Genomic DNA, 57671 nt, shown 5'->3' with positions numbered 1-57671 from the left:
CTAAATAATCGTCTTCGTTTGTCATCATGGCTGTATACTGTTCTTTAACGGTTTCGTAATCAATTTTTATTTTGTTCAACAACTTGGTTGTAGGGTCGTTTTCGTTACGTAAAATACATAACAATAGGTGTGCTGTACTTATTTCGGAATTATTGAAAAGTTTCGCTTCTAAAAAAGTAGTCTTCAAGGCACGCTCTGCCTGTCGTGTAAGATGAAGGTTTTTCTTTTCTATATTTTGAATGCCATTTGGGTTTGCAGGGCTAAGTATTTCTACTTTTTTTCTTAAGTGAGATAAGTCAACTGCTAAATTATTCAAGATGTTAATTGCTTTTCCATTGCCATCTCGAAGTATTCCTAGCATTAAGTGTTCGGTACCAATAAAGTCGTGACCTAATCGTAAAGCTTCTTCTTTACTGTAGGTAATTACGTCTTTAACTCGCGGTGAAAAATTATCGTCCATAGCATTAGTAATATAAGTAAATGTACAAAATTCTATAAGGAAATACAAAAATCATACCTTATAAAATGTATAGATAGCTAAATGACAAAAAATATTTGAAAAAAGAAAGAAACTGGAGTAGGATTTATAACCAATTTGTAAACAAAATTGTTAATAAATAGTCGAAATAAGTGGTTTAAAATTTGTGCTAAAAGTTCAAAAAGCCGTATATTGGCACGTTTTAGTACTAATATATAATTTTAATATAAATACTTATGTCAGAAGGAGAAAAGTTAATTCCTATTAACATAGAGGAAGAAATGAAATCAGCTTACATCGATTATTCGATGTCTGTTATTGTGTCGCGTGCACTTCCTGATGTTAGAGATGGTTTAAAACCTGTACACCGTAGAGTTTTATTCGGAATGTACGAATTAGGAGTTCTTTCGAACAGAGCCCATAAAAAGTCGGCAAGAATTGTTGGAGAAGTTTTAGGTAAATATCACCCACATGGTGATACTTCAGTATATGATGCAATGGTGCGTATGGCTCAAGAATGGAGCTTACGTTACTTAATGGTAGATGGTCAAGGTAACTTTGGTTCTGTTGATGGAGATAGTCCAGCAGCAATGCGTTATACCGAGGCTAGAATGAAAAAGATTTCGGAAGAAATGTTAGCAGACATCGACAAAGAAACAGTTGATTTTCAATTAAACTTTGATGATACATTGCAAGAGCCAACTGTTATGCCAACTAAAGTTCCTACTTTATTGATAAATGGAGCTTCTGGTATTGCGGTAGGTATGGCAACTAATATGGCGCCTCATAACTTAACAGAAGTTATTGACGGTACATTAGCATATATTGACAATAATGATATCGAAATAGATGAATTAATCAATTACATCAAAGCGCCGGATTTTCCAACAGGAGGAATTATCTATGGTTACGAAGGGGTAAGAGAGGCTTTCAAAACAGGTAGAGGGCGTATTGTTATGCGTGCAAAAGTTGGTTTTGAAGAAGTAAATGGTAGAGAAGCAATCATTGTTACCGAGATTCCATATCAAGTAAATAAAGCCGAAATGATTAAGAAAACGGCTGATTTAGTTAATGATAAAAAAATCGAAGGTATTTCAAATATTCGAGACGAATCGGATAGAAATGGAATGCGTGTGGTTTATGAATTAAAACGTGATGCAGTTCCAAATGTAGTTTTAAATACACTTTATAAATATACACAATTACAATCTTCATTCAGTGTAAATAACATTGCATTGGTAAAAGGGCGTCCGCAAATGTTAAATCTTAAAGATTTGATTTATCATTTCGTTGAACACCGTCATGATGTTGTAGTTCGTAGAGCTCAGTATGATTTAAGAAAAGCAGAAGAAAGAGCTCATATCTTAGAAGGTTTAATCATTGCTTCTGATAATATTGATGAAGTAATCAAAATCATTAGAGCTTCTAAAGATGGTGATGAGGCTAGAACTAAATTAATTGAGCGTTTCAAATTATCGGAAATTCAAGCACGTGCAATCGTAGAAATGCGTTTAAGACAATTAACAGGTCTTGAGCAAGATAAATTACGTGCTGAATACGAAGAAATCATGAAATTGATAACGTATTTAAAAGAATTACTTGCAAGTAAAGAAATGAGAATGCAAGTTATTAAAGACGAGTTAGTTGAAATTAGAGATAAATATGGAGATGAACGTCGTTCTCAAATTGAATACTCTGGTGGAGATGTTAGTATCGAAGATTTAATTGCTGATGAAAGTGTTGTAATTACGATTTCTCATGCGGGTTATATCAAACGTACTTCGTTATCGGAATACAAAACACAAAATAGAGGAGGAGTTGGACAAAAATCGGCTGGAACTAGAGATCAAGATTTCTTAGAGCATTTATTTGTAGCAACAAATCACCAATATTTAATGTATTTCACGCAAAAAGGAAAATGTTATTGGATGCGTGTTTACGAAATTCCAGAAGGAACTAAAACAAGTAAAGGTCGTGCTATCCAAAACTTAATCAATATTGAGCAAGATGATAAAGTAAAAGCATTTATCTGTACTCAAGACTTAAAAGATCAAGATTACATCAATAGTCACTATGTAATCATGGCTACGAAACAAGGTCAAGTTAAGAAAACACCATTAGAGCAATATTCTCGTCCACGTCAAAATGGTATTAATGCTATTACCATTAAAGAAGATGATGAATTAATCGAAGCAAAATTAACTACAGGGAACAGTCAAGTTTTATTAGCAGTTAAGTCTGGTAAATTAGTTCGTTTTGAAGAGGAGAAAACTCGTCCAATGGGAAGAACTGCTTCTGGAGTTAGAGGTATTACTTTAGCTGATGATAAAGACGAAGTAATTGGAATGGTATCTATCGATAAAGATCACGTTACAGAATCACAAATCTTAGTTGTTACTGAAAATGGTTACGGAAAACGTACAAAATTAGTTGATGACGATGGAGAAGATGTATACAGAATCACGAATCGTGGTGGTAAAGGTGTAAAAACTCTTAATATTACTGAGAAAACAGGAGCTTTAATTGCAATTAATAACGTGACTGATGCTGATGATTTAATGATTATCAACAAGTCAGGATTGACAATTAGAATGATGGTTTCTGATTTACGTGTTATGGGAAGAGCAACGCAAGGAGTTCGACTAATCAATATCAAAGGAAACGATTCAATCGCTGCTGTAACTAAAGTACTTCGTGAAGATGAAGAAGTCGTGCTAGATGAAAATGGAGATATCTCTGATGCTGAAACTGGCATAGATATTGATTCATCAGAAGAAGAAACACAAGAATAAATATGATAAGGCCCAAATTTATTTTGGGCTTTTGTTTAACCCAGATTTTAAAACAATGAAAAAATTACTATTAAGTGCAACACTTTTATTGTCGGTTGCCACATTTGCTCAAAAAGATGAGCTTAAAACATTAAAGAAAATATATAGTAAATCAACTATCTCTGAAAAAGATTTACAAGATTACAAAGCAGCAAGTGATGCTTTACAAACTTTGGCTACTGAAGAATCTGATAAAGTTTACGCTAAATTTTATAAAACAATGTATCCAACAGTTGTTTTGGCTTCAAAAGGAGATAAAGCAACAATGCAAGATCAAATGAGTTTGTATAACCCAGAATTTATTAAAGAATATGGTAGTGTTATAGATGCAACTATTGAATTTGAAAAAAAATCTGGAAAAAAGATTTACACTGATGAATTGATTGAAGATAAAAAAATATTTAAAGAAACTTTAAATGCACTAGCGATTAATTTAAATAATGCATCGAAATTTAAAGAAGCATCAGCTATTTTTTATAGTCTTTATATATTTGATCCAAAGGTAGAAGGAAAAGCTTTAAACAATTCTGCAATTTTAGCTGTAAATTCAAAAGAATATAAATTGGCTGAAAAATTGTATGAAGAGCTAGCTAATAGTGACTACATGAACTCTGGTATGTATTATTATGCTACTAACAAAGCAAATGATGTAGAAGAAGAGTTTAGTTCAAGAGAAGAAAGATCAAAAAATATTTCTTTAGGATTTCACGAAAAGCCAAGAGATGTAAAAGTTAGTACAACTAAACCAGATGTATTAAAAATTTTAGCTATTTTGTTCACTCAAAATGGAAATATGGATAAAGCTAAAGCTACTTATGCGGAAGCTAGAAAATTATCTCCTAATGACGAAGAATTGAAAAAAGGAGAATTTGATATCTATTTTAATTCGGGTTATGCTGGTTTGGCTGAAGATGATAAATTGGTAACAGAAATCAACAATTCAAGAGCGGATAAGAAAAAATATGATGAATTGATGCAAAAGAGAAAAGAAATGTTCGCTAAATCATTACCTGATTTTGAGAAAGCATATTCAATCAATCCAAATGATGCGAATACAAAAAGCATTTTAAAATTGACTTACGAAATAATTGGTCAGCCTGAAAAAGCAAAAGCCATCAACTAAAACAAAAAATCCCGATGAAAATCGGGATTTTTTTATATGATTTTTTTAATAACTCTCAGTTTGTGTGTGTGTCGATTGACTTCTGCATTGTAAATTCCTAAATGGTCTAAACGATCGATTCGTACTTTTCCAGAAGCGTGAATAATGTAGTTGTTCTCCATCATAATTCCAACGTGGATGATATTACCTTCTTCGTTATCAAAAAAAGCTAAATCACCTGGCTCACTTTCTTCAATAAAACTTAAAGCTTCTCCTTGAGTGGCTTGTTGTGAAGCATCTCTTAAAAGTGAATACCCATTTAATTTGTAAACCATTTGAGTAAAACCAGAACAATCAATTCCAAAAGGGGTTTTTCCTCCCCATAAATAAGGCGCATTCAAATACATGAAAGCGGTTTTAACTAAATCTGATTTTGGTTTTTGACCACAAACTTTTATTCCTTCAAAACTATATTTACTAGTGTTTATTTCTTCATTATCTAAAAAAGATAACGAAGCGCCTAATGTAATCGAAGTTAATTGATTGTTTGTAGTAGTTATATATTCAACTAAATCAGAATTAAGAACGATAGGAGTATTATTTAAAACAGTATAATGCTCTTCGGTTATAGGTTGATATTGTTTCGCATCAATCCAACCAATGTAATTATCAAATGCCAATTCTACCTGCACCCATTTGGCAGTCATTTCAATAATTTTAAAGTGTTCGCCAAATAGCAATTGCGAAACTTGTTCGCTTCGGTCGCTGGCTTCCGCTCTTACGGGTACTATGGCTAAATTACAAATTCCAAACATGTTGGTCTGAATAAAAAATGATGAATTAAGAATTTAATTACAAATGTAACTAAATTTCAAAATTCATCATTAGTAAAAGTTATAAATTATGCTCTTTCAATAACAATAGCCGAAGCACCACCACCACCATTACAGATAGCAGCTGCGCCAATTTTAGCATTGTTTTGGTTTAAAACACTGATTAAAGTAACGATAATTCTAGCTCCAGAACATCCTAGAGGGTGACCTAATGAAACCGCACCGCCGTTTACATTAATTTTATCATTGTCTAATCCTAAGATTTGCGCATTAGCTAAGCCAACTACAGAGAAAGCTTCGTTGAATTCAAAGAAATCAACATCAGAAATTGAAATTCCTGCTTTGTCTAATGCTTTTGGTAATGCTTTTGCAGGCGCAGTTGTAAACCATTTTGGTTCTTGAGCCGCATCAGCGTATGATTTAATGTAAGCTAAAGGTTTTAATCCTAAAGATTGTGCTTTTTCTTCACTCATTAAAACTAAGGCCGCAGCTCCGTCATTAATAGTAGAAGCATTAGCCGCTGTAACAGTTCCTTCTTTTGTGAAAACTGCAGCTAATGAAGGAATTTTATCTAATTTAACGTTAGTGTATTCTTCGTCTTTAGAAACTACGATAGCGTCACCTCTTCTTTGAGGAACTTCAACTGGAACAATTTCTGCATCAAACTTACCAGCTTCCCACGCAGCAGCAGAGCGCTCATACGATTGAATTGCGAAGTTATCTTGCGCTTCTCTTGTAATGTTGTATTCTGTCGCACATAAGTCAGCACAAACACCCATAGCGTTGTTGTCGTATGCGTCAGTTAAACCGTCTTTCTGCATTCCGTCAACTAAAGAAGTTGGTCCAAATTTCACACCGTTTCTTAAGTGAACGTAATGTGGAATCAAGCTCATGTTTTCCATACCACCTGCTACTACGATTTCAGCGTCTCCAGCCATGATAGCTTGAGCACCTTGCATAACAGCTTTCATACCACTAGCACAAACTTTGTTTACAGTAGTACAAGCTACACTTTCAGATAAACCAGCGTATAAAGCGGCTTGTCTTGCAGGAGCTTGGCCGTTTCCAGCTTGAACTACATTACCCATTAATACTTCGTCAACTAATTTAGGGTCTAAATTGATTTTATTTAAAGCGCCTTTGATGGCAGCAGCACCTAATTTTGTAGCAGGTACACTAGATAAAGCTCCCATGAAACTTCCAATTGGAGTTCTTACGGCAGAAACGATAACTACTCTTTTAGTCATGATAGAAAGGTTTTTTATTTGAATTGCGAAATTACTATTTTTATTCGAATTGAGGCAAGGTTTTTATTGATATTCTAAGTTGAAATCGAATTTTATTTTGATATTACTAATTTGATTTCTTTTTTATTAAAAAGCTATTGTATTGATTGTAAGCGTTTTTTTAGGAATAAGAAAAATATATTGAAAAAAACTCCCTAAAATGTTGTATAATTAAGAATGAAAATATACATTTGCAACCGCAAAAAAGATAAGTTCTTACAACAATAATAGGAGAGGTGCCGGAGTGGTAACGGAGCAGATTGCTAATCTGTCGACGGGTAACCGTCGCCAGGGTTCGAGTCCCTGTCTCTCCGCTTTTTTGTTTTTTTGCGGGGTGTAGCGTAGCCCGGTTATCGCGCCTGCTTTGGGAGCAGGAGGCCGCAGGTTCGAATCCTGCCACCCCGACGATAATAAAATAGGTTGCGTAGCTCAGCTGGATAGAGCAACTCACTTCTAATGAGTAGGTCCCAGGTTCGAATCCTGGCGCGATCACAAAAAGCCTTGCAAACGCAAGGCTTTTTTGTTTTTGTACTTTTCTAATGATTTTTAGTGTTGATAAAATAGATATATTTGAAGAATAAAAACAAATGTTTTCTTATGAAAAGAATACTTATAATCTTAATCTTTTTTCCAAATTTTATAACTTCTCAAGTTAAAGTCTTAAGTGATATCAATTTTTTAGCAAATGATTATAAATTAGTCTTTAATTATGAAAGAAGAGCCTACGATACAATTAATTTGATTTCTAACTCATTTAAAGACTTTGTAATATCAGATAAAGAACAATTAATCGAATTACAGAATAACTGGATTGCAACTGAAGAAACAGATGAATTAATGGAATGTGGATATGATTATAGTATTTATCTAATTAATAAAGATTCTATAATAGGAAAGATGTATGTTAATATTAGTTGTGGATTTGTATTTGCGTCTGGAATCGGTAAAACTTGTATTTTTGAAGGAAATCCATTTAAAAAATTAAATGTTGATAAGCCTATTTTTAAGAAGTGTTTTTCAACAAATTCAATTGAAGAGGCAAGAAAAATGCATAATAAAATAAACTCAACTCAAGGAGTATATTATCCTGAAAAGAATTTAAATAATTGGATAGATTTTGAGGGAAAGGCTTACATTAGTATTCTAACAAAAAATGATTCATTAAAAAGTTCACAAAATATAACATATGATTTTGATAAAAAATTTGGAAAATCAAACCAGTATATTGATTTCAGTAGTTTCGGTAAGAATAATTATAGTGGTTGGATTTATTGTAATAAATCTTTGTATGATGAACTAGTTTCAAATAAATCTGACTGGTTGGATTTTAATATTAAAGTAGATTCATGGGAGTCATTGTCGTGTAAGAAAGAAACATTTATTACATGTATCTTTTCTGAGAGTAAAAAGAAACTTGATAAGTTAATAAAAAATTGAATCTAGATAGCTATAATCCCTCATATTTACCATCTTTATCTACGAGGTATACTTCTTCTAAAAACCATTTGTTTTCTATTTTAATAAAGTGGTATTCGTATTCAGCGTCTTGAAAACTGTTTTTAGGATCTCTAAATTTTGTTTTAATTATTGCAGTATTTTTTTTAATAATCTCTTTGCTTATTTTTTCTTTTTCTGGGCAATGATCAGAATGGCTTCCAAACGCAATTCCTTGATATACCTTATTTTCTTGACAATATTTAGTTATTATTTTTTTGTATTCAGATTCTATTAATTCATCATCATTGTTATTTAAACTCAAATTATAGGCAAAATCATTCCATTTTTTGAAATCTTTGATAAATTCTAAAGTTATTTCTGATGGCGTATTTAAATTAATTTCTTGAGAAACTATTAGGCTAGGAGCTAAACTTAAAATAAACAGATAAATTGGTTTCATGATTTTATTAAATTTTATAACTAAGTTACTCTACACACTTCAAAAAATCCATAAAATAACTATCTGGTTTAGAAGTTGTTTTTAACGTTTCTGAGTTTAGTTCGTTTTTTAGTACATAATCTTTTGTTTCTCCTGCAAATTGAATACGCATTAGACTTATAGGGCTGTTTTTTAATTCTTCGTAATTGGTTTTGGCAAAATAAAAATAACCAGTTAAGATTCTAATGTTATTTTTTTCTTTAGCGTCGTAGGTTAACACACTACAAGCTTCTTCATCAGAACTTACAAGAGTTATGATTTTTCCATTCATTAATTGCAAGATAATTTTTGAATTCTTAGCAATGCAATTGGTTTTAATGAAATCTTTACTTTTTTGCAATTGTTGGATAGTTAACATAGGTGTTCCATCGTTGTTTAAAAGTGCAAAGAATAAGTATTCATTGGTGTTTCCAAATATTTTTTCATGCATTAATACATTGGGTAATACTTTTAATGAAGTGGAATCGGTTTTTTCTTCGATGTCGTAGATACAATCTTTATTTTGGGCGTTAATACTTAACGTAAGCAACAATAGTAGCGATAAAAGGTATTTCATTTGGATTATAATTTGGTGCAAAGTAAAATTATTTTTTCATTATTTATATTCGTGGTGAAAAAAGCAAAAACTGTTCCACCATCGGTAATTTTATATTTTTTCTTTATTTCTTCAGGTTTTATGGGGAAATTCCGAGTAGAGACATTCATTTTTTTACCTTGAATATATTGTGAAATTTCTTTTTTTTGAAACGGAACAATCGCATCAATTTGAAACTTTCTTCCAGGAAAATCAATTATTTCGTCCGAAGTGTACAAATGCGAATGTTGGTGCAATTTTCCAACAGCAAACAATTCGGAAACCGCTTCAAATCCGCCTGATTTCATTAAGGATGCATTAGGTTCGTACAGATATTTTTTTGGTAAACTATAACGCGCTGAATACGATTTTGAGCTTTCTATTTTGGTAATCGTTTGTTTCTCCTTTTCGATATTCACCGCTATAATTTCTGGTGCTTCATTAAAATTTTTCTCAATTTTCCAAAGCAACTCTTTTACTTCATTATCAACAGCTAAGATGTGAATTTCCGAAACATTTTTCAATTCCAATAATCCAGCATGAAGATCTAAAATAGGAGCAGTTTTGATTAAAATAGTATTCGTGAATTGATAATAAAAATCTTGTAAATCGACTACATTTGGCAAACAATCCGCCAACATGAAGACTTTGCCTTTCGCATCATTTCTTCTCGAAGGATCAATGTAAATGCATTCAAATTTCTGATTTAATTGTTCTAAGATTTGTGTGCTATCGCCTTTATAACATTCGATGTTTGTTGCTTGTAAAACTTCGAAATTGTGTTTTACGATTTTAGACAAATCAGCATTCAATTCGCAATGAATCACCGATTTGAATTGTTTTGAAAAGTAGAAGTCATCAATCCCAAATCCGCCCGTGCAATCGATTAATTTTTCACCTGAAACCAATGAAGCTTTATATTTTGCTGTAGTTTCAGAAGACGTTTGTTCGATAGATATTTTTTCAGGATAAATAATATTTTCAGAAGAAAACCAAGTTGGAAGTTTGTCTTTAGCTTTCTTTTTAGCAATAATTTGATTGATAATATCGGAATAATTTACTACGGGAAAAGGGTTTTTCTTTAAAGCCAACTTCGAACTATCCGAATTCAGATTTTGGTTGATAAAATTTTGGATATCAATATGTAAAAGAGATTCTAAATTCAAAACTATAAATTTTTGGTAAGGGCTTTGATAAATCTATTTTCAGGTAAAAATTCTTTTCCGATTACTTTTAGTGAAGTGTAAAAAGGAACAGCGATAATCATCCCAGTAATACCAAATAAAATTCCAGCAATTAATATCACTAAGAAAATTTCTAAAGGATGTGAATTAGTACTTTTTGAGAAAATATATGGTGAGCTAAAATTATTATCAATCACTTGTACTAAGGACATACCAATTAAAACATAAATTGTAGTGGGAAGTGTTTCTGTAGCAAAATCTGCACCTGTTCCAATACTGCTTGTCATGATTAATACACCAGCAACAATAGAAGCAATTAGAGGTCCTACGTATGGTACAATGTTAAAAATAGCACACAACAAGGCAATTATTATAGCATTATGTACACCAAAAATAATAAATATGATTAGGTATAAAAGCATTATAATGGTTAATTGTAGTAATAATCCAAGAAAATAACGTGATAATAAATGATTTATATCTTGAATAGAATTCAAAACTTTTTCTTTTTGACTTTCAGGAAGTAATCTTTCAAATTTGAGATATAATACATCTTTTTCTTTTAAAAGAAAGAATGTAATGAAAAGTACAGAGGCAAAACCCATACTAAAATTGCCTAATGTGCTTAATAAACTATTTAAGAAATTTGGAATAAACTCAAAAGTAGTAAATGAAGATAGTTTACTACTTTCAATTAATTGTTTTGTGTTTATGTTATAAGAATCTAAAAAAACGGTAATATTTTCAAGTAGTAGGTGATAATTTCTTTCTAAAGAACTTATGTCTAACAGAGACAAGTTTTCACCTTGTGCAAGTAAAAGTGGTACAAAAAGCAAAATAAAACCTGAAATAACAAGGAAAGTTATTAGTAAGGAAGTAACAACTGCTATTGTATTTTTAAATTTAAACTTAGTTTTTAAAAAATTAACCAAAGGATTCAATAATAAAGAAATCACAATAGCAATAATACAGTAAAGAATTACGGTAGCTATTTGGTATAAAAAAAATAATATCAAACAAACTGATACTAATATAGCTACAGCTCTAACTATTCCTAAGGATAACTCTTTCGATGTCATTTTTACTTTTTTGCTAAATTAAAAAAAACTCACCACATAATGGTGAGTTTTCATGATTAACTTAAAACTTGCATTTGATTATGGCTGAGCAAATGAAAATCTTGAGCCTCCAGATGCAAAAATGGCCAACATTCTGCTTTTCTGTCCGTTTGAGAACATGTACATTCCAGCATCATCTGTATAATCCATATAGTTCATTGTCATTTCAATAGGAGTTCCTGTACAAGTAGAGTAGTGAGGGAAGGCAGGTAATCCGTAATTAGCTGTATTGTGAGTAGGAGTATCGCTTACTAAATCGCTTCCGCAAGTAGTGTCACCCCAAATATGTCTTAAATTCATCCAGTGACCTACTTCGTGAGTAGCTGTTCTTCCTTTGTTGAAAGGAGCAGTTGCAGTACCTGTAGTTCCTAAATATTTTGAATCAATAACAACTCCGTCAGTTGCAGATGAACCACCAGGGAATTGTGCGTATCCTAAAATTCCACCACCAATAGTACAAACCCATAAGTTTAATTTAGTTGTTGGAGAAGTAGGATTGATTCCGCCTTGGGTTGATTTTTTCATAGCATCACGAGTTCCCCATGATGTTTTTGTAGTTGATTTTCTGTAAACAGCATCTAGTACGAATGAAATCCCAACGTTTGCTTTTACTCCTGAGAAAACAGTAGGAACATGGTTAAAATCTGAATTTGTTGCATTGAAATCTTTGTTCAATACATCAATTTGAGATTGAATTTGTGTTAAAGAAATATTTTCAGCAGCAGTTCTGTATAATACGTTTACTACAACCGGAATTTGAATTTTTCCATTAACCAATCTTCCATTTGCTATTGCATTTTGAGTAAATCTTTCGATTTCTTGCATTTTTGCAGCTAATTCTGGATTTTCTCTTAATTGTTGCTCATGAACTTCATGTGAGGCGCACCCTCTGTGGTCATGAGTAGAAGTCGTTGCTAAATCGCTAGTTGAGTTTGATTCTTCGTTACTACAAGAAACCAATAGCAGTAAAGAAACTGCTGATAAAAGAATTTTTTTCATAAATAATACATTTTTAGTTAGTTGATTTTGTTAACAATTTTAAAACGATATTCTAAACATTTTAGTATAATGTTTATCTTTTTTTTAAAGTAAATCAAAGTTTCTTTAAAAATTGTATAACATTACATTTTCGTTTTCAAATGATAATAAATCAAAATTAAAAGGTATTGAAAAATAAATTGCTGTAGTTTTTCTGCAGTTTATGTTAAAATTTCAAAAATTTTTTCTGTAGTGGAATTAATTTTTAAAAACATAATTTAAGATGTTAGCGCCCATTTTTAGTGCTTTTTCACGAACTTGAACAGGATCATTATGAACTTCGGCGTCTTCCCAGCCATCTCCTAAATCGGTTTGGTAAGTATATAAAAGTACAATTCTACCTTCTATAAAAATTCCAAAAGCTTGTGGTTTTTGATTATCGTGTTCGTGAATTTTAGGCAATCCACCAGGAAAAGCAAATGGTTCTTGAAATATTATGTGGTTAAACGGAATTTCAGTTAATGGATTATCAGGAAATATTTTTTTAATTTCTTTTCTGATGTATTCGTCCATACCGTAATTATCATCAATATGTAAAAAACCGCCAGAAGTAAGATAATTTCTAAGATTAATTACATCATTCGCACTAAAAACCACGTTTCCGTGTCCCGTCATGTGTACAAAAGGATAGGTGAATATTTCAGAACTGCCAACTTCGACAGTTGCTATTTTTGTATTGAGTTTTGTATTGATGTTTTGATTGCAAAATTTAGCTAAATTGGGTAAAGAAGTTGGATTCGAATACCAATCACCACCACCAGAATATTTGGCAACTGCGATTTCTTGGGTAAAGCCCAAATTCCAAACTAATAAAATTCCAATAGCTAAAAGTTTATTCATTTATAAGTGCAATTGTATGACAGGCTACTAAAGCTGCAGTTTCTGTTCGCAATCTTGTATTTCCCAAAGTTACAGGAATAAAATTATTTTCAATCGCCAAATTGATTTCTTTTGTTGAAAAATCGCCTTCCGGACCAATTAAGATAGTTACTTTATAATTTTTATTAACTTCGTTTTTAAACGATTTCTTATCTGTTTCTTCGCAATGAGCGATGTATTTTTGTCCGTCGATGTTTGATTTTACAAATTGTGAAAGAGAAACAGGTTCATTAATTTTAGGTAAATAATAATGTAACGATTGTTTCATGGCAGCTTGAATAATTTTTTCCGCTCTATCAATTTTATACACTTTTCGTTCCGAATGATCACAAATGATTGGTGTAATTTCGTGAATGCCAATTTCAGTTGCTTTTTCTAAAAACCATTCTAATCGGTCGTTCATTTTGGTAGGAGCAACAGCAATATGTGTGTAAAAAGAATCTGGTTCTTTGAATGTTTCTTTGATGATTTTTACTTCACATTTTTTCTCAGAAGCTAAAATGATTTCAGATTCAAATAAAAAACCTAATCCATTAGTAATAAATATTTTATCACTTTCTTTTTTACGTAATACTTTAACGATGTGTTTACTTTCTTCTTTGTCGAAAAAGAAGTTTGAATCACCTTGTTTTATGTCGGAATTATAGAATAATTGCATAGGATTTAAAATTCAATTCGTGCTTTAGATGTTATTTCAGCGTTGCTAAAATTTCCTTCTAAAAAGTTATAATAACCTACAATTCCAATCATAGCAGCATTGTCGGTTGTGTATTCAAATTTAGGAATATACGTTTTCCAACCATATTTTTTTTCTGCTTCTTTTAATGTAGTTCTAATTCCAGAATTCGCCGAAACACCACCACCAATTGCAATCTGATTAATTCCCGTTTCAGCAACCGCTAATTTCAGCTTATCCATTAAAATATTGATAATGGTATATTGGATGGAAGCACAAATATCCGCTTTGTTTTCTTCGATGAAATTAGGATTCAATGCTACATTTTTCTGAACGAAATATAAGATTTGAGTTTTTAATCCACTAAAACTAAAATTCAATCCGTCAACTTTTGGTTTGGTAAATGGAAACGCTTTCGGATTCCCTTCATGAGCAAATTTATCTACTAAAGGTCCGCCAGGATAGGGAAGTCCTAAAATTTTGGCACTTTTATCAAATGCTTCACCAACAGCATCATCGGTAGTTTCGCCAATAATTTCCATATCAAAAAAGCTATTCACTTTTACAATTTGCGTGTGTCCACCTGAAATAGTTAAGGCAATAAACGGAAATGTTGGTTTTTCATATCCTTCTTCGGCAATAAAATGAGCTAAAATATGTGCTTTCATATGATTAATTGCAATCAACGGAATGTCTAACGCCATACTCATCGATTTCGCAAAAGAACCACCCACTAAAAGCGAACCCATTAATCCTGGACCTTGCGTAAAAGCTATGCAATTCAAGTCATTTTTAGTTATTCCTGCTTTTTTAATTGCAACATCTACAACTGGAACAATATTTTGTTGGTGAGCTCTCGAAGCCAACTCAGGAACGACGCCGCCATATTCTTCATGAATTGCCTGACGTGCTACAATATTTGATAATACTACATCGTTACAAAGTATTGCAGCAGCAGTGTCATCACACGAACTTTCGATAGCTAAAGTATATATTTTTCTTTCTGTCATTTTAGGCATGAAATTTGAACTAAAGATATTATAATTATCTTACAAAATTCCCTATTTTTGTTGGGTTATACCCAATAGGGATAATTTTGACGCAAATTTAAAACAAAAGAACGTATCAAAAAATTTAAAAAAATACTATTTAGAACCTTAGTTGCAATATTATTGCTTCTATTGTTGTTGGGTATTCTTTTGTCATTGCCTTTTGTTCAAACTTCTTTGGGGAAATATGCAACTGACGAATTAAATAAATCGTACGGGACTAATATTTCGATAGGTAAGGTTGCTATAACGCCTTTTGGAAGTGTAAAACTAGGAGATGTATTGGTTTTAGATCATCATCAAGACACCTTGTTTTACATTAAAAAGCTAAATACTTCCATTTTAAGTTTCAAAAAGATTTACGATCCTGGGCATCCATACATGAAAGATGTGATACTAAATGGATTAGATGCACGTATTGTAAATTACAAAGGTGAAAAGTATACTAATCTAGATAAATTCATTGAAGCATTTGATGATGGCTCACCTTCTTCGGGAAAATTTAGAATGAAAGCAAATAAAATGACTGTTTTTAACAGCCGTTTTCAATACATCGATCACAATCTTAAGACTCCAAAAATGCTTGATTTTACTCAGCTTAATGGAGAAATTAAAGATTTTTTCATAAAAGGTGCAAACGTTACTACATACATTGATAAGTTATCGTTTAAAGATCATCGAGGTTTAGTGGTTGAAAATATTACATCTGATTTTACCTATACCAAAAAGAATATTTTGCTAGATGGTTTATCGATGAAAACGCCTGAATCGGAAATGAAAGGTAGAGTAGAGTTAAAATACGACCGAAAAGATTTTTCTGATTTTAATAACAAAGTTGTTTTTGATGTTCAATTTGATAAAGCTTCGATTGCTTCAAACGATTTGAATTATTTCTACAACGAATTTGGAAAAAACAATGTTTTCTATGTGGATACGCATTTGGTTGGAACATTGAACAATTTCACGACACATAATTTAAAATTAGTCGATAAAAATCAATCGGAGATTATTGGTACTATTAATTTTCAAAATCTTTTTGGAAAAGGTGATCAAGCTTTTTACATGAAAGGAAATTTTGATAGACTTACTTCTAGTTATGTACGATTAAAAGCGATTTTACCTCGTATTTTAGGAAAAAATTTACCTTCAACTCTAGATAAGCTTGGAACGGTAAATATGATTGGTGGTGTAGAATTGACTCAAAAATACATTAATGCTGATGTTTATATGATGTCAAAATTAGGAGAGTTAGAGAGTAATCTTTCTATGCAGAATATAGATTTTATTGATAATGCATTATATAAAGGAACTCTAATTTTAAATGATTTTGACCTAGGAACTTTATTAGGTAAACAAGAGATTGGAAGAGCAACCGTAAATTTAGATGTAGATGGAAGAGGGTTTACACAAAAATTATTAAATACGGCTATTAAAGGAGAAATAAGAAAATTTTATTACAACGGATACAACTATCAAAATATTACAGTTGATGGTAGTATGAAAATGCCATATTATAAAGGATATTTCAACAGTAATGATCCAAATTTGAAAATGGATTTCGATGGAACTATCGATTTAAGTTTGAAAGCAAAAAACTATGATTTTAAAGCTCAGATTGATTATGCCGATTTACATGTTCTGAATTTTTATAAAACTGACTCTATTTCCATTTTTAAAGGGAATATTAATTTTAAAGCAGCTGGAAATACCATTGATGATTTAGCAGGAATTCTGCAAATTAATAATGTTTCTTATCAAAATAGTAAAAACTCATACTATTTTGATGATTTTGAAGTGGTTTCTTCTTTTGATGCTGATAGGGTAAGAACTATTGATATTAATTCTCCAGATATTATAACAGGACAAATTGTAGGAAAATATAAGGTTAACCAAGTGCAAAAAATGGTTGAAAATGCTCTTGGAAGTTTGTATGCTAATTATTCTCCGAACAAATTAGAAAAAGGACAATTCATAAACTTCGATTTAACGCTTCACGATAAAATTGTAGAAGTGTTTGTTCCCGATGTCAAAATTTCTGAAAACACTAAGTTAAAAGGAAAAATTAATGGCGATGAAGGCAAGTTTGTTTTTGATTTTGCTTCTCCAAATATTGTAGCATATAATAATACTATTGATAACGTAAAGATTGATATCGATAATAAGAACCCTTTATATAATGCGTATATCACAGTTGATTCAATTAAAAATGACAAATATAAAATTGCCGATTTTAATTTGATTAACGTTACTTTAAATGATACATTATTTGTGCGTTCTGAATTCAAAGGTGGTCCAAAAAGTGAAGACACTTATGATTTAAACTTATACCACACTATAAACGAAGAGAAACAATCTATTCTTGGATTTAAAAAATCAGAAATTAAATTCAAAGATTATTTATGGTTTATAAATGAAGGAGAAACCAATGATAATAAAATAGTTTTTGATAAAAATCTTAAAAATTTCAATTTTGAAAAACTAACATTATCTCACAACAATCAAAAAATTGATTTCTTTGGAACAATGCGCGATTCTACTTATAAAGATTTTAAACTTTCTTTCGACGATGTAGACTTAAACAAAGTCACACCTTCTTTGGATAGTTTGTCTTTTGGTGGAAAAATTAATGGAAACATTACTTACAAACAAGATCGAAATAAATATGAACCAATTTCGAGCCTTACTATTGATAGTTTGAAAATTAATAAGTTTTTACTTGGCGATTTAGATTTTAAAATTGAAGGAAATGAAAATTTCAATCAGTTTAAAGTGAATTCTAGTTTAAAACAAGAAGGAGAAGAACACTTTTTTCTTGATGGGAACATTAATTTTGTTGGACAACAATCAAGTTTAGATTTAGTAGCAGGTTTCGAAAAATTCAATTTAGCACCTTTTGGTTCGCTGCTTGGAAATGTTTTGTCTGATGTTAGAGGAAATGCGACAGGTAGAACAACAATTGGTGGTTCTCTCACAGAGCCTGAAATGGACGGACGACTCTATCTTAATAATGCAGGAATGCGAGTACCTTATTTGAATGTAGATTATGCATTTGAAAAAAATGCCATTGTTGATTTAACTGAGCATCAATTTAGTTTAAGAAAAATCGAAGTAACAGATACCAAATATAAAACGAAAGGGGTGATTGATGGTACAATACGTCATGAAAACCTTGGTGATTGGGAACTTGATTTGCATTTAATTTCTGATAATATATTAGCTTTAGATACAAAAGATTCAGAAGATGCTTATTATTATGGAACAGCTTTTATGAAAGGTAAGGCTAGTATTACAGGTTCTGTAGATGCTTTAAATATCAAAGTGGCAGGTGAATCAGAAAAAGGAACTTCTATTAAAATTCCTGTAAATGACGAAGAAGATTTAGGAAATAATTCTTTTATCAATTTCATGACAGTAGAGGAATATCAAAAATCATTAACTGGAAAAATTGCAAAAGAAAGCCGATACGAAGGAATAGAACTTGATTTTAATTTTGATATTGATACTGATGCCGAAATTGAGATTATTCTTGATAGAGAAACCGGACATGCTATGAAAGGTAATGGTGTAGGTTCTATGCAAATGAATATTAATACACTTGGCAAGTTTGAAATGTTTGGTGATTTTATTGTTCAAGAAGGACAATATAATTTTAAATATGGTGGAATTATAGATAAAAAATTCAGCGTTGAAAAAGGAGGGACTATTCGTTGGGATGGTCAACCTATGAATGCGGTTTTAGATTTAAAGGCTACCTATAAAACCATGGCAAATCCGGCTGTTTTAGTTGAAAGTGCTTCTTTTAACAGAAAAGTTGATACAAATGTTACCATTTTACTAAACGGAAATTTAAGCAACCCACAACCTGATTTTAATATTGATTTTCCAACAGTTAGTTCAGTGTTAAAAAGTGAAATTGATTATAAGCTACAAGATAAAGATACAAGACAAACTCAAGCATTTGCTTTAATGGCAACTGGTTCTTTTGTAACAGCAGAATCTACAGGTAATGCCGCTTATGGTTCTTTGATTGAAGGAGCAAGTTCTATTATTAATGGTTTGTTTGCTGATCAAGATAGTAACTTACAATTAGGATTAGATTATTCGCAAGGAAATAGATTAACTGATATATCAGATAGAGTTGGGGTAACAATGAATACTCGAATTAATGACAGAATTTCTATAAATGGTAAAGTTGGAGTTCCTGTGGGAGGTGTTACAGAATCTGTTATTGTTGGAAATTTAGAAGTCCTTATTCAAATTAATGAAGACGGTACATTAAACGCTCATGTTTTCAATCGTGAAAATGATATTAATTATGTAGGAGAAGGAATTGGATATACACAAGGTCTAGGAATTACTTACAATGTTGAATTTGATACATTCAAAGAAATGTTGCAGAAAATATTCAATAATAATAAAAAGAAAAAAGATTCTTCTAAATCGCAAGATGAACTACCAGATTCTGAGTTTCCACCAGAGTTTATTGAATTTATAAATCAAAGAAAATTAAAAGCAACTGAAACTACAAAACAAGAACCAGTTAGGGTTCCTGAAATCGATTAATTCGTAGTTTTTTAGTAGAAAAATCAAAAAGTTATTAACGAAAACGTTTGAATTTGCGACTATTATTAAATAGTTTGCAAGAATCACTGTTTTTTTATTTTTCGTTTTATAACTTTACATAAACAATCAAAATATATGTCAACAAAGATTAAAAGAGTAGGTGTTTTAACTTCTGGTGGAGATTCTCCAGGAATGAATGCTGCCATTCGTGCAGTAGTTAGAGCTTGTGCTTATTATAATGTAGAATGTGTTGGTATTTACAGAGGATACCAAGGAATGATAGAAGGTGATTTTAAAGAAATGGGACCTCGTGATGTTAAAAACATTATTAATAAAGGAGGTACAATTTTAAAATCAGCACGTTCGGCAGATTTTCGTACCGCAGAAGGAAGAAAAAAAGCATACGACAATTTAGTGGCAGCTGGAATTGATTCATTTGTAGTAATTGGTGGAGATGGTAGTTTTACAGGTGCTGAAATCTTCAATGAAGAATACGGATTTCCTGTGATTGGAATTCCAGGCACCATTGATAACGATATTTTTGGAACAAGTCATACATTAGGATACGACACCGCTTTGAATACCGTAATTGATGCAATCGATAAAATCAGAGATACAGCAAACTCTCATAACCGATTATTTTTCGTTGAAGTAATGGGAAGAGATGCGGGTCACATAGCTCTAAATGCTGGAATTGGAGCAGGAGCAGAAGAAATTCTAATTCCTGAAGAAGATTTTGGTTTAGAACGTTTAGTGGAATCATTAAAAAGAAGTAAGGATTCAGGAAAAACTTCAAGTATTGTTGTTGTTTCTGAAGGAGATAAAATTGGTAAAAACGTTTTCGAACTAAAAGATTACATCGAAGAAAACATGCCAGAATATGACGTTCGTGTTTCGGTTTTAGGACACATGCAACGTGGTGGTTCTCCATCTTGTTTTGATAGAGTTTTAGCGTCTAGACTTGGAGTTAAAGCAGTTGAAACGTTATTAGAAGGAAAATCAAATTTCATGGTGGGCTTATATCAAGATAAAGTAACCTTAACACCACTAGAACAAGCCATTAAAGGACAAAGTGAAATAGATATGGAATTGGTAAAAGTATCCGATATCGTATCATCATAATAAAAATAGTAAATTAAAGAAAAGAAAATGTCAAAAGTAAAATTAGGAATTAACGGATTCGGAAGAATCGGAAGAATTGTATTCAGAGAAACATTCAACAGAGATAATGTAGAAGTAGTAGCCATTAACGATTTATTAGATGTAGACCATCTGGCATATTTATTAAAGTATGATTCAGTTCATGGTCGTTTTAATGGTAAAGTAGAAGTTAAAGAAGGTAAATTATATATTAATGATAAATTTATCCGCGTAACAGCAGAAAGAGATCCAAAATTAATTAAATGGGATGATGCATCTGTTGATGTGGATGTAGTAGCAGAATGTACAGGAATTTTTACCACATTAGAAACAGCTCAAGCTCATATTGATGGTGGAGCGAAAAAAGTGGTTATTTCTGCTCCTTCGGCTGATGCTCCAATGTTTGTAATGGGAGTAAATCACGCAGAAGCAAAAGCTACAGATACTATAGTTTCAAATGCTTCATGTACAACAAACTGTTTGGCACCTTTAGCAAAAGTTATCAATGATAATTTCGGAATTGTTGAAGGATTAATGACCACCGTTCACGCTTCAACAGCAACTCAAATGGTAGCTGATGGTCCTTCTAAAAAAGATTGGAGAGGTGGACGTGCTGCAAGTGTAAATATCATTCCTTCTTCAACAGGAGCTGCAAAAGCGGTTGGGAAAGTGATTCCTTCATTAAATGGAAAACTTACAGGCATGTCATTTCGTGTTCCAACAGTTGATGTTTCGGTGGTAGATTTAACAGTTAAATTAGCAAAAGAAACTACTTACGAAGAAATCATGAAAGTATTAAAATCGGCTTCAGAAAACGAAATGAAAGGTATTTTAGGATTTACAGAAGACGATGTAGTTTCTCAAGATTTTGTTGGCGATTCAAGAACTTCAGTTGTAGATGCTAAAGCTGGAATTGGGTTAAACTCTACTTTCTTCAAATTAGTATCTTGGTATGATAACGAATACGGATATTCAAGTAAATTAATCGATTTATCAGTGCATATTGCTGGTTTAAAATAATATTTGTTAAAAAAAATCCCGTTACATTTGTGTGCGGGATTTTTTACTGCTTAACCTAAACTAACACCAACCAAATGAAATTATTAGTTGACAGTGGTTCTACTAAAGCCGATTGGATTGCTATTGATGATAACGGAAAAGTATTATTCACTACTCAAACTTTAGGATTAAACCCTGAAGTATTAGACAAAGAAGAAATTATCAATCGTTTAGACGATAAGTTTGATATTTCACACAATAAAGATAAAGCTACTCATTTGTTTTTCTACGGAGCAGGCTGTGGAACCGATAGAATGAAAGACTTTTTAACTCTAGTTTTTCAAAATTATTTTAAAAACGCTGCTGTAGTAGTTCACGAAGATACCTATGCAGCGGTATATGCAACTACTCCAAAAGACGAAGAAGCTATTGTTTGTATTTTAGGAACAGGTTCTAATTGTAGTTATTTTGATGGAAAAGTATTGCATCAAAAAGTACAATCTCTTGGTTATATTGCTATGGATGATTGTTCTGGAAATCGTTTTGGACGTCATTTAATTCGTGGATATTACTTTAATAAAATGCCAAAAGAATTAGCACAAGAATTCGAAGAAGAATACAACGTTGATGCGGATTATATCAAACATAATTTATATAAAGAGCCTAATCCAAATGCTTATCTAGCAACATTTGCTAAGTTTTTAATTAAACATAAAGACACCGCATTTTGTCAGAAATTTATCCATAGAGAAATGGAAAGCTTCGTAGAGAATTATATTGAACAATTCGAAAATTGTAAAGAAGTTCCCGTGCATTTTGTTGGTTCGATTGCATTTTATTTGAAAGATGAATTAACAGAAGTATTAGGTAAACACGGCATCACCATAGGAAATGTTCTGCGCCGTCCAATTGATGGTTTAATTGCGTATCACATTCTGAACAAATAACTAAAATAAATTTAAAGTAGAAAAAATCTCAAATCGTTCTGAACGTATTTGGGATTTTTTCTTTTTATCTTTGTAAGGAAATCAATTAGTATGGAAATCGCAATTATAGCTCACGACGGAAAAAAAGCAGATATGGTGCAGTTCTTAAACAAGAACAAAGTCATTTTGTCAAAAGAAAAAATAAAAATAATCGCAACTGGAACTACAGGTGGAAGGGCAGAAGCAGCTGGTTTTAAAGTAAAAAAAATGCTTTCAGGTCCATTAGGTGGAGATGCTCAAATTGCTGCACGTGTTGCAGAAGGAAAAACAAAAATGGTATTATTCTTCAAAGATCCAAATTCTAGTCACGCGCATGAAGCGGATATCAATATGTTAATTCGTATTTGTGATGTTCACAACGTGCCTTTAGCTACCAATGAAGCTACTGCGCAGTTATTGTTATTGGGATTGGATGAAGTTTAATTTATGATTTTATTCAAAGCTTGTTATTTTTAGCACAAAATTTGATTTCTAAAATTAATTTTTGTGACACTAAAAAACTGTATTTAGACATGAATCTAGCCTAATGTTTTACATTTTCTCGTATAATACTCTAGGTATAACTTTTAATATTGTCGCAATAATTTTCCATCGTTTAGTGACGTAAGCTATCTTTTTTTTGTTGATAATTGCTTTATAAATTTGTTTTGCTGTTTTTTCAACAGGCATTACCCAAAACAACCCTTCGCCTTTTGCCATTTCGGTATCAACAAGTCCAGGTCTAATGTCTGTTATAAAAATTGATTTCTTGAGTTTTGTAGCTTTCTGTCTCAGCCCCTCTAAATAATTTATTTGATATGCTTTTGTTGCATTGTAGGCAGGTGCTTGTCTGCTACCTCGAAGCCCTCCAATTGAACTTATTGCTACAATATGCCCAAATTTTTGATTTTTAAAATAATTAAAACTCCAATCTATAATGCACGTAAAGCCAATAACATTTGTGTTAATAGTTTGATTTTCAACTTTAAAATCTAAATCTTCATTAATGTTTCCAGTTCCTGAGCTAATAATAAGTAAATCAAGTCCGCCAAGTTCCGTTGTTAATTCTTCTAATTTTTCAATCGTAATTTTTGTATCTGTTACATCAAATGATTTGATTAAATAAGAATTTGGTTTTTCCTTTTTCAATTCTTTAAGCAATTCGGTTCTCCTACCAGTTAATCCAACTTTATAATTATCGTTTGCTAATAATTTTGCAAGCTCTTTGCCTATTCCAGATGTTGCTCCGATTACTATTGCTTTCTTCATTCTTTTTATTGTTTTCTTCTATATCGCTATGAAATAATCCATAAACTGGTATGATTTACTTTATAATTAAAGTGTGTTTTTTGTAGTCATATTGATTTTCAATATTATATAAAACAAAAAATCCTACATTTCTGTAGGATTTAATTTGGTGGGCGATGAGGGGTTCGAACCCCCGACCCCCTCGGTGTAAACGAGGTGCTCTGAACCAGCTGAGCTAATCGCCCCAATAAAGTGCTTTACTATTACCGTATTGCGAGTGCAAATATACAAGGAATATTTGTTTTTGCAAGTGTTTTAGTAAAAAAATTACTTTTTTTCTATCTTTTCTAACAAGACTTTGTTAGTATAATTAACCATTGTAATTGTAATATCTTCATTTTTAGAAGTTTTACCTTCAATAACGTAAATCTTGCCTTTTCGATAAGGTTCGTTACTTTTTCCGAAATCTACATCGCCATATTGCAAGCTCATCTTGACATCTTCTAAAGTAACCCATTTTGCATCTAATGCTTGTCTAGCAACCGAATCAATTTCTAAAGATTTACTACGTAAATCTTTCAAAACACGGCAATTTGGCATGTAACAAAATTCAACACCTTTATCATCAGCTTTGGCTTTTAAAAACCAAACCACGAAAACACCACCTAATAATAATCCAAATAAATAATATGCTAAACGAAACTGAAACTTCATAAATAATAATTTGTGCAAATTTAGTTTAAATTATACACATAGTCCTTAGATTTTAACTTTAAAAAACAATCAAATTGATATCGCGATACTCTAAATTAAACCAATCGGCAATTGCTTTATTGGTTAAAACTCCGTGATAGGAATAAATTCCGTGCTTTAAACCTCTGTTGCAACGTATAGCGGTTTCAATTCCTCCATCGTCTGCAATATGTAATAAGAAAGGAGAAATGATATTACTAATTGACATTGAAGCCGTTTTAGAATATCGAGAAGGAATATTTGGAACACAATAATGAATTACTCCGTTTTTAATAAAGGTTGGTTTTTCATGAGTAGTGACCTCTGAAGTTTCAAAACAACCTCCTGTATCAATACTAACATCTACAATAACAGCTCCTTTTTTCATATGTTCTACCATAGTTTCAGTAACCACAATTGGAGCACGGTTTTTTCCTTTCATCGCACCAATGGCAACATCACAACGACGAAGTGCTTTTAAAAGTGATTTTTCTTGTATGGTAGAAGTAAATATTCTTTGATTTAATGTGTTTTGTAAACGGCGTAATTTGGTAATCGAATTGTCAAATACTTTCACAGTTGCCCCAAGTCCTAAAGCCGTTCTGGCAGCATATTCTGCAACCGTTCCAGCTCCAATGATAACTACTTTTGTAGGTGGAACTCCTGTAATATTTCCAAACAATAATCCTTTTCCAATGTTTTCTCCAATCATTAATTCGGAAGCGATTAAAACCGAAGCAGTTCCTGCAATTTCAGATAGTGATTTTACTGCTGGATAGGAACCATCTTCATCTTTTATAAATTCGAAAGCTAAGGCAGTAATTCTTTTAGTAGCTAAAGCTTCAAAATATTCTTTTTTCTGTGTTTTTAATTGAATTGCTGAAATAACAATAGTTTGCGGATTCATCATTTCTAGTTCGGCTAGAGTAGGTGGTTCCACTTTTAAAATCATTGGGCATCCCAATACTTTTTTTGTGTCTTGAGTTATTTCGGCACCTGCATCGCTGTATTCTTTATCGGTATAACTTGAACATTCTCCAGCTCCAGCTTCTAACATTACGCGATGTCCATGTGAAACTAATGAAGAAACGGCATCTGGTGTTAAGCAAATACGACGTTCTTGATAAGAAGTTTCTTTAGGAATTCCTATAAACAACTCACTTTTATGACGCGCCACTTCTAGCTTTTCTTCTTGTGGTAATAGTTGTGATTTCGAAAATGGACTATAAATGGACATGTTGCGTTGTTTTTTGTGGTACCAATTTAGGAATATTTTTTAAAATAGAAAAGAATCTTTTAGTTCTTCAAGGTCAATTCTCTTTTGCCGTCCGCCATTACTTTTATTGAAATACTGGCGTGGTCTATTGGAATTAAATTGGGTGTTTTTTCTGGCCATTCGATAAAACACCAATTATCAGAATAGAAATATTCGTCTAATCCCATGTCGTAACCTTCTTCTTCTGAATTTAATCGGTACAAATCAAAATGATATACGATTTCACCTTCAAACGTGCGATATTCATTCACTAAAGAAAAGGTTGGACTGCTCGAATTATCTTTTACGCCTAATTCCTTGACTAACTCTTTGATTAAAGTGGTTTTTCCAGCACCCATTTGAGCGTGAAATGTAATTACTTTTTTTAATGATGGCGTGGCTAATATTTGTTTGGCAACGTTTGTGATTTCGTCTAATGAAAAAATTATCGTCATATATATTCTAAGTTAACTGAACACTATTATCTTGGTTCTAAAACTAAAAACGGAATCACCATTTCTTCTAATGAAATTCCACCGTGTTGATAGGTATTTCGGTAATAACTCACATAATGATTGTAGTTATTAACGTATGCCAAAAATAAATCGTTTTTCGCAAAAATAAAAGAGCTACTCATGTTTAGAGCTGGTAAACCAATTTTTTTCGGATCTTTCACAGCATAAACGTCTTTGTCTTCATAGGTTAAACTTCTTCCTGTTTTATAGCGAAGATTTAAACTCGTGTTTTTATCACCAATAACTTTCGACGGATTTTTACAATTGATAGTTCCATGGTCGGTAGTTATAATCAATCTAAAACCAAGTTGTTGAGCTTGCTGAATCATATCCAAAAGCGGAGAGTTTTTAAACCAACTTGCCGTTAAAGAACGATACGCTTTGTCGTTTGAAGCTAGTTCTTTCACCACATCCATTTCTGTTTTAGCGTGCGATAACATATCTACAAAGTTGTAAACAATAGTAGTCAAATCGTTGTTTTTTAACGACTTGAAGTTATCGGCTAATTTTTTTCCCGAAGCAAAATTGGTAATCTTAAAATATTCTTGCTTGATGTTTAATCCCAAACGTTTTAATTGCTCGGTTAAAAATTCGCCTTCATACAGATTTTTTCCTCCTTCATCTGGATCGTTTTTCCAATATTGCGGGAATTTCTTTTCCATTTCCAAAGGTGTTAATCCAGAAAATATCGCATTACGAGCATATTGTGTAGCAGTTGGTAGAATAGAGAAGTAACTCACTTCTTTTTCTAATTTGTAGTGATTGTTTACAACGCTTTCAAACGCTTTCCATTGGTCATAACGCAAATTATCAATAACAACGAATAGAATAGGTTTGTCTTTTTTACGGATTTCAGGCGCTACTAATTCACCAAAAATTTCATGAGAAAGCACCGGCTTATCAGCTTTTGGTTGGAACCAATCTTCGTAATTACGCTCGATGAATTTACCAAATTGCATATTGGCTTCAGCTTTTTGACTTTCCAAAATTTCTACCATGCTTTGGTCTTCAATGTTTTCCAACTCTAATTCCCAGAACAATAGTTTTTTGTATAATTCCACCCAATCTTCATAGGTACGAACCATTGCCATATCCATCGCAATTTTTCTAAATTCTTTCTGATAATCCAAAGTAGTTTTCTCAGAAATCAATCGTGAATGGTCTAAATTCTTTTTTAAACTCAATAAAATCTGATTTGGATTTACAGGTTTTATCAAATAATCGGCAATTTTAGAACCGATGGCTTCTTCCATGATATATTCTTCTTCACTTTTGGTAATCATAATCACCGGAACCGAAGATTTCTTTTCTTTTAATTCAGATAAAGTTTCCAAACCACTTAAACCCGGCATATTTTCATCTAAAAATACCACATCAAAATTGTTTTCGTCAAACAAATCAATAGCATCTTGCCCGTTATTACAGGTAGTTACATGATAATTTTTCTTTTCTAAAAAAAGGATATGTGGTTTTAATAAATCAATTTCATCATCAACCCAAAGGATTTTTATCTGGCTCATTTCTTCTTAATTTGTGTGCAAGTTAGTATTTATTAAACGACCATTGTATTAAATTTAGTATAAAATTTCCCATTAGTTTTAAACAATTCTTTTTGTAAAAAATCGCTACATTTGTTACTCAAAATTTATACTTGTGAGCCAAACCAATAAACTCAAAATATTCAACGATCCAATTTATGGTTTTATTACCATTCCTAATTCTTTAATTTACGATTTAATTCAGCATCCTTACTTTCAGCGTTTGCGAAGAATTTCTCAAATGGGAATGTCGTATTTGGTTTATCCGGGTGCGCATCATACGCGTTTTCATCATGCGTTGGGTTGTATGCATATTATGCAAAAAGCGGTTCAAACCTTGCAGTTTAAAGGTGTTGCAATTTCGGAAGAAGAAGAAAACGCATTATATATTGCTATTTTGTTGCACGATATTGGTCACGGTCCTTACAGTCATGCCATGGAACACAGTATAGTGGAAGAAGTGCATCATGAAGAATTATCGTTGTTGTTCATGGAGCAATTAAATAAAGAATTTGATGGGAAATTATCACTTGCGATTCAAGTTTTTAAAGGGGAATATCATAGAAAATTCATGTTGCAATTGATTTCAAGTCAGTTAGATATGGATAGAATGGATTATTTAAAACGAGATAGTTTCTACAGCGGTGTAGCCGAAGGAAATATTAATAGCGAACGTTTGATTCAAATGATGAACGTGCAAGATGATTATTTGGTTATTGAAGAAAAAGGAATTTACTCAGTAGAAAAGTTTTTGGTTGCGCGAAGATTAATGTATTGGCAAGCGTATTTACACAAAACAAGTGTGGTTGCTGAATTAATCTTGACCAAAATTCTAAAACGTGCAAAAGAATTAACTCAAAAAGGAATTGTATTGCCTTGCAGCGAATCGTTGCAATTTTTCATGCAAAACAAAATTTCTTTGTCTGATTTTGATAAAAGTGTTTTAGATAAATTTTCTTATTTGGATGATTATGATGTGATGGGAGCAATCAAATCGTGGCAATTTCATGATGATTTTGTACTGCAATCTTTATGTAGAATGATATTGAATCGTGATTTACTAAAGATTCAAATGACCGATGATAAACCAAACAAAGAGAATCTATTAGCAATAAAAAATAAATATATTGCAATTGCCGGAATTTCCGATAAAGAAGCGGATTATTTTGTATTCAAAGGCAAGTTAAAAAATCAAGCGTATAGTAAATCAAGTGAGCCAATTCGAATCTTAAAAAAAGACAAAACTATTGAAGATGTTGTAGAAGCATCTGACCAATTACATTTAAAAGCTTTATCAAAACCTGTGACAAAATATTTCATATGTTTTCCAAAAGTGGTCTTAGAAGCATAGCTTTTTAATTTAATTTCATATTTTTGCCAAGATGAAGCGGAATCAATACATTGTATTGAATGAAAATGAGTATTTTTATACCCCAAAATCTATCTAGTTTTGATAGTAATAAAATTTTATAATGAAGTTTACAGCAGCACAAATAGCGGGCATTTTAGAAGGTGAAGTAGTGGGGAATCCAGACGCTGAAGTTTTTAAATTGTCTAAAATAGAGGAAGGAACTGAAGGGTCTTTGACGTTTTTGGCCAACCCAAAATATATCAATTACATTTATTCTACTCAAGCCACTGTTACTATTGTTAATAGTACATTTGAACCAGAGCAGGAAATAACAACTACATTAATTAAGGTAGAAGATGCTTATAAATCATTTTCAAAGTTGTTGGAATATTACAATCAAGTAAAATTGATGAAATCAGGAATTGAGCAACCTTCAGTAATTTCTGATGGTGTTACTTATGGTTCTGATTTATATTTAGGAAGTTTTTGCTATATTGGTAAAAATGTAATTATAGGTAAAAATGTAAAAATTTATCCAAATAGTTTCATTGGAGATAATGTTACAATTGGAGATGATTGTGTTTTCTTTGCTGGTGTTCGAATTTATTCGGAAACTGTAATTGGAAATAGATGTACGATTCACTCAGGAACAATAATTGGTTCTGACGGATTTGGTTTTGCACCTCAAGAAGACGGAACTTATGTAAAAGTGCCACAAATTGGAAATGTAATAATTGAAGATGATGTTGAAATTGGTGCTTGTACAACGGTTGATAGAGCTACTTTAGGTTCAACTATAATTAGAAAAGGAGTGAAATTGGATAATCATATTCAAGTAGCACACAATGTTGAAATAGGTGAAAATACTGTAATTGCAGCACAAACCGGTATTGCTGGAACCACTAAAATTGGAAAAAATTGTTTAATTGGTGGGCAAGTAGGTTTTGCTGGACATTTGGTAATTGGTGATGGAGTAAAAATTCAAGCACAATCAGGTATTGGTAAAAATTTAGAAGCTGGAGAAGTGGTTCAAGGAAGTCCTGCTTTTAATTACGGAGATTTTGCAAAATCATTCGTACATTTTAGAAATTTACCAAAGATTGTTACCGATTTAGAAGAATTAAAAAATAAAATTAAATAATTTAAAATTTTTATCATGACGAAGCAAACAACAATTGCTGCAGAAATTTCATTAAAAGGTGTAGGTTTACATACCGGTCAAGAAGTTGCAATGACTTTTAAACCAGCTCCTGTAAACAACGGATTTACATTTGTACGTGTAGATTTAGAAGGACAACCAATTATTGAAGCTGATGCAAATTATGTTGTAAATACGCAACGAGGTACTAATTTAGAAAAATTAGGAGTAATGATTCAAACTCCAGAGCACGTATTAGCGGCGCTTGTGGGTTGCGATTTAGATAACGTTATTATAGAATTAAATGCTTCTGAACTTCCAATTATGGATGGCTCTTCAAAATATTTTGTTGAAGCTATTGAAAAGGCAGGAATAGTTGAACAAGAAGCAGAAAGAAAAGTATATGTTGTTAAAGATGTTATTTCTTTCCTAGATGAAGCTACTGGTAGTGAAATTACAGTAATTCCTTCTGATGAATATTGCGTTACAGCAATGGTAGATTTTGGTACTAAAGTATTGGGTACACAAAATGCTACTATGAAAGGAATAAAAGAATTTAAAAAAGAAATTTCAAATTGTAGAACTTTTAGTTTTTTACATGAATTAGAATCACTTTTGAATAATGGTTTAATTAAAGGTGGTGATTTAAATAATGCCATTGTTTATGTTGATAAAGAAATTTCATCAGAAACAATGGAAAACTTGAAAAAAGCATTCAATAAAGATACCATTTCGGTTAAAGAAAATGGAATTTTAGACAATCTAACATTGCATTATCCAAACGAAGCGGCAAGACATAAATTACTTGATATTATTGGTGATTTATCTTTAATTGGAACTCGTATTCAAGGAAAAATTATTGCTAACAAGCCAGGGCATTACGTAAACACTCAGTTTGCTAAGAAAATGGCTAAATTAATTAAGATTGAAGAACGTAACAATGTTCCAAGTTACGATATTAATAAAGAGCCAGTGATGGATATTCATGGTATTATGAATTTATTACCACACCGTCCACCATTCTTGTTGGTTGATAAAATTTTAGAATTATCTGAAACTCACGTGGTAGGTTTAAAAAATGTAACAATGAATGAAGATTTCTTCGTTGGACATTTTCCAGGAGCTCCAGTAATGCCTGGAGTTTTACAAATTGAAGCAATGGCACAAACAGGAGGGATTTTAATATTAAGTACTGTTCCAGATCCAGAAAATTACTTAACTTATTTCATGAAAATTGATAATGTTAAGTTTAAAAATAAAGTGTTGCCAGGTGATACCTTATTCTTTAAATGCGATTTAATTTCTCCAATTAGAAGAGGAATTTGTCACATGCAAGCCTATGCGTATGCAAACGGAAAATTAGTTTCAGAAGCCGAATTAATGGCGCAAATTGTTAAAGTAAAATAAAAAAATCATATGAATCAACCATTAGCTTATGTGCACCCAGGTGCTAAAATAGCAAGAAACGTAGTAATTGACCCTTTTACTACTATTCATAACAATGTTGAAATAGGTGAGGGAACTTGGATTGGTTCAAACGTTACCATCATGGAAGGTGCTCGAATCGGTAAAAATTGTAATATTTTTCCTGGTGCAGTAATTTCAGCGGTTCCTCAAGATTTAAAATTTGGAGGAGAAGAATCGTTAGCTGTTATTGGCGACAATACCACAATCAGAGAATGTGTTACTATCAATAGAGGAACTGTTGCTTCTGGTCAAACAAAAATTGGAAAAAACTGTTTGATTATGGCTACGGCTCACATTGCACACGATTGCCACATTGGTGATAACGCTATTATTGTAAATGGTGTAGCTTTAGCAGGACACGTAACTGTGGGAGATTTTGCAATCATTGGTGGTTTAGCTGCAGTTCACCAGTTTATTTCTATTGGTGATCATGCTATGATTTCAGGTGGTTCATTAGTAAGAAAAGATGTTCCTCCTTTTACAAAAGCAGCAAAAGAACCTTTGTCTTATGTGGGAATTAACTCTGTAGGATTAAGAAGAAGAGGTTTTTCAACAGATAAAATCAGAGAAATTCAAGATATCTATAGAATTTTATATCAAAAAAATTACAATACAACGCAAGCATTAAGCATCATTGAGGCTGAAATGGAAGCTACAACAGAAAGAGATGAAATTTTAGACTTCATTAGAAATTCTTCTCGTGGTATCATGAAAGGATATACAAGTTCAATGTAATCTCAAAATAAAGAATTAATAAACAAACATCAAATAAAAACAAAATGGCAAGTACATCAGATATTAGAAATGGATTATGTATCAAATACAATAACGATATTTATAAAATCATCGAATTTCTTCACGTAAAACCAGGTAAAGGGCCAGCTTTCGTAAGAACTAAATTAAAATCGTTAACTAATGGAAAAGTATTAGATAACACATTTTCTGCTGGACACAAAATTGATGAAGTACGTGTTGAAACACATACATTCCAATATTTATATGCTGAAGGAGATCAATTTCACTTCATGAATAACGAATCATTTGAACAAATTACGTTAGACAAAAAAGTTTTAGATGCTCCAGATTTATTAAAAGAAGGAACAAACGTAATGATTCAGATTAACGCTGAAACAGAAGCGCCTTTATCAGTAGATATGCCAGCTTCTATCGTTTTAGAAGTTACATATGCTGAACCAGGAGTTAAAGGAAATACAGCTACAAATGCTACAAAACCAGCAACTGTTGAAACAGGAGCAACTGTAAACGTTCCGTTGTTTATCAATGAAGGTGATAAAATCAAAATTGATACAGCAACTGGAAACTATATGGAAAGAGTAAAAGAATAGTTTTTATTAAAAGTTAAGAGTAATTAGTAAATAACCAAGCAACTGATTACTCTTTTATATTTTACTAATCACTAATTTACTATCCACTAATCACTTTTAAATGAAATTTCCAAAAGTTTATCCTCTAAAAGAAGTTGCCCAAATTATTGAATGTAATTTTGTGGGTGATTCTGATTTTCCAGTTCGCGGTATGAATGAAATTCATGTGGTAGAACCTGGAGATATCGTATTTGTAGATCATCCTAAATATTATGACAAAGCACTTCAATCGGCAGCAACAATTGTTTTAATAAACAAAGAAGTGGAATGCCCAGAAGGGAAAGCATTGTTGATTTCAGACGATCCTTTTAGAGATTTCAATAAACTAACGAAACATTTCAGACCTTTTCAAGCTTCGAATGCTGCGATTTCAGATTCAGCTAAAATTGGAGAAGGAACCGTAATTCAGCCAAATTGTTTTATTGGACATAATGTTCAAATTGGAAAAAATTGTTTGATTCATGCTAATGTTACGATTTACGATAATACCGTAATTGGTGATAACGTAATGATTCATGCCGGAACCATTTTAGGAGCTGATGCTTTCTATTATAAAAAACGTCCTGAAGGTTTTGACCAATTGTTATCGGGTGGGAGAGTAGTGATAGAAGATAATGTAGGGATTGGAGCTTTATGTACTATTGATAAAGGAGTTACTGGCGATACAACCATTGGAGCTGGAACTAAAATTGACAACCAAGTGCATGTTGGTCATGATACTGTGATTGGTAAAAAATGTTTAATCGCTTCACAAACTGGAATTGCAGGTTGTGTGGTTATTGAAGACGAAGTAACACTTTGGGGGCAAGTTGGTACAACAAGTGGTATTACTATTGGTGCAAAAGCAGTAGTAATGGGACAGACTGGTGTTACTAAATCTATAGAAGGAGGAAAAACTTATTTTGGAACTCCAATTGAAGAATCAAGAGAAAAGTTGAAACAATTGGCTAATGTGAAACGCATTCCAGAAATAATTGAAAAATTAAAACAAAATGACAAATAAAGAACGCATTGAGTTTTTGTACAAAGAAGACGGGATAAGAAATGCAACATTTCTTGATACACTTTTGCACGACGATTTTATTTTAGAATGGGACAGTTCAGAGGGAAAATTATTACTTCAAAAAAGTGCCATCATCAATTTGGCTAACGAATTGAAGCAAAATTACATTGATTCTTTCATGGAAATTTCGCATTTCATTGAACAAGAAAATCAAATTGTAGTAAAATACAATCACAAGGTAACAACTATCGAAAACCCAAAAGAATTCGTTTTAATAGCTAAAATAGTAGCCATTTGGGAATTTGAAGAAGGAAAAATCAAAAAAGGATATCAAATTAGCAAACCTAATTAAAAAAATACAATAAAAAATATGTGATTATTTGGTAAAAAACTTACTTTTGCATCACAAATTTAAACACAATTTAATTCATATATCATGAGCGTTTTAGTAAATAAAAATTCAAAAATAATTGTACAAGGATTTACAGGTAGCGAAGGAACTTTCCACGCTTCTCAAATGATTGAGTACGGAACTAATGTTGTAGGTGGTGTAACTCCAGGAAAAGGTGGTTCAACACATTTAGACAGACCAGTTTTTAATACAGTTAAAGATGCTGTTGAAAAAGCGGGTGCTGATACTTCAATTATTTTCGTTCCGCCAGCATTTGCTGCTGATGCAATTATGGAAGCTGCTGAAGCTGGAATCAAAGTAATCATTTGTATTACTGAAGGTATTCCTGTTGCAGATATGATTAAAGCTTATGATTATATTAAAGGAAAAGATTGCCGTTTAGTTGGGCCTAACTGTCCAGGTGTAATTACTCCAGGAGAAGCTAAAGTTGGTATTATGCCAGGTTTCGTTTTCAAAAAAGGAACAGTTGGTATTGTATCTAAATCAGGTACTTTAACATATGAAGCTGCTGACCAAGTAGTAAAACAAGGTTTAGGAATTACTACAGCTATTGGAATTGGTGGTGATCCAATCATTGGAACAACAACTAAAGAAGCAGTAGAATTATTAATGAACGATCCAGAGACTGAAATCATCATCATGATTGGTGAAATTGGAGGTCAATTAGAAGCAGATGCTGCTCGTTGGATTAAAGCTGACGGAAACCGTAAACCAGTTGTTGGTTTCATCGCTGGTGAAACTGCTCCAAAAGGAAGAACAATGGGTCACGCTGGTGCAATCGTTGGTGGAGCTGATGATACAGCAGAAGCTAAAAAACGCATCATGAGAGAAAACGGTATTCATGTGGTTGATTCTCCAGCTGAAATTGGCAAAAAAGTAAAAGAAGTTTTAGGTTAATCCTTTAACTTTCAGATATAAAAAATCCCGCAAATAGCGGGATTTTTTGTTTTTATATAAATTACACTTTTAATTAAATGGGTTTGACCATTTCGTATTGGTATACACATCAGTTCCTGAAAGTGTTCTTAAAAATGCGATTACAGCATTTACTTCTGTTGCCGTTAGATTTAATTGTTGACCAACACCTCCTGGTGTTAATCTAGGATCTAAATTATTATTTCCAGGAGCTAAGTTAATTGTTCCATAGTGCCCAATTGCAGCTTGCAAAGTTGTGATAACTCCTGTATGCATCATTGGACCATTGGTAGTTCCATCTGTTCTAACTAAATCTCTTAAAGAAGGAGCTCTTGTGTTTCCAGTGTCAATTCCTGTTCCTGCAATTGTACCTATAATTCCGTTGTTTAAAGAATTTGGGTCGATATCAAATTCTGGTGCTCTGTGGCATCCTGCACAACCTAAACCACCACTTGTTCTAACGCCATTAGTATTAAAAACAGGAGGCGATAAAAATAAATTTTTGCCTTGATTCTCTTGTGCTGTAAAATTTGAAAAAGGTTGTCCGTCATTAGTAGCTAATGCTCTACCAGCATCATATTTTGAATCAAATGATTGAATACTTCTGATAAATTGAGCCAAAGCACTTTGAATTTTAGCTTCTGTTATTTCTTCGGTACCATAAACAAACTTGAAAAGTTCTTTGTAATAACCAATGGCACTTAATTTAGTAATTAAGTCATCAAATGATAAATCACCATTTTCGCCACTAAAACCCATTTCGCCATGATCTTTTATGGGCATTGTAGTTTGTGTTTCTAAATTTAAAGCACGCTCATTCCAAAAGAATTTTGTTTCAGATGCAAATCTCGAATTTATCAAACGCATTGAATGTCTTCCAGTTGTTCCATTAACTCCAGTACTAGCTACATTAGTATCGCTAAATGCAAATTCTTGTTTGTGACAACTAGCACATGAAATGGTATTGTTTGAAGATAAATTCTTATCATAAAATAAAACTCTCCCTAAAGTGGCACCTTTGTCAGTAATTAAATTTCCTTGAGAATTATCTTTAATGATGTATGCAGGAACTGTTTGATTCGCATAATTAGCTAAATTTCCAAGATCAACTGTTGAACCAAACTCAGCTTCAACAAATGGATATGAAGGAATTTCTTCATAATTGTCATCTGAATTATCATTACACGAAGTCAATCCACTAATAGCTAATAGACTTAAAATAATTTGGTTTTTCATAATGGTTAGTTTTAGGTTTGTAATTATAGGACAACATTTAATAAAAAAGGTTTAATTAAAAGCATGCTTTTTTTATACTTTAAAATATTCCTATATTTGAACTTTATTTAAAAACAAACTAACACGAATATTTACCATGAAATTATTAGAAGGAAAAGTTGCCATCATTACTGGTGCAAGCCGTGGAATTGGTAGCGGTATAGCAAAAGTTTTTGCAGAACAAGGAGCAAATGTTGCTTTTACTTATAGTTCGTCTGTAGAATCGGCAATGGCTTTAGAAAGTGAATTAAACGCTTTAGGAATTAAAGCAAAAGGATACAAATCAAATGCAGCAGATTTTAATGAAGCACAAAAATTAGTGGATGACGTTATTGCTGAATTCGGAACAATTGATGTTTTAATCAATAATGCCGGAATCACAAAAGATAACCTATTAATGCGTATGTCAGAAGAAGATTTTGATAAAGTAATCGAAATCAACTTGAAGTCTGTATTTAATATGACAAAAGCGGTACAAAAAATCATGTTGAAAAACCGTAAAGGTTCTATAGTAAACATGAGTAGTGTAGTAGGTGTGAAAGGAAATGCTGGTCAAGCTAACTATGCTGCATCTAAAGCAGGTATGAACGGATTTACTAAGTCTATCGCATTAGAATTAGGTTCAAGAAATATTCGTTGCAACGCGATCGCTCCAGGTTTTATTGAAACAGAAATGACCGCAAAATTAAACGAAGATGTTGTAAAAGGTTGGAGAGAAGCTATTCCATTAAAAAGAGGTGGAACTCCAGAGGATGTAGCAAACGTTTGTGTTTTCTTAGCTTCTGACATGAGTGCTTATGTGACAGGACAAGTTATTAATGTTGACGGAGGAATGCTTACATAAAAAGTAATTAGTGATTAGTGAATAGTAATTAGTTGGCTATTCACTAATTACTATTCACTAATCACTTAAAGAAAAAATGACAACAAGCACAATTTTACTTCTATTATTGTCAGTAATTATTGCTGCTGTATTGTCGTTTTATCAATATTTATATAAAGTCAAAAATCAGTCAAAATTGTACTGGTTTTTGGCTTTTTTACGTTTTATTAGTCTGTTTTCTATCTTTTTATTGCTGATTAATCCAATTATCAGTCGAAAAATCACTGAAATTAAGAAAACGCCTTTGCCAATTGTTGTGGATAATTCCAAATCAATTTCGGAATTAAAAGCAACGAAAGAAGCTTCAGAGTTATATCAGAAAATTGCTGATAATAAAGCTATTTCGGAAAAATATGATGTGCAATTGTTTTCGTTTGATGATGAATTTCAATCATTGCAACAATTAGATTTTAAAGGCAATCAATCTCATATTGATGGTGTAGCTAAAAATTTAAAACAGTTATACCGAAACACCAATTATACAGTAGTTTTATTTACCGACGGAAACCAAACTATGGGAAATGATTATGTTTTCAGTTTTCAAGAAAACACAAGTGTTTTACCAGTTGTTTTAGGAGATACGACAACTGTTTTCGATTTGAAAATCAATCAAATCAATGTAAACAAATACGCTTTTTTAAAGAATAAATTTCCAGTTGAAGTATTCTTGCAATACAATGGAAATCAAACAATTTCAACCACTTTTTCCATTCAGAATGGCAATCAAACCATTCACAAACAAACCGTTAGTTTTTCGAAAGATAAAAGAGCACAATCCATAACTGTTTTATTAAATGCAGACAAGGTTGGAATCGCCAAATACAAAGCCATAATTTCTTCAAATATAAAAGAAAGAAACACGGTTAATAATGCTAAGAATTTTGCAGTAGAAGTAATTGATCAACGTAGTGAAATTGCTTTAGTTTCGGCGATTAATCATCCTGATTTAGGTGCTTTAAAAAGAAGTATTGAAGTTAATAAGCAACGTAAAGTAACTATTGTTAAACCAAATGAAATCAAAACATTACAAAATTATAATGTTTTAATTTTGTATCAACCAAATACTGCTTTTAAATACATATTTGAACAAAATAAAACAGCTCAAATTAATACGTTTATAATCACAGGAACTGCAACTGATTTCGGTTTTTTAAATCAGGTTCAAGATGATTTATTGTTTAAAATGTCGACACCAAAAGAAGATTATTTAGCAACGTATGAATCTGATTTTAATTTGTTTGCCCAAAGTAATATTGGATTTGAAAATTTCCCACCATTAGAACATAATTTTGGTGTTGTTGCAGTCAAAAATAATTTCAATACATTGCTTTCTGCTAGAATACGAAATGTACAAATTCAAAATCCAATCTTAACTTTTACAGAGAATGGTAGCAAAAGAAAGGCATATTTGATTGGAGAAAACATCTGGAAATGGCGCTTAGAAAATCATTTAACCAAAAAGTCATTTGATGATTTTGATTTGTTCACCGATAAAATCATTCAATTTTTAGTTTCGAATGCATCAAAGAAAAATTTGAATGTGACTTATGAAAGCTTTTATAATTCAGGCGAAAACATTGAAATTACGGCGGAATATTTCAATAAAAACTATGAATTTGACGAAAAAGCACAATTGACAATTCAGGTTGTAAATTCTAAAACAAAAGCGTCTAAAAAATATGATTTACTAAAAGCAACCAATTCTTATAAAGTAAATTTAGATGGATTAGAGGCAGGAAATTATTCGTTTAAAGTAACAGAAAAGCAATCAAATTCTAGTTTTTCAGGTAGCTTTGAAGTGTTGGATTTTGAAATTGAAAAACAATTCGTAAATCCTGATAAATCTCGATTAGAGCAATTGGCAATCAATACCAATGGAAAAGTGTATTATCCAAACCAAATAGAAAATTTAATCAAATCGTTACTCGAAAACGAAAATTATATTCCTACACAAAAAGAAACCATCAAAAAATCACCACTAATCGATTGGATTTGGTTGCTTATTATTGCAGTATCTGCTCTGGCAACAGAATGGTTTACTCGTAAATACAATGGCTTGCTATAACTTAATATTTCCTTAATTTAGGTTTAAGAAAATACAATTCTATAGATATTCTTGTTACATTTGATATAAATTAAATGAAATGAGAAAGTTACTTTTTTTAATAGCGTTGATATTTTCAAATCTAGCTATTTCACAAGATTGGAATTATAATTTTGAAGAAGCTAAAAAATTAGCTGCAGAGCAAAATAAAAATATTGTAATTGTGTTTTCAGGTTCTGATTGGTGTGCACCTTGTATTAAATTAGATAGGAACATTTGGCAATCTGATGCTTTCAAAAAAGAAGCGGCACAAGATTGGATTATTGTAAAAGCTGATTTTCCTAGAAAAAAAGCAAACGAATTACCAAAAGATCAAACCGAACACAACAGAAAATTGGCTGAAAAATTTAATTTAGAAGGAAGTTTTCCATTAGTTGTAATTGTAGATAAAAATGGAAAAGTGTTAGGCAAAATGGGATTCAAAAACGTTTCTCCAGAAGAGTATATCAAAATGATTCATGCATTTGAGAAAAAATGAGAAAAGGTTTAATTCTTTTGCTTTTAGCAACGCAAACACTTTCATTTGGGCAACAAATTTTCAAGAAAAAGCAAAGTTTGTTAGGAAGCCCTTTTGAAATTACTGTTGTGGCAAAAGATTCTATTCAAGGGAATTTATTTTCAGATTTAGCTATTGCTGAAGTAAAACGAATTGAAAATTTAATTTCTGATTGGATTCCTTCCTCTCAAATTTCAAAAGTAAATCAAAATGCTGGAGTTTCTCCAATCAAAGTAGATAAAGAGGTGTATGATTTGGTAGATAGAGCTACAAAAATTTCAAAATTGACATCTGGAGCTTTTGATATCAGTTATGCTTCTATGGATAAAATTTGGAAATTTGACGGAAGCATGACCGCAATGCCAACAGAAGAAGCCATAAAAAAGTCAGTTGAAAAAGTGGGGTATCAAAACATTATTTTAAACCCTAAAGACACAACAATTTATTTAAAGAATAAAGGAATGAAATTAGGTCTTGGCGGAATAGGGCAAGGCTATATTGCAGATAAAATTAAAGTTTTATTACAAGAAAAAGGATGTGATTCTGGCTTGGTAAACGTTTCAGGAGATATTAATACTTGGGGTAAACAACCAAATGGTAATCCATGGACTGTTGGAATTGTAAATCCGATGAATAAAAATAAAGTTTTTGCTACCTTTCCATTAGATGATAGTGCCGTGGAAACTTCGGGTAGTTATGAGAAATATGTTACATTCAATGGAAAGCGTTATTCACACATTATCGATCCACGAACAGGTTATCCAGCAACAGGTATTATAAGCGTTTCTGTTTTTGCAAAACAAACTGAATTAGCAGATGCATTAGCTACAGGAATTTTTGTAATGGGAGTTGAAGTTGGATTAGATTTAGTAAATCAATTAAAAGGAATAGGATGTATAATCGTTGATGATAAAGGCGGAATACATGTTTCTAACAATATAGACATTAAAAAATATCAATAAAGATGAAAAAAGCTTTAATAGTTGTATTAATTCTTGTTGGAGTTACTTCTTGTAATTCAGTAAAAGAGTATGATAAACAATACATCAATGATCCTGATATGAAGTTATCTGCAAGAACTTCTGAACGATATGAAACCACTTTTCAAGTTTACCGAGAAGCTGCTTCTGGAGCAAATGGAGGTAAAACTGGTGGAGGCTGTGGTTGTAATTAAGAATAAATTAAAATGAAAAATAAAATAATCTTTTTATTTGCTTTAGTTAGTAGTGTTGCTTTCTCACAAGAGAGTGATTCAACAAATGTTGCTTATAAAAAACGAGTTTTAGAAGGAATTGAAGTAGATTTTCTTGTTAGTTATTACAAACAAGATGGAGTTCATTCTTCTGTTTCTGGCGGTATAGGTTCTGAAAAACTTACTGATTTAGCTTCAAATATTGTGGTGGCTATTCCTTTAAATGATGATGATGTATTGACAGTTGACATGGGACTTTCGGCATATACTTCAGCATCTTCAAGTAACATCAATCCTTTTAACGCTTCTGGTGCCTCTGGTGGAGGTGACGATGACGATGATGACAGAGCTCCGGTTACAGGGCCATACGGAACACCTTGGCAAGCATCTTCAGGTGCATCTGCTCAAGATGTTCTTGCTTCAGCAGTAGTAAATTACAGTCATAGTTCTGATGATAGAAATTTTATATGGAATGCTGATGTAGCATTTTCTAATGAATATGATTATACTTCTATTGGTTTTGGTGGAGGAATTAGTAAACTATTTAATAATAAAAACTCAGAAGTTAGTATTAAAGGAAACGTGTATTTAGATCAATGGAGACCAATATACCCAACGGAATTACATGAATATTCTAAGAACGGAATTGATTTTTTAAATCAAGGTTTTTTTAATGGAGTTACTGTTTTAGATCAGAGTGGAAATGCTACAACAAGTTATTTACCAACAGCTTTTGATCAATGGAAAAAATCAAATAGAAATTCATATTCGGCTTCATTTGGTTTTTCTCAAGTAGCAACTAAGAAAATGCAGTTTTCAGTATTTTTTGATGTATTACAACAACAAGGAATGCTTTCAACACCATATCATAGAGTTTATTTCGCAGATAAAGCCAATTATTACATTGGTCAAGCTCAATACATTCCTGTATATGAAACTACTCAAAATAGAGGAGTATACCAATTAGCTGATGATGTAGAACGTTTACCTGGTACTCGTTTTAAATTACCATTTGGTGGTAGATTGAATTATTATATAAACGAAAGATTATCTGTAAGGACATACTACCGTTATTATTGGGATGATTGGGGAATTACTTCGCATACAGCAAGTATCGAATTGCCGATTAAGTTGACAGATAAATTTACCGTTTTCCCAATGTACCGTTATTATACGCAAGATGCATCTAAATATTTTGCCCCTTTTGAAACGCATTTGTCAACAGAAAAATATTATACATCTGATTACGATTTATCTACTTTCAATGCTAGTCAATACGGATTTGGAGTAGGATATACAGATATCTTAACCAATGCTAAAATTTGGAAATTTGGTTTAAAAAGCATGGATTTAAGATTCAATCATTACGATAGAAATGATGGGTTGAATGCGAATATCATCACTTTTGGAATTAAATTCGTAGAACAATAATTGCAAATATTATGCACATTTTAATTGTTGAAGATGAAAAAGGAATTGTAGACTTCTTAAAACAAGGCTTAGAAGAAGAAGGATACACAATTTCTACAGCTTCAGATGGAGAAAACGGACTAAAAAAAGCTCTAGACTTACAAGTTGATTTAGTTTTACTTGATTGGATGCTACCAAAAATGCAAGGCGTTGATGTTTGTAAAAACATACGATTAGAAAAAAGCAATCTACCAATCATCTTTTTAACCGCTAAAGATACCGTTCAAGAAACTATTGAAGGTTTAAAAGCAGGAGCAAATGATTACATAAAAAAACCTTTTTCATTTGATGAATTGTTAGAAAGGATTAAAATTCATTTCAGAACAAAAGATGATGTTAAAGTTTTAACTTTAGGAAATATTAAAATTGATAAATCAAAATTTCAAGTTTTTGTAGATAATAAAGAAGTATCTTTGACTCAAAGAGAATTTGAATTACTTGAATATCTAATAAAAAACAAAGGTCAAGTTTGTACCCGAACTAATATTATTGAAGATGTTTGGGACATTCATTTCGAATACGATACAGGAGTTATCGATGTATTCATGAACGCCATTCGAAAAAAACTGAATCTAACTAAAGACCAAGAATTAATAAAAACAATTAGAGGAGTAGGGTATATAGCAAACGAAATTTAGTATGCCAAACACAGAAAAAGCAATCAAAGCCACTTACTTTAGTATTATAGGAAATACTTTATTAGCTTTAATAAAAGGAATTTCTGGATATTTTGGTAATTCCTATGCCATGATTGCTGATGCAATTGAATCTACAGCCGATATTTTTTCGTCTTTTTTAGTGCTCTTTGGTATTAAATATTCAAACAAACCAGCCGATGAAAATCATCCTTATGGTCATGGTAGAGCTGAACCTTTGATTACATTTTTAGTTGTTGGATTTTTAATCACTTCTGCTACTGTTATTGCATACGAAAGTTTGCACAATATTGGAACACCTCATGAATTACCAAAACCATTTACCCTTTTTGTTTTAGGTGCCATTATTCTTTGGAAAGAAATTTCTTTTCAAATTGTTATGAAAAAGAGTATCGAAACTAAAAGTAGTTCTCTAAAAGCTGATGCTTGGCATCATAGAAGTGATGCTATTACATCTGTAGCAGCTTTTATTGGTATTTCAATTGCTTTAATTTTTGGAAAAGGATATGAATCAGCTGATGATTGGGCAGCTTTGTTGGCTTCTTTTTTCATTCTCTATAATTGTTATAAAATTTTCCGTCCTGCTTTAGGAGAAATTATGGATGAGCATTTGTATCATGATTTAGAAGATGAAATAAAAAAAATTTCACATACTGTCAATGGTGTAATTTGCATCGAAAAATGCTTTATTAGAAAAGCAGGTATGAAATATCACGTCGATTTACATGTTATGGTTGATGGTACTATTTCGGTTAAAGAAGGACATGATATCTCACATATTTTGAAAGATACTTTACGTGAAAAATTAATAGAATTAGGACATGTTTTAATACACATTGAGCCTAATTTTGAATCAATTGAACGCTAATTTATGTTTTCATTTTCCTTTAAAAATAGAATTGCTTTTAACTACATAATAAGTGGTTCTGTTCTTATTGCGATTGTTTTTTTATTCATTTATAATATAGTAAAATATAGTGTTAATAAGCACGTAAATGAAGAAATTCAAGAAGAACTCTACAAACATTTAGATGATGTTTCTACAGATTCAAATGATACGTATTTAATTCAGGTGGATCAATGGCGTGCTAGAGAACACAATTCTATCAGTGTGAATCCTGTTTTTGTTGAATTTTATGACAATAACAAACTGCTTATTGATAAATCCCCAAATCTAAAAAGTTCGAACCTAAAACTTTTTCCAGATAGTAACAACGAATTTATCGATACCAAATTAAATAATATACCAGTTAGACAAATTCAAACTGCAATTATCAATAATAATCAAGTAGTTGGTTACCTGGTAGTCGCTATGTCATTAGAAGATTTTGAAATTGTTTTAATATTAAAAAATATTCTTTTAATCACATTTCCATTAATACTAATTTTATTGTTTTTAATTGCCCGTTTTTTTGCCGGTAGAAGTATTAAACCCGTTCGAACAATTATCGATACTTCTAGTCAAATTACTAAAGACAATTTACAAACCCGAATTCCATTACCACAAAATAAAGATGAATTATATGTTTTATCAAAAAACATTAATAATCTTCTAAATCGAATTGAAAACGCAATTGATAGAGAAAAACAGTTTACTTCTGATGCTTCACATGAATTGAGAACTCCGTTAGCAGTAATTAAAGGAACTATGGAGGTTTTAATCAGAAAGCCTAGAAATCAACAAGAATATGAAGAAAAAATTCTGTTTTGTATTTCAGAAGTTGACAGATTAAATCATATGGTAGACCAATTATTGCTTTTGGCTCGTTTTGAAAATCAGAAGCAAAATGTAAAGCAAGAATCTATTTATTTAAACGCTTTAATTTTAGATAATTTGACTCGTTTTTCGGAAAAATCAGAAAGTAAAAAGCTTAAAATTAAAACCGATTTTTCAGAAGATTTTTATTTGCTTTCAGATAATTATTTGTTGTCAATTATCATTAGTAATTTAATCTCAAATGCTATAAAATACTCAAATAGCAATGGTCAAATTGAACTGAAATTAGATAAGATGAATGATAAAATATTCTTTTCAATAACCGATAATGGCTTTGGTATTTCTCAAGATGATTTAGATAAAATTTTCAATTCGTTCTATCGTTCTGATGTTTCTAATCATCCGGAAATAAAAGGAACTGGTTTAGGTTTATCTATTGTAAAACGACTTTGCGATTTATTGAAACTTGAAATTGCTGTAGAAAGTAATTTAAATCAGGGAACAAAATTTGTTTTAAGTTTTCCTTTAGCCAAACTTAAGTAGCTCTTAAGTTTTTTCCTATTTATATTCTTTACATTTGTAATGTAGTTTTTAGTATATTTATAACTACTTAAAAAATATAAAGTGAATAAGTTAATTGTATATTTCCTAATTTCAGTATTTATGTGTGCCAACACATCGATAGGGCAATTATTGAAAGTTCCTAACTTAATTGAACATTACAACGAGCATAAGAATGAATTGACAACAGATTCAATTTCATTTATTGATTACATTGTTTCGCATTATTCTAAAAATGCCGAGAACAATCATGATCATCAAGATTTACCATTTAAAACATTGGATAATTCGTCAAATGTATTATTTGCGTTCTCTTTAACAACATTACAAATTCAAACAATAAAGCCTTTAATTTCCTCTAAAAAGAAATTCTTCTATAATATATCTTTTGAATCCAATTTGATTGCTTCAATTTGGTTACCGCCTAAGTTATTCTAATATTTTTATTAATTGATTCATTATCAATGATTCAATTGTATTTGTCTGATAAAGATAAATGCTATTTGTTTATTTATAAAATTTACTAAAAATGTTAGAAAAAATAATTGCTTTTAGTTTAAGAAACAAACTTATTGTTTTACTCTTTACTTTAGGAGTGTTTGGGTTTGGATTGTTTTCTGTTTTTCAAATTTCTATTGGCGCTGTTCCAGATGTAACAAACAATCAGGTGCAGGTTATTACAACATCTCGAAATTTATCAACACAAGATATAGAACAATATATCACATATCCAGTTGAAATAGAAATGGCCAATTTGCCTAGTGTGAAAGAAATTCGTTCTATTTCAAAATTTGGTTTATCAGTTGTAACCATAGTTTTTGAAGACGAAATTGGAACTTACTTACCAAGACAACTTATCGCTGAAAAAATTAAAACGGCTTCAGAGAAAATTCCGGAAGGATTTGGAACGCCAGAAATGGGACCGATTACCACAGGTTTAGGGGAAATTTATCAATATACTTTAGAAGTCAAACCGGAATTCAAAAATCAATATTCTGTTACCGATTTACGAACCATTCAAGATTGGGTAGTAAAACGTCAATTGTCTGGAATAAAAGGAGTTGTTGAAATTAATACTTGGGGAGGTTATTTAAAACAGTATGAAATTGCTATTAATTCAGCTAGTTTAAAGGCAATGAATATTTCAACTTCTGATGTGTTTACAGCTTTAGAAAAAAATAACAGCATTGCAGGAGGTTCGTATATTGAAAAAACCAATGAAAGTTATTTTATTCGTGGTGAAGGAAAAGTCAACTCAATTGAAGATATTGAAAATATTGTCGTTAAAAATGAATCAGGAACTCCAATTTACATTAAAAATGTAGCGAAAGTGCAATTTGGTCATGCCAATCGTTTTGGTGCGATAACTGGAAATGGAGAAGGAGAAAAAGTATTAGGACAAGTCATGATGCTTAAAGATGGAAATTCAAAAAAAGTAATTGAAGATGTAAAACATAGAGTAGCAGAAATTGAAAAAACATTACCAGATGGCGTTTACATCAACGGATTCTTAGAACGAAGTGAATTAGTAGGAAAAACAACATTTACCGTTGCAGAGAACTTAATTTTAGGTTGTTTAATCGTAATTTTTGTTGTCGTTCTTTTACTAGGTAACTGGCGTTCTGGATTGGTTGTTGCTTCAGTAATTCCACTTTGTTTGTTGTTTGCAATTTCGTTTATGAATATTTTTAATATTGATGCCAACTTAATGAGTTTAGGAGCAATCGATTTCGGAATTATTATTGATGGAGCCGTCATTATTGTAGAATTCATTGCTTTTCAAATCGTAAGTAAGTCAAGTCATTTAGTTGGTTTGGATAAAAAAGAACGTCAATATGAAATTGATCAAATCACGTATAAAAGTGCTTCTAAAATGATGAATTCGGCCATATTTGGTCAGTTAATTATTTTGATTGTATTTATCCCAATTTTATCGCTTTCTGGAGTAGAAGGAAAAATGTTCAAACCTATGGCAATGACCTTTAGTTTTGCATTATTAGGTGCTATGTTATTCTGCTTTACTTATGTTCCAGTGGCAGCATCATTATTTTTAAAACCACAAAAGGAAAACCCTAATTCGTTTTCACAACGATTAATCAATAAATTAAATTCATGGTATCTGCCTGTAATCAAATGGGCTTTACACAATACCAAGAAAGTTTTATATGGTGCGGTTGCCTTGCTTTTCATGGCGATAGCTTTATTTTCAACCATGGGTGGCGAATTTATTCCTCAATTAGATGAAGGTGATTTTGTAATTCAACCCGTTTTAAAAACAGGAACTTCACTATCTAAAACTATTGAAACTACGACTAAAATTGAAAATATCATCTTAAAAAACTTTCCAGAAGTTGAACAAGTGGTGAGTAGAATTGGTGCTGCCGAAGTACCAACCGATCCAATGAGTATGGAAGAAAGTGATGTCATTATAAAACTAAAACCAAAATCAGAATGGGTTTCTGCAGATTCTAAAGATGAATTGGCGGATAAAATTAAGGAAGCTTTAGAAAAACAAATTCCAAACATGGAAATCGAATTTACGCAACCTATCGAAATGCGTTTTAACGAATTAATTTCAGGTTCTCGTTCTGATGTGGCGATTAAAATATTTGGTGAAGATTTAGATATTTTAGCCAAAAAAGCACACGAAGTAGAGAAAACTATACGAAATGTAGAAGGAGCTTCTGATATTATCATTGAAAAAACAGAAGGTTTACCACAAATGTTTGTTCAATACGATAGAAGTAAAATCGCTCGCTACGGCTTAAATATTGCCGATTTAAATGAAATGATTGCTCTAGGATTTGCTGGAAAAGTAGTAGGAAATGTATTTGAAGGTGAAAAACGTTTTGATATGGTCATTCGTTTAGATAAAACCAATAGAACGGATATTGAAGATTTACGAAATTTATATGTTTCTACACCAAATGGAGAGCAAATCCCATTACGAGAACTAGCTAAAATTGAATATACAGAAGGACCAGCTAAAATTTCAAGAGATAACACCAATAGAAGAATTGTGGTAGGAATCAACGTAAGAAACCGTGATTTACAAAGTGTTGTAGATGACGTTAAGAAAATTATTGAAGCTAAAGTTGATTTGCCTCCAGGATATCGTGTTACTTACGGCGGTCAATTTGAAAACTTAGAAAGCGCTAAAGCCAGATTAATGATTGCAGTTCCAATTGCTTTGTTTTTAATTTTTATCTTACTGCATTTTGCTTTTGGTTCTATCAAGGAAGCAATGATGGTTTATACCGCTATTCCGCTTTCTGCTGTGGGAGGAATTTTATTTCTATGGATGCGCGATTTACCATTTAGTATTTCAGCGGGTGTTGGTTTTATCGCTCTTTTCGGAATTGCAGTGCTAAACGGAATTGTATTAATTGAACATTTCAAAGAATTAAAACACAGCGGCATGAAAAACATGAACGAACTGATTTTAAAAGGAACAACAGATAGACTTCGTCCAGTATTATTAACTGCTGCTGCTGCTGCTTTAGGATTTTTGCCAATGGCCATTTCAACAGGAGCAGGAGCAGAGGTGCAACGTCCGTTAGCAACCGTTGTAATTGGAGGTTTAATAACAGCAACACTTTTAACCTTAATCGTTTTACCTGTTTTATTTAAAATTTATGACGAAAAAGAAGAGAAAAAACTAAAATTCAAAAAAATGAAAAACAATAATATCATCATCTTTTTGTTATTCAGTTCGTTGTTAGGTTATAGCCAACAAAGTAATCCAGAATTAGATAGTTTGGTTTCCAAGGCAATTACCAACAATAAAAATATAAAATCTGGTCAATTGCAAGTTGATAAAGCAAAAGTAGCAATAAAACTAGCATACGATTTTGAAAAAACGAATGTGTATTACAGTTACGATCAAAACAATTTAGCTTTAAACAATCAGCCTTTAAAAGTGTTTGGAGCGCAACAATCGTTTGCTTTTCCAACGGTTTATGGTGCACAACGAAAAGTAAATTCGGCTGAGTATGAAAAAGAAAAAGCAGGTTTTGAAATCCAGAAAAATAAACTTTCTCTTGAAGTTTCAAAAGTATATCATGAAATCGTTTATTTAAAGCATCAAGAAAAATTGTACCAGTATTTAGATAGTTTATACCAAAATTTCTCAAAAGCAAGCGACAGAAGATTTGAATTAGGCGAAACTAACTACTTAGAAAAAATTACAGCTGAAGCAAAATTTAGACAGATTAGAACCAAGTTATCTCAAATAGATAAAACCAAAGCAGCTCAGTTAGAATTGTTACAATCATTAGTACAAAGTGATGAAAAAATAGTGGTTGAATCATCAGAAATTAAACCATTAATTAATTTAAAAAACACTTCAAGTAAAGAATTATATACTTCTTATTTAGAAAGTGTTACAAAAAAATACAAATCAAATGAAAGTTTACAAAAACAAAACTGGTTACCCAATTTAAATTTGGAATATTTTCAAGGAAAAAATACTGGAATTTCACAATCTTTGTATGGTTTTCAAGTTGGATTATCAGTTCCAATTTTGTTTAATGGAAACATAGCCAAATCAAAAGTAGCTAAATTAGAATCTCAAGCTTGGGAGCAACAAAAGCAAAACGAACAAACAAAAATTGATGCTTATATTAATCAAAAGAGTAGCGAGTTAAATCAATACCAACAAGCCATCGATTACTATAATCAATACGGAAAGAAAGTATCTGAAGAAATTATTAAAGTTGCCAATAGTAGCTATAAACATGGTGAAATTGACTTTTTTCAATACATTTTAAGTTTAGAAAATGCTACAACTATTCAGGTGGAATATTTAGACGCAGTTATTCAATATAACAAGACACAATTAGATTTACAATATATCAATTTATAAAAATTCAAATGAAAAAGATTTTATACATACTAGCTTTAGTTACTTTTTCTATTTCATGTAAAAACGAAGTAGTTGAAGAAACAGTTAAAGATGATGGATTAATAACGGTTACTGCAGAACAATTTAAATCCTCAGGAATGCTTGTTGGTTCACCATCAGAACAAGATTTTGATGTTACAGTAAAAGCATCTGGTAAAATTGATGTTCCACCACAATATCGAGCTAAAATAACACCTTTTATTGGCGGTTATGTAAAAGCAACTAAGTTATTAGTAGGTGATAAAGTTTCAAAAGGACAAGCTTTAATAACATTGGAAAACACAGAATATTTAGACATTCAAAAAGACTATGTAGAAGTAGCTGAACAAATTAATTATTTAAAATCAGAATTTGAGCGTCAGAAAACGTTGTATAATGAAAAAATTACATCACAAAAGAATTACCTAAAAGCAGAAAGCGATTACCGTCAAGCAAAAGGAATGTATCAAGGATTACGCGAAAAATTACTTTTACTAAACATCAATCCAGCAAATGTTGAAAAGGGAAGATTTACATCCGTTATCACGTTAACATCACCAATTTCGGGAGACATTACCGTTATGAATGCTAATGTCGGGATGTTCATGTCTCCATCTGATGTAATTTTAGAAGTTGTAGATACCAATTATTTACACTTAAATTTAAGCATTTTCGAAAAAGATATTTTACATGTAAAACAAGGTCAAAATATTAGTTTTACCATTCCAGAGGCTAGTAAAGATGTTTTTACTTCAAAAGTACAATTGGTTGGAAAATCGATTGAAAATAAAGATAGAACCATCTCCGTTTTTGGAGTTTTAAATCCAATTGACAAAGCTAAATTACTATCAGGAATGTTTGTTGAAGCTGGAATAGTGATTAGTTCTAAAAAAGGGTTAGGAATTCCTATTGATGCATTAATCACTGAAAACAACAAAAATTTCGTACATTTATTACAAGAAAACAGAGGCAATTATATTTTTAAGAAAACATTGGTAAACATTGGCGAAAAATCAGAACAATTCGTTGAAATTTTATCAAACGAAACCATCAATGAAAACTCAAAAATTCTAACCAAAGGAGTTTTCGATTTAACTAATTAAAAAATAAAAATTATGAACGACGCACATTTACACATGGTTTTTAACCATTTTCCGATTATTGGATTATTCTTTGGAATAGGAATTTTAGCTTATGGAATCATTAAAAAACAAACTATTTTAGTTAATACAGCTTATGTCATTTTTATTGTTTGTATGATTATGGCAAAAGCTACTATGATGACAGGAGAAGGAGCAGAAGAAATTGTTGAAGAGTTAGGCACTTCACACGAAATCATTCACGAACATGAAGAAATTGCTGAAACCTTTATGAAAGTTCTTTATGTTGTAGGAATTCTTTCGATTTTAGGCTTAGTTGCCAATGTGAAAAAGCATGCAAAAGCATCAATTGTTTCTTTTGTTGTCTTGGTTTTAGCAATTGGCGCTGCAGTTTTGTCTAAGTCTGTTGGAACTTCTGGTGGTGAAATTCGTCATACTGAAATCAGAGAAAATGCTAATAATAGCAACGCTTCAATAGAAAATAAAGAGCAAGAATTAGATAACGATGATCACTAAACAAAATATAAATTTTCAAAAACTTTTGTTTATTCGAAAAATTAGTTGTTACATTTGCAGAGTTAAATAATAACAGAAATTATGTTTTTAAATCAATTACATCATCATCATCATACCTCCGCTCAAGCGAAGTAATGATGCTATGTAATTAAATCATATAAATCAGAAACCCGTTTGAGTACATCAAGCGGGTTTTTTGTTGGTAAGCATTTTTTAAAAACTTCTTGGTGTACTCATTTTAAAATTAAATAAAATTAAAATGAACACGTTAAAAATTGCTATTCAAAAATCTGGTCGCCTTCACGATGAAAGTATTCAAATCCTAAAAGATTGCGGAATTTCAGTGTACAATGGAAATGACCAACTCAAAGTTACCGCTTCCAATTTTCCTTTAGAAGTGTATTATTTACGTAATTCCGATATTCCTCAATATTTGATTGATGGTGTAGTTGATATTGCGATTGTAGGCGATAATCTTTTGGTTGAAAAAGGTCAAAATATTCAAATTGCAGAAAAATTAGGTTTCTCCAAATGTAAAGTTTCAGTAGCGGTTCCAAAGAATTTCAACTACAATTCTATTCAAGATTTAAACGGATTACGTGTTGCCACTTCATATCCAAAAACGGTTGTAGACTACTTTTCTTCGAAAGGAATTTCTGTAGACATTCACCAAATCTCAGGTTCGGTTGAAATTGCCCCAAACATCGGACTTTCAGATGCGATTGTAGATATCGTTTCAAGCGGAAGTACCTTATTTAAAAACGGTTTAAAAGAAGTAGAAGTAATCTTAAAAAGTGAAGCTGTTTTAGCGGTTTCTCCTCAAATTTCAGAGGAAGCAAAACAAGTAGTAGCTAAATTACAATTTAGAATCCAATCGGTTTTACGATCAAGAAAATCAAAATATATTTTGATGAATGTACCCAATGATAAAATCTCAGAAATCAGTAAAATTCTTCCTGTATTGAAAAGTCCAACAGTTATGCCATTAGCAGAAGAAGGTTGGAGCAGCGTTCATTCTGTTATCGATGAAGATAAATTCTGGGAAGTCATCGACCAACTAAAAGAAGCTGGAGCAGAAGGAATTTTAGTCTGCCCAATTGAAAAAATGGTTTTATAGAAAATAGTATAAAGAAATTAGAATAAAGAATCATGAAAAAAATATATAATCCACAACCTGAAACTTGGTCAGAAATTTGCAAAAGACCAACTCAAACATTTTCAGATGTTGAAGAAACGGTAAAGCAAATCTTCAAAGAAGTACAACAAAAAGGCGATAAAGCCATAGCAAAATATGCATCTTTCTTTGATGGTGTAACTTTAGAAAATATTCAAGTAACTCCAGAAGAAATTGAAATAGCTAAAAAAGAAGTTTCAAACGAATTAAAAGAAGCCATTCAATTAGCCAAATCGAATATCGAACAATTTCACGCAGCTCAAAAAACAGATAAAATTGTGGTAGAAACTACTATTGGAGTTACGTGTTGGCAAGAAAAACGTCCAATTCAAAAAGTAGGATTGTACATTCCTGGTGGAACGGCTCCTTTGTTTTCTACGGTTTTAATGTTGGCAGTACCTGCAAAATTAGCAGGTTGTAAAGAAATTATTATGTGTTCGCCTTCTGATAAAAATGGAAAAATTAATTCTGCAATTTTGTATGCTGCTGATTTATGTGGTGTAACTAAAATCTATAAAGTGGGCGGAATTCAAGCGATTGCCGGAATGACTTTTGGTACAGAAACTATTCCTCAAGTATATAAAATCTTCGGTCCTGGAAATCAATTTGTAACGATAGCTAAACAATTTGCTTCTCAAAACGGAGTTGCTATTGATATGCCTGCTGGTCCAAGTGAATTATTAGTATATGCAGATGAAACCGCCATTCCAAGTTTCGTAGCTTCTGATTTGCTAAGTCAAGCCGAACATGGAAAAGATAGCCAAGTGATTTTGGTAACTACTAACAAAAACATTTTGAATGATGTAGAAGAAGAAGTTTACAAGCAATTAAAAGAACTGCCAAGACAAGAAATCGCTCAAGTAGCTATAAATAATTCAAAATTAATCTTCGTTGAAACCGAAAAGACAGCTTTATCGTTAATTAACGAATACGGTCCTGAGCATTTTATCGTATGTTCTAAGAATGAAGATTATTTCGTTGATGGCATTCAAAATGCAGGTTCGATTTTTATTGGAAATTTTACTCCAGAAAGCGCAGGAGATTATGCTTCAGGAACCAATCACACTTTACCAACAAACGGCTATTCCAAGAGTTATAGCGGTGTAAATCTAGATAGTTTCTTAAAAGCAATGACATTCCAAAAAATATCAAATGAAGGAATTCAAAACATCGGAAAAGCAATTGAAACTATGGCAGAAGCCGAAGGTTTGCAGGCACACAAAAATGCTGTTACATTAAGACTAAAATAAATGCTATGAATTTAGAAAACCTAATCAGAGAAAACGTAAAAAAAATGAGTCCATATTCCTCAGCACGTGATGAATTTGAACAGTTTACAAAACCTATGATTTACCTAGATGCTAATGAAAATCCTTTTACAAATGGCATAAATCGTTATCCAGATCCACAACAAAAGGAATTAAAAGCAATAATCGCTGATAGAAATAATGTTTCAAAAGACAGAATTTTATTAGGAAATGGTAGCGATGAAGTCTTAGATTTGATTTTCAGAGCGTTTTGTGAACCGAATCGCGATAATATCATTACATTGCCACCAACGTATGGAATGTATGGCGTTCTAGCAAATATCAACGCTATTGAAAATCGTGAAGTTTTGTTAAATGAAGAATTTCAACCTAATGTAGATGCTATTTTGAATGCAGTTGACATCAATACGAAAATAATTTTCTTGTGTTCGCCAAATAACCCAACAGGAAATTCTTTTACAGACTCATCTGTTGTTAAAATTTTGAATCAATTCAAAGGTTTAGTTGTAATTGATGAAGCATATATCGATTTTTCAAAAGATGAAAGTTGGTTAACTGTTTTGAAAGATTTTCCTAATTTGATTATTACGCAAACTTTATCAAAAGCCTATGCAATGGCGGGTTTACGTATTGGAATTTTATATGCATCAAGAGAAATTATTTCTGTTTTAAATAAAATAAAACCACCATACAATATCAACGGTTTGTCTCAAGAAACTGCGGTGAAAAAATTATTGCAAAACACTTTGTCAACTCAAGTTAGAAAGATACTAGTGGAGCGAAATAAGTTAATTGAAGCACTTTCAAAATGTGAATTTGTTGAAAAAATTTATCCATCAGATGCTAATTTTATTTTGATTAAAGTAGATGATGCCAATTTCAGATACCAACAATTTATAGATAATGGAGTAGTGGTTCGCAACAGAAGCAATCAACCATTATGCGAAAATTGCTTGCGAATTAGTATTGGAACGAAAGAAGAAACCGAACAAATTATTGAATTATTAAAAACCTTCAACAATGCCGAAAAGAGTATTATTTATAGATAGAGATGGAACTTTGGTTTTAGAACCAAAAAATTATCAATTAGATTGTTTATCCAAATTAGAATTTTACCCAAAGGCTTTTCAATTCTTGAGTAAAATAGCTAAAGAATTGGATTTTGAATTGTCAATGGTAACCAATCAAGATGGTTTGGGAACAACTAGCTTTCCAGAAGAAACGTTTTGGCCAACCCAAAATTTTATTCTAAAAGCATTCGAAAATGAAGGTGTAACATTTGATGAAATTTTTATCGATAAAAGTTTTCCAGAAGACAATGCGCCAACCAGAAAGCCAAGAACTGGAATGTTAACGAAGTATTTGAATAATCCTGAATATGATTTGGAAAATTCATTCGTAATTGGTGATAGAATTACCGATGTAGAATTGGCCAAAAACCTTGGTTCAAAAGCGATTTTTATTAAAAATGAAGAAAATTTGGGCGGAAATGAAATCGCAACTTCATTGGAAGAATTACAAAATGTAATAGCTTTACAAACTATAGATTGGCAGAAGATTTACGAGTTTTTAAAATTGGATGAAAGAACGGCTTCTATTTCAAGAATCACAAATGAAACAGATATCGCTATATCTTTAAACTTAGACGGAACAGGAAAAAGCAACATCAACACTGGAATTTCCTTTTTCGACCACATGTTAGACCAAATTGCACGTCACGGTCAAATGGATTTAGATATTCAAGTAAAAGGCGATCTAGAAGTTGACGAACACCACACGATTGAGGATACCGCTATAGCTTTAGGAGAAGTTTTTGCAAAAGCTTTAGGAAATAAATTAGGTATCGAACGCTATGGATTTTGTTTACCTATGGACGATTGTTTAGCGCAAGTAGCAATCGATTTTGGTGGAAGAAATTGGTTAGTTTGGGAAGCCGAATTTAAACGTGAAATGATTGGTCAAATGCCAACGGAAATGTTTTTTCACTTCTTCAAATCATTCACAGATGGCGCAAAAGCTAATTTAAATATCAAAGCTGAAGGCACAAATGAACACCACAAAATTGAAGCGATTTTTAAAGCCTTCGCAAAAGCAATAAAAGTAGCGGTAAAACGTGATACAGAAAAAATGATTTTACCTTCAACCAAAGGAATGTTATAAAAAAGTGATCAGTCACAGTCTCAGTTGGCAGAAATAAATCAATTTGAACTACGACTGCGACTGAAAACTGCGACTATAAAAATATGAAAATAGCTATTATAGATTACGGAGCCGGAAATGTGCAAAGTGTTTTATTCGCTTTGGAACGACTTGGCTTTGTAGGAATTGTTACGAACGATTGGATTACCATAAAATCAGCCGATAAAGTTATTTTTCCTGGTGTAGGCGAGGCGAGTAGTGCCATGAAAATGTTGCAAGAAAGTGGTTTAGATGTGCTAATTCCAACGTTAAAACAACCGGTTTTAGGAATTTGTTTGGGCATGCAATTGATGTGTAAACATTCTGAAGAAGGTAACACGAATGGATTAGGAATTTTTGATGTTAATGTTGTGAAATTTTCTCAAGAAGTAAAAGTACCTCAAATGGGTTGGAATACGATTTATAATCTAAAAACGCCATTGTTTAAAGGAATTAAAGAAAACGAATTCATGTATTTGGTTCATAGTTATTATGCGTCTTTATCTGAAAACACAATTGCCACCACGAATTACGAACTCGAATATAGCACGGCATTGCAACGCGAAAACTTTTTCGGAGTACAATTTCA

51 protein-coding genes and 4 tRNA genes (2 of these 55 only partly in view) are annotated in these 57671 nt (G+C 31.7%); 37 read left to right on the top strand and 18 right to left on the bottom strand.

Going from position 1 to position 57671, the window contains the following annotated elements; translation table 11 throughout:
* Nucleotides 1–460, bottom strand: the 5' end (the start) of a protein-coding gene (locus tag OJ995_RS11235) for an ATP-dependent Clp protease ATP-binding subunit (RefSeq protein WP_264369503.1). Its footprint begins 2090 nt before the window's first position; only the first 460 of its 2550 coding nucleotides appear in the window; it begins with the start codon at nt 458–460; its stop codon lies beyond the left edge, outside the window.
* Between the two features lie 254 nt (nt 461–714).
* Here OJ995_RS11235 and gyrA point away from each other — a divergent pair, with 254 nt between their 5' ends.
* Both gyrA and OJ995_RS11225 read left to right on the top strand, forming a co-directional pair.
* Nucleotides 715–3270 carry a DNA gyrase subunit A gene (gyrA, locus tag OJ995_RS11230; RefSeq protein WP_264369502.1) on the top strand — a complete coding sequence of 852 codons (2556 nt, stop codon included), beginning with the start codon at nt 715–717 and terminating at the stop codon, nt 3268–3270.
* 55 nt (nt 3271–3325) lie between these two features.
* Nucleotides 3326–4432, top strand: a complete 1107-nt coding sequence (locus tag OJ995_RS11225) for a tetratricopeptide repeat protein (RefSeq protein WP_264369501.1) — start codon at nt 3326–3328, stop codon at nt 4430–4432.
* Nucleotides 4433–4464: 32 nt separating this feature from the next.
* Here OJ995_RS11225 and OJ995_RS11220 read toward each other — a convergent pair whose 3' ends face one another.
* Both OJ995_RS11220 and OJ995_RS11215 read right to left on the bottom strand, forming a co-directional pair.
* Nucleotides 4465–5226, bottom strand: coding sequence for a C40 family peptidase (locus tag OJ995_RS11220; protein ID WP_264369500.1), 762 nt, complete (start codon nt 5224–5226; stop codon nt 4465–4467).
* Between the two features lie 86 nt (nt 5227–5312).
* Nucleotides 5313–6491, bottom strand: coding sequence for an acetyl-CoA C-acyltransferase (locus OJ995_RS11215; protein WP_264369499.1), 1179 nt, complete (start codon nt 6489–6491; stop codon nt 5313–5315).
* A 269-nt stretch (nt 6492–6760) separates the two neighbouring features.
* Here OJ995_RS11215 and OJ995_RS11210 point away from each other — a divergent pair.
* The 4 genes from OJ995_RS11210 to OJ995_RS11195 all read left to right on the top strand — a co-directional run bounded on the left by OJ995_RS11210 (nt 6761) and on the right by OJ995_RS11195 (nt 7967).
* Nucleotides 6761–6844, top strand: a tRNA-Ser gene (locus tag OJ995_RS11210).
* A 16-nt stretch (nt 6845–6860) separates the two neighbouring features.
* A tRNA-Pro gene (locus OJ995_RS11205) sits at nt 6861–6935 on the top strand.
* Between the two features lie 13 nt (nt 6936–6948).
* Nucleotides 6949–7022, top strand: a tRNA-Arg gene (locus tag OJ995_RS11200).
* Nucleotides 7023–7127: 105 nt separating this feature from the next.
* Nucleotides 7128–7967 carry a hypothetical protein gene (locus OJ995_RS11195; RefSeq protein ID WP_264369498.1) on the top strand — a complete coding sequence of 280 codons (840 nt, stop codon included), beginning with the start codon at nt 7128–7130 and terminating at the stop codon, nt 7965–7967.
* Nucleotides 7968–7977: 10 nt separating this feature from the next.
* Here the strand turns inward: OJ995_RS11195 and OJ995_RS11190 are convergent, their stop codons facing one another.
* The 8 genes from OJ995_RS11190 to tsaD all read right to left on the bottom strand — a co-directional run bounded on the left by OJ995_RS11190 (nt 7978) and on the right by tsaD (nt 14945).
* Nucleotides 7978–8427: a RhsIA family immunity protein gene (locus OJ995_RS11190; RefSeq protein WP_264369497.1), complete on the bottom strand. Its 450-nt coding sequence runs from the start codon at nt 8425–8427 to the stop codon at nt 7978–7980.
* 25 nt (nt 8428–8452) lie between these two features.
* A complete protein-coding gene (locus OJ995_RS11185; protein WP_264369496.1) occupies nt 8453–9022 on the bottom strand; it encodes a hypothetical protein in 570 nt (189 codons plus the stop codon).
* Between the two features lie 5 nt (nt 9023–9027).
* Nucleotides 9028–10206: a THUMP-like domain-containing protein gene (locus tag OJ995_RS11180; protein ID WP_264369495.1), complete on the bottom strand. Its 1179-nt coding sequence runs from the start codon at nt 10204–10206 to the stop codon at nt 9028–9030.
* 2 nt (nt 10207–10208) lie between these two features.
* Nucleotides 10209–11303 (bottom strand): AI-2E family transporter, encoded by a 1095-nt coding sequence (locus OJ995_RS11175; RefSeq protein ID WP_264369494.1) that lies wholly within the window; start codon nt 11301–11303, stop codon nt 10209–10211.
* A 78-nt stretch (nt 11304–11381) separates the two neighbouring features.
* Nucleotides 11382–12341 carry a zinc metalloprotease gene (locus OJ995_RS11170; protein ID WP_264369493.1) on the bottom strand — a complete coding sequence of 320 codons (960 nt, stop codon included), beginning with the start codon at nt 12339–12341 and terminating at the stop codon, nt 11382–11384.
* A gap of 237 nt (nt 12342–12578) precedes the next feature.
* Nucleotides 12579–13220, bottom strand: coding sequence for a DUF4159 domain-containing protein (locus OJ995_RS11165; protein ID WP_264369492.1), 642 nt, complete (start codon nt 13218–13220; stop codon nt 12579–12581).
* Complete coding sequence (locus OJ995_RS11160; RefSeq protein WP_264369491.1) at nt 13213–13917, bottom strand: 16S rRNA (uracil(1498)-N(3))-methyltransferase; 705 nt, start codon at nt 13915–13917, stop codon at nt 13213–13215. The genes OJ995_RS11165 and OJ995_RS11160 overlap by 8 nt, the downstream gene beginning before the upstream one ends.
* Nucleotides 13918–13922: 5 nt before the next feature.
* The gene (gene tsaD, locus OJ995_RS11155; RefSeq protein WP_264369490.1) at nt 13923–14945 is read right to left on the bottom strand and encodes a tRNA (adenosine(37)-N6)-threonylcarbamoyltransferase complex transferase subunit TsaD; all 1023 of its coding nucleotides are present in this window, start codon (nt 14943–14945) and stop codon (nt 13923–13925) included.
* Between the two features lie 216 nt (nt 14946–15161).
* Here tsaD and OJ995_RS11150 point away from each other — a divergent pair, with 216 nt between their 5' ends.
* From OJ995_RS11150 to OJ995_RS11130, 5 genes are all read left to right on the top strand, one after another.
* Nucleotides 15162–19547: a translocation/assembly module TamB domain-containing protein gene (locus tag OJ995_RS11150; RefSeq protein ID WP_264369489.1), complete on the top strand. Its 4386-nt coding sequence runs from the start codon at nt 15162–15164 to the stop codon at nt 19545–19547.
* A 135-nt stretch (nt 19548–19682) separates the two neighbouring features.
* Entirely contained in the window at nt 19683–20669 is a 987-nt protein-coding gene (gene pfkA / locus OJ995_RS11145) for a 6-phosphofructokinase (protein WP_264369488.1), read from the top strand.
* Nucleotides 20670–20696: 27 nt separating this feature from the next.
* Entirely contained in the window at nt 20697–21707 is a 1011-nt protein-coding gene (gene gap, locus OJ995_RS11140) for a type I glyceraldehyde-3-phosphate dehydrogenase (protein ID WP_264369487.1), read from the top strand.
* Nucleotides 21708–21781: 74 nt separating this feature from the next.
* The gene (locus tag OJ995_RS11135) at nt 21782–22633 is read left to right on the top strand and encodes an N-acetylglucosamine kinase (protein ID WP_264369486.1); all 852 of its coding nucleotides are present in this window, start codon (nt 21782–21784) and stop codon (nt 22631–22633) included.
* A 90-nt stretch (nt 22634–22723) separates the two neighbouring features.
* Nucleotides 22724–23095 carry a methylglyoxal synthase gene (locus tag OJ995_RS11130; RefSeq protein WP_264369485.1) on the top strand — a complete coding sequence of 124 codons (372 nt, stop codon included), beginning with the start codon at nt 22724–22726 and terminating at the stop codon, nt 23093–23095.
* Nucleotides 23096–23203: 108 nt separating this feature from the next.
* Here the strand turns inward: OJ995_RS11130 and OJ995_RS11125 are convergent, their stop codons facing one another.
* The 6 genes from OJ995_RS11125 to porX form a co-directional block, all read right to left on the bottom strand.
* On the bottom strand, nt 23204–23920 hold the full coding sequence (locus tag OJ995_RS11125; protein WP_264369484.1) for an SDR family NAD(P)-dependent oxidoreductase: 717 nt from the start codon (nt 23918–23920) through the stop codon (nt 23204–23206).
* 146 nt (nt 23921–24066) lie between these two features.
* A tRNA-Val gene (locus OJ995_RS11120) sits at nt 24067–24144 on the bottom strand.
* 82 nt (nt 24145–24226) lie between these two features.
* Nucleotides 24227–24613 (bottom strand): DUF4258 domain-containing protein, encoded by a 387-nt coding sequence (locus OJ995_RS11115; RefSeq protein WP_264369483.1) that lies wholly within the window; start codon nt 24611–24613, stop codon nt 24227–24229.
* Nucleotides 24614–24671: 58 nt separating this feature from the next.
* The gene (locus OJ995_RS11110) at nt 24672–25868 is read right to left on the bottom strand and encodes an alanine dehydrogenase (RefSeq protein ID WP_264369482.1); all 1197 of its coding nucleotides are present in this window, start codon (nt 25866–25868) and stop codon (nt 24672–24674) included.
* Between the two features lie 59 nt (nt 25869–25927).
* Nucleotides 25928–26341, bottom strand: coding sequence for a tRNA (adenosine(37)-N6)-threonylcarbamoyltransferase complex ATPase subunit type 1 TsaE (gene tsaE, locus OJ995_RS11105; protein ID WP_133607326.1), 414 nt, complete (start codon nt 26339–26341; stop codon nt 25928–25930).
* A gap of 26 nt (nt 26342–26367) precedes the next feature.
* A complete protein-coding gene (porX, locus tag OJ995_RS11100; protein ID WP_264369481.1) occupies nt 26368–27921 on the bottom strand; it encodes a T9SS response regulator signal transducer PorX in 1554 nt (517 codons plus the stop codon).
* 133 nt (nt 27922–28054) lie between these two features.
* On the opposite strand from porX, the gene OJ995_RS11095 reads away from it, so the two are divergent.
* From OJ995_RS11095 to sucD, 8 genes are all read left to right on the top strand, one after another.
* Nucleotides 28055–29290 carry an HD domain-containing protein gene (locus OJ995_RS11095; RefSeq protein WP_264369480.1) on the top strand — a complete coding sequence of 412 codons (1236 nt, stop codon included), beginning with the start codon at nt 28055–28057 and terminating at the stop codon, nt 29288–29290.
* 121 nt (nt 29291–29411) lie between these two features.
* A complete protein-coding gene (gene lpxD, locus OJ995_RS11090; RefSeq protein WP_264369479.1) occupies nt 29412–30431 on the top strand; it encodes a UDP-3-O-(3-hydroxymyristoyl)glucosamine N-acyltransferase in 1020 nt (339 codons plus the stop codon).
* A gap of 15 nt (nt 30432–30446) precedes the next feature.
* A complete protein-coding gene (locus OJ995_RS11085) occupies nt 30447–31835 on the top strand; it encodes a bifunctional UDP-3-O-[3-hydroxymyristoyl] N-acetylglucosamine deacetylase/3-hydroxyacyl-ACP dehydratase (RefSeq protein ID WP_264369478.1) in 1389 nt (462 codons plus the stop codon).
* 9 nt (nt 31836–31844) lie between these two features.
* Nucleotides 31845–32630: an acyl-ACP--UDP-N-acetylglucosamine O-acyltransferase gene (gene lpxA, locus OJ995_RS11080; protein WP_133607316.1), complete on the top strand. Its 786-nt coding sequence runs from the start codon at nt 31845–31847 to the stop codon at nt 32628–32630.
* 44 nt (nt 32631–32674) lie between these two features.
* Nucleotides 32675–33241, top strand: a complete 567-nt coding sequence (gene efp / locus OJ995_RS11075) for an elongation factor P (RefSeq protein ID WP_026725820.1) — start codon at nt 32675–32677, stop codon at nt 33239–33241.
* A 100-nt stretch (nt 33242–33341) separates the two neighbouring features.
* Entirely contained in the window at nt 33342–34283 is a 942-nt protein-coding gene (locus OJ995_RS11070) for a UDP-3-O-(3-hydroxymyristoyl)glucosamine N-acyltransferase (RefSeq protein ID WP_264369477.1), read from the top strand.
* Nucleotides 34273–34635 carry a nuclear transport factor 2 family protein gene (locus OJ995_RS11065; protein WP_264369476.1) on the top strand — a complete coding sequence of 121 codons (363 nt, stop codon included), beginning with the start codon at nt 34273–34275 and terminating at the stop codon, nt 34633–34635. The genes OJ995_RS11070 and OJ995_RS11065 overlap by 11 nt, the downstream gene beginning before the upstream one ends.
* Nucleotides 34636–34719: 84 nt before the next feature.
* Entirely contained in the window at nt 34720–35592 is an 873-nt protein-coding gene (gene sucD / locus OJ995_RS11060; RefSeq protein WP_264369475.1) for a succinate--CoA ligase subunit alpha, read from the top strand.
* Between the two features lie 69 nt (nt 35593–35661).
* Here sucD and OJ995_RS11055 read toward each other — a convergent pair whose 3' ends face one another.
* On the bottom strand, nt 35662–36846 hold the full coding sequence (locus tag OJ995_RS11055; RefSeq protein WP_264369474.1) for a cytochrome-c peroxidase: 1185 nt from the start codon (nt 36844–36846) through the stop codon (nt 35662–35664).
* Nucleotides 36847–36982: 136 nt separating this feature from the next.
* Here OJ995_RS11055 and fabG point away from each other — a divergent pair, with 136 nt between their 5' ends.
* The 18 genes from fabG to hisH all read left to right on the top strand — a co-directional run.
* The gene (gene fabG / locus OJ995_RS11050; protein WP_133606257.1) at nt 36983–37729 is read left to right on the top strand and encodes a 3-oxoacyl-[acyl-carrier-protein] reductase; all 747 of its coding nucleotides are present in this window, start codon (nt 36983–36985) and stop codon (nt 37727–37729) included.
* Between the two features lie 76 nt (nt 37730–37805).
* A complete protein-coding gene (locus tag OJ995_RS11045) occupies nt 37806–39833 on the top strand; it encodes a hypothetical protein (protein WP_264369473.1) in 2028 nt (675 codons plus the stop codon).
* Nucleotides 39834–39912: 79 nt separating this feature from the next.
* On the top strand, nt 39913–40350 hold the full coding sequence (locus tag OJ995_RS11040) for a thioredoxin family protein (protein WP_264369472.1): 438 nt from the start codon (nt 39913–39915) through the stop codon (nt 40348–40350).
* Complete coding sequence (locus tag OJ995_RS11035; RefSeq protein ID WP_264369471.1) at nt 40347–41330, top strand: FAD:protein FMN transferase; 984 nt, start codon at nt 40347–40349, stop codon at nt 41328–41330. Before OJ995_RS11040 ends, OJ995_RS11035 begins: the two co-directional genes overlap by 4 nt.
* A gap of 2 nt (nt 41331–41332) precedes the next feature.
* Complete coding sequence (locus OJ995_RS11030; protein ID WP_264369470.1) at nt 41333–41542, top strand: DUF4266 domain-containing protein; 210 nt, start codon at nt 41333–41335, stop codon at nt 41540–41542.
* 12 nt (nt 41543–41554) lie between these two features.
* Complete coding sequence (locus OJ995_RS11025; RefSeq protein ID WP_264369469.1) at nt 41555–42991, top strand: DUF3570 domain-containing protein; 1437 nt, start codon at nt 41555–41557, stop codon at nt 42989–42991.
* An 11-nt stretch (nt 42992–43002) separates the two neighbouring features.
* Complete coding sequence (locus tag OJ995_RS11020; RefSeq protein ID WP_264369468.1) at nt 43003–43668, top strand: response regulator transcription factor; 666 nt, start codon at nt 43003–43005, stop codon at nt 43666–43668.
* A gap of 1 nt (nt 43669) precedes the next feature.
* Complete coding sequence (locus OJ995_RS11015; protein ID WP_264369467.1) at nt 43670–44554, top strand: cation diffusion facilitator family transporter; 885 nt, start codon at nt 43670–43672, stop codon at nt 44552–44554.
* A 3-nt stretch (nt 44555–44557) separates the two neighbouring features.
* Complete coding sequence (locus OJ995_RS11010; protein ID WP_264369466.1) at nt 44558–45946, top strand: sensor histidine kinase; 1389 nt, start codon at nt 44558–44560, stop codon at nt 45944–45946.
* 81 nt (nt 45947–46027) lie between these two features.
* Entirely contained in the window at nt 46028–46402 is a 375-nt protein-coding gene (locus tag OJ995_RS11005) for a hypothetical protein (RefSeq protein ID WP_264369465.1), read from the top strand.
* 91 nt (nt 46403–46493) lie between these two features.
* On the top strand, nt 46494–50828 hold the full coding sequence (locus OJ995_RS11000) for a CusA/CzcA family heavy metal efflux RND transporter (protein WP_264369464.1): 4335 nt from the start codon (nt 46494–46496) through the stop codon (nt 50826–50828).
* 8 nt (nt 50829–50836) lie between these two features.
* Entirely contained in the window at nt 50837–51949 is a 1113-nt protein-coding gene (locus OJ995_RS10995; RefSeq protein WP_264369463.1) for an efflux RND transporter periplasmic adaptor subunit, read from the top strand.
* A 12-nt stretch (nt 51950–51961) separates the two neighbouring features.
* The gene (locus OJ995_RS10990) at nt 51962–52462 is read left to right on the top strand and encodes a hypothetical protein (protein ID WP_264369462.1); all 501 of its coding nucleotides are present in this window, start codon (nt 51962–51964) and stop codon (nt 52460–52462) included.
* 259 nt (nt 52463–52721) lie between these two features.
* On the top strand, nt 52722–53579 hold the full coding sequence (gene hisG / locus OJ995_RS10985; protein ID WP_008257406.1) for an ATP phosphoribosyltransferase: 858 nt from the start codon (nt 52722–52724) through the stop codon (nt 53577–53579).
* Nucleotides 53580–53611: 32 nt separating this feature from the next.
* Nucleotides 53612–54886, top strand: coding sequence for a histidinol dehydrogenase (gene hisD / locus OJ995_RS10980; RefSeq protein WP_264369461.1), 1275 nt, complete (start codon nt 53612–53614; stop codon nt 54884–54886).
* 5 nt (nt 54887–54891) lie between these two features.
* Nucleotides 54892–55953 (top strand): histidinol-phosphate transaminase, encoded by a 1062-nt coding sequence (gene hisC / locus OJ995_RS10975; RefSeq protein WP_264369460.1) that lies wholly within the window; start codon nt 54892–54894, stop codon nt 55951–55953.
* Nucleotides 55925–57064 (top strand): bifunctional histidinol-phosphatase/imidazoleglycerol-phosphate dehydratase HisB, encoded by a 1140-nt coding sequence (gene hisB, locus OJ995_RS10970; RefSeq protein WP_264369459.1) that lies wholly within the window; start codon nt 55925–55927, stop codon nt 57062–57064. Before hisC ends, hisB begins: the two co-directional genes overlap by 29 nt.
* Before the next feature lie 83 nt (nt 57065–57147).
* Nucleotides 57148–57671 carry the 5' portion of an imidazole glycerol phosphate synthase subunit HisH gene (gene hisH, locus OJ995_RS10965; RefSeq protein WP_264369458.1) on the top strand. Its footprint extends 58 nt past the window's final position, so only the first 524 of its 582 coding nucleotides appear in the window; it begins with the start codon at nt 57148–57150; the stop codon falls past the right edge of the window.

Source organism: Flavobacterium lacisediminis, from assembly GCF_025909975.1.
In the GTDB taxonomy this organism is placed as follows: Bacteria; Bacteroidota; Bacteroidia; order Flavobacteriales; family Flavobacteriaceae; genus Flavobacterium; species Flavobacterium lacisediminis.
Note: the sequence above shows the minus strand (reverse complement) of the source record. Positions and strands in the feature narration are given on the sequence as shown.

What these genes read in the sequence shown, in the direction of transcription:
- gyrA (WP_264369502.1), top strand. Translation starts at nt 715, where the DNA reads ATGTCAGAAGGAGAAAAGTTAATTCCTATTAACATAGAGGAAGAAATG.
- OJ995_RS11225 (WP_264369501.1), top strand. Translation starts at nt 3,326, where the DNA reads ATGAAAAAATTACTATTAAGTGCAACACTTTTATTGTCGGTTGCCACA.
- OJ995_RS11220 (WP_264369500.1), bottom strand. Translation starts at nt 5,226, where the DNA reads ATGTTTGGAATTTGTAATTTAGCCATAGTACCCGTAAGAGCGGAAGCC.
- OJ995_RS11215 (WP_264369499.1), bottom strand. Translation starts at nt 6,491, where the DNA reads ATGACTAAAAGAGTAGTTATCGTTTCTGCCGTAAGAACTCCAATTGGA.
- OJ995_RS11195 (WP_264369498.1), top strand. Translation starts at nt 7,128, where the DNA reads ATGAAAAGAATACTTATAATCTTAATCTTTTTTCCAAATTTTATAACT.
- OJ995_RS11190 (WP_264369497.1), bottom strand. Translation starts at nt 8,427, where the DNA reads ATGAAACCAATTTATCTGTTTATTTTAAGTTTAGCTCCTAGCCTAATA.
- OJ995_RS11185 (WP_264369496.1), bottom strand. Translation starts at nt 9,022, where the DNA reads ATGAAATACCTTTTATCGCTACTATTGTTGCTTACGTTAAGTATTAAC.
- OJ995_RS11175 (WP_264369494.1), bottom strand. Translation starts at nt 11,303, where the DNA reads ATGACATCGAAAGAGTTATCCTTAGGAATAGTTAGAGCTGTAGCTATA.
- OJ995_RS11170 (WP_264369493.1), bottom strand. Translation starts at nt 12,341, where the DNA reads ATGAAAAAAATTCTTTTATCAGCAGTTTCTTTACTGCTATTGGTTTCT.
- OJ995_RS11165 (WP_264369492.1), bottom strand. Translation starts at nt 13,220, where the DNA reads ATGAATAAACTTTTAGCTATTGGAATTTTATTAGTTTGGAATTTGGGC.
- OJ995_RS11160 (WP_264369491.1), bottom strand. Translation starts at nt 13,917, where the DNA reads ATGCAATTATTCTATAATTCCGACATAAAACAAGGTGATTCAAACTTC.
- tsaD (WP_264369490.1), bottom strand. Translation starts at nt 14,945, where the DNA reads ATGACAGAAAGAAAAATATATACTTTAGCTATCGAAAGTTCGTGTGAT.
- pfkA (WP_264369488.1), top strand. Translation starts at nt 19,683, where the DNA reads ATGTCAACAAAGATTAAAAGAGTAGGTGTTTTAACTTCTGGTGGAGAT.
- gap (WP_264369487.1), top strand. Translation starts at nt 20,697, where the DNA reads ATGTCAAAAGTAAAATTAGGAATTAACGGATTCGGAAGAATCGGAAGA.
- OJ995_RS11135 (WP_264369486.1), top strand. Translation starts at nt 21,782, where the DNA reads ATGAAATTATTAGTTGACAGTGGTTCTACTAAAGCCGATTGGATTGCT.
- OJ995_RS11130 (WP_264369485.1), top strand. Translation starts at nt 22,724, where the DNA reads ATGGAAATCGCAATTATAGCTCACGACGGAAAAAAAGCAGATATGGTG.
- OJ995_RS11125 (WP_264369484.1), bottom strand. Translation starts at nt 23,920, where the DNA reads ATGAAGAAAGCAATAGTAATCGGAGCAACATCTGGAATAGGCAAAGAG.
- OJ995_RS11115 (WP_264369483.1), bottom strand. Translation starts at nt 24,613, where the DNA reads ATGAAGTTTCAGTTTCGTTTAGCATATTATTTATTTGGATTATTATTA.
- OJ995_RS11110 (WP_264369482.1), bottom strand. Translation starts at nt 25,868, where the DNA reads ATGTCCATTTATAGTCCATTTTCGAAATCACAACTATTACCACAAGAA.
- tsaE (WP_133607326.1), bottom strand. Translation starts at nt 26,341, where the DNA reads ATGACGATAATTTTTTCATTAGACGAAATCACAAACGTTGCCAAACAA.
- porX (WP_264369481.1), bottom strand. Translation starts at nt 27,921, where the DNA reads ATGAGCCAGATAAAAATCCTTTGGGTTGATGATGAAATTGATTTATTA.
- lpxD (WP_264369479.1), top strand. Translation starts at nt 29,412, where the DNA reads ATGAAGTTTACAGCAGCACAAATAGCGGGCATTTTAGAAGGTGAAGTA.
- OJ995_RS11085 (WP_264369478.1), top strand. Translation starts at nt 30,447, where the DNA reads ATGACGAAGCAAACAACAATTGCTGCAGAAATTTCATTAAAAGGTGTA.
- lpxA (WP_133607316.1), top strand. Translation starts at nt 31,845, where the DNA reads ATGAATCAACCATTAGCTTATGTGCACCCAGGTGCTAAAATAGCAAGA.
- efp (WP_026725820.1), top strand. Translation starts at nt 32,675, where the DNA reads ATGGCAAGTACATCAGATATTAGAAATGGATTATGTATCAAATACAAT.
- OJ995_RS11070 (WP_264369477.1), top strand. Translation starts at nt 33,342, where the DNA reads ATGAAATTTCCAAAAGTTTATCCTCTAAAAGAAGTTGCCCAAATTATT.
- OJ995_RS11065 (WP_264369476.1), top strand. Translation starts at nt 34,273, where the DNA reads ATGACAAATAAAGAACGCATTGAGTTTTTGTACAAAGAAGACGGGATA.
- sucD (WP_264369475.1), top strand. Translation starts at nt 34,720, where the DNA reads ATGAGCGTTTTAGTAAATAAAAATTCAAAAATAATTGTACAAGGATTT.
- OJ995_RS11055 (WP_264369474.1), bottom strand. Translation starts at nt 36,846, where the DNA reads ATGAAAAACCAAATTATTTTAAGTCTATTAGCTATTAGTGGATTGACT.
- fabG (WP_133606257.1), top strand. Translation starts at nt 36,983, where the DNA reads ATGAAATTATTAGAAGGAAAAGTTGCCATCATTACTGGTGCAAGCCGT.
- OJ995_RS11045 (WP_264369473.1), top strand. Translation starts at nt 37,806, where the DNA reads ATGACAACAAGCACAATTTTACTTCTATTATTGTCAGTAATTATTGCT.
- OJ995_RS11040 (WP_264369472.1), top strand. Translation starts at nt 39,913, where the DNA reads ATGAGAAAGTTACTTTTTTTAATAGCGTTGATATTTTCAAATCTAGCT.
- OJ995_RS11035 (WP_264369471.1), top strand. Translation starts at nt 40,347, where the DNA reads ATGAGAAAAGGTTTAATTCTTTTGCTTTTAGCAACGCAAACACTTTCA.
- OJ995_RS11030 (WP_264369470.1), top strand. Translation starts at nt 41,333, where the DNA reads ATGAAAAAAGCTTTAATAGTTGTATTAATTCTTGTTGGAGTTACTTCT.
- OJ995_RS11025 (WP_264369469.1), top strand. Translation starts at nt 41,555, where the DNA reads ATGAAAAATAAAATAATCTTTTTATTTGCTTTAGTTAGTAGTGTTGCT.
- OJ995_RS11020 (WP_264369468.1), top strand. Translation starts at nt 43,003, where the DNA reads ATGCACATTTTAATTGTTGAAGATGAAAAAGGAATTGTAGACTTCTTA.
- OJ995_RS11015 (WP_264369467.1), top strand. Translation starts at nt 43,670, where the DNA reads ATGCCAAACACAGAAAAAGCAATCAAAGCCACTTACTTTAGTATTATA.
- OJ995_RS11010 (WP_264369466.1), top strand. Translation starts at nt 44,558, where the DNA reads ATGTTTTCATTTTCCTTTAAAAATAGAATTGCTTTTAACTACATAATA.
- OJ995_RS11000 (WP_264369464.1), top strand. Translation starts at nt 46,494, where the DNA reads ATGTTAGAAAAAATAATTGCTTTTAGTTTAAGAAACAAACTTATTGTT.
- OJ995_RS10995 (WP_264369463.1), top strand. Translation starts at nt 50,837, where the DNA reads ATGAAAAAGATTTTATACATACTAGCTTTAGTTACTTTTTCTATTTCA.
- OJ995_RS10990 (WP_264369462.1), top strand. Translation starts at nt 51,962, where the DNA reads ATGAACGACGCACATTTACACATGGTTTTTAACCATTTTCCGATTATT.
- hisG (WP_008257406.1), top strand. Translation starts at nt 52,722, where the DNA reads ATGAACACGTTAAAAATTGCTATTCAAAAATCTGGTCGCCTTCACGAT.
- hisD (WP_264369461.1), top strand. Translation starts at nt 53,612, where the DNA reads ATGAAAAAAATATATAATCCACAACCTGAAACTTGGTCAGAAATTTGC.
- hisC (WP_264369460.1), top strand. Translation starts at nt 54,892, where the DNA reads ATGAATTTAGAAAACCTAATCAGAGAAAACGTAAAAAAAATGAGTCCA.
- hisB (WP_264369459.1), top strand. Translation starts at nt 55,925, where the DNA reads ATGCCGAAAAGAGTATTATTTATAGATAGAGATGGAACTTTGGTTTTA.